This is a genomic window from Staphylococcus felis (genome assembly GCF_003012915.1).
Lineage (GTDB): Bacteria > Bacillota > Bacilli > Staphylococcales > Staphylococcaceae > Staphylococcus > Staphylococcus felis.
The window spans coordinates 2,249,185-2,306,855 of sequence record NZ_CP027770.1; the positions used below are offsets into that span (position 1 = coordinate 2,249,185).

Here is a 57,671-nt window from a genome sequence, read left to right on the forward strand (position 1 = left end):
CCTGTATTTCCTTCTGATTGCCAACCTACAACTACATTTTGTATCGGTGACTGCGCTTGAATGAGACTTGCTGTGTCTGCTAGCGCTTTGGGATATGGATCATTATTATCTTTAATCATTTTTTCAGGTAAACTATGCGCTGAAACAACAAGTACCGTATCACGATGTGCATCATTCGGAATTTGAACCAATGTTTCATTAATACGTTCTGTCCAGTAATCTATAAACTTTTGTTGTTGATAATATTGATTAACATGATATAAGTTAATTTGATATGTCTTAGCTTTTTCTGAAGCACGTCGATTATATGAACCGACTGAAAAACGAGAATAATGGGGTGCTAAAACAACTGTTACCGCTTCTTTTATACCATCTTGATACATTTGTGTAACTGCATCTTCAATAAATGGATGTATATGTTTTAATCCGATATATAACTTGAATTCGTAATCATCATAATTATCATTCAACATCTTTTGAATTGCTTCAGCTTGACGTTCTGTCGTCCCTGCTAAAGGAGAAAGCCCCCCGATAGCCTCATACCTAGATATTAAATCATTCAACTCTTCTTCAGTTGGTTTTTTTCCACGTCGAATATCCGTATAGTAAGGCTCTATATCACTTTTTTGATAAGGTGTACCATAAGCCATAACAAGTAACCCTATTTGTTTTTTCATCATTTATATCCACCTTTTTTTGAACTCATTCTTACCTTTTTGTATATGCATGGACAAATTGAGCAACACGTCGTAATGTTTCTGGTTGTACTTCAGGAAATACGCCATGTCCCAAATTAAAAATATGTTGTCCATGACGCTGCCCTTGATCAAGAATGCCTTTTATTCTTTTTTCAATGACGTCCCAAGGCGCTAGTAAAATACTTGGATCTAAATTACCTTGTATTGTTTTTGTAACCCCTTTTGAGTGAGCTTCATCAATTGACATTCTCCAATCTAAGCCAAGTACGTCAATCGGTAGTGCATTCCATGATTGAATTAAATGGCTTGCACCTACTCCAAATAAAATCACAGGTACATCTAATTGCTTTATACCTTTGACGAGCTTTTCCATGCATGGTTTTACATAGTAGTCATAATCGGATTGGTTTAGTGCTCCTCCCCATGAATCAAATATTTGAATGAGTTGCGCACCTGCTTCAACTTGTGCACCGACATATGTGATGGACATCTCTGCAAGGGTATCCATTAATTTAAACCATGTCGTTTCATCACTATACATCAATGCCTTGGTATAATTATAATTTTTCGATGGTCCCCCTTCTATCATATAACTTGCTAATGTAAATGGCGCGCCAGTAAAGCCAATTAGAGGAACATTGAGCTTTTCTTTTGTTAATAATTTAATCGTATCTAAGACAAAAGGAACGTCACGTTTAGGATCTATTTTCCCTAACTTTTCGACATCAGACAATTGTCGAATTGGATTAGCGATGACTGGACCGATACCCGACTTAATCTCTACATCTACCCCTATAGCTTTAAGTGGTGTCATAATATCTTTATATAATACTGCTGCATCGGTATCATATTGTTGAACTGGTAATTCTGTAACATAAGCACATAATTCTGGTTGATGTGTGATATCAAAAAGGGAATATTTTTCTTTGAGTTTTCGATATTCAGGTTGAGAACGGCCAGCTTGTCTCATAAACCAAACCGGTGTGTGAGAAGTAGACTCTCCTTTAATTGTTTTTAAAATCGTATCATTAAAATTCGTGTTCATTTGCTCCTCCTTAAAGAATCATTCTATCCAAATATAACATATGTCGATAGCGATACTCATTTAAATCAGTCGTTGTCATCAAAATTTAAAAACTTAATATGAAAACATGCTGTGTCGAGCACTTACAATTGACAAAACTGATTAAATTTATTACCTTTTTTAATTATATAGGGTTATATTAAAGTAGTACTTTAAAAAACAACATATTATAATATGCTAAAGGAGGCTAACATCATGAAACTATACACTACTTATGGTACTTATAACTATTTACATCAAATTCAACTCAATCATACTGATCGTAATTTATTAATTTTTTCTGGAGACGATCAATCTATATTAATGGAAGAAACAACGAAAGAAACTATTTTTCAACAGCCTAATCATTATCGTGTATTGTCTCGAAGTGGTGAATTGTCGTCTAATGATTTTTTAGCTACTATTTCAATTCCTACTACGGATGACCATAAATATCAACTTGAAAAAAAGCTAGAATCTTACTTACCGATTTTATCTGATTTTAAAGGGTATCATAGTTTCCGATTGTTAAAATCTATGAAATCAAATGTATATAAAATCGCATTTGGATTTGATTCACGTTTATCATATGAAGAATTCAAAAAATCATCTTCTTTCCGAAATCATTTTTCTAAAGAAGCCGTTCGATCTTTAGCAGGTGCTTCATCTGTACATGCTTCATATCTAGAAAAATATTTTTATTCCATTGTAGAAGAAGATTCTGTTAACCAGATTGAAAATTAAAAATATTGATGACCATCCCTTATGAAAACATCTCGAATTGAAAGACTTATAGATTGTTCGAGGATTAGTGACTCTTGTCTTTGAAAGGGAATCATCAAAAATGAAATAGAATCTAGGACATCAATCCCAATCGAGTAGGAGAGTAGCCATTAATTGACTACTCGTCCTCTCACACCACCGAGCGTACGGTTCCGTACTCGGCGGTTCAATATCTTGCGTAAGCCAACTCTGCAAGCTGGGTTAATGGTATCAGTCCCCACTTGTAGAGTTGTTTTGTTGTAAGTGCACGATGAACCTCGTGCGTGTTTGATAGTCGCCAGTACTTTTTTCGAGACTGTGCGATTTTCATCGCACTTCTATGGTCAAGACCATATTGGCGCAACATCTTATACTTAGTTCTTACTCTTTTCCACCGTTTAAGTATGAGTTGTCTAAGTCGGCGGTTTAACCAAGATTGCGTGTTTTCAATAAATTCTCTAATAAAACCTCTACCAAAGTAATTTATCCAGCCTCTCGTCACTTGGTTAATTTCAGTGATAATGTCTTTAAAGGTACCGGGTCTATTTCGTTTCGTTATTTTCCTTAAGACGCGTATTAAATTTCTTTTTGCTTCCGTAGTCGGTCTGAAACGACAAACCCCATTTACCTTGGTTATTAGACAACTCAAGAACTTTAAACGTGTGACTGCTCCTATTCTGCTTTTATCTTCATTGACAGCCAACTTCAGTTGCTTTTCAATGAATTTCGTTACACTCATCATTACGCGTTCACCTGCACGTTTTGTCCGTACAAAGATGACAAAGTCATCTGCATAGCGTACAAACCGGTGTCCACGCTTTTCGAGTTCTTTATCCAGTTCATGTAGATAGATATTACATAGTAAAGGAGAGATAACGCCCCCTTGTGGTGCACCTATCTTTCTTTCTGCGACTTCGCCAGATAGGTCAATGGCACCTACTTGTAAACTTCTACGGATAAATGTTGAAATTGACTTATCTTGAACATGGCGTTCGAACAAATACATCAGCTTATCATGATTTAACATGTCAAAGCACTGTTTCAAATCACAATCCACGGCTATTTTATAGCCCTCTTCGTAGTAAATAGCGCATTGCTTAAGTGCTGTTCCTGTGCTACGATTAGGTCTGAAACCATGGCTATGATTCGAAAATGTTCGGTCGATGCTGGGTTCAATCACTTGTTTAATCGCTTGTTGTATTACCCTGTCTCTAGCGACAGGGATACCAAGCACACGCATTTTCCCATTTGGTTTGGGAATTTGCACTTTTCGAACTGCTTGAGGTTGGTATGTGCCTTCAAGCAGTTTTTTCGTTATCTGTGAAAAGTACTGCGCAAAGTGAGCACGAAGTTCACTGACTTTCATGCCGTCAATTCCAGGAGCACCTTTGTTTTTCTTAACTTTCTTGATAGCTTTTTCTATGTTGTCTGGTCTTACAACAAGCTCCATCAATGATGGAGACTTACGATACATTTCTTTCATTTCACCTAAGATTTACTGTACACACTTATGTATTCTTTTTTTTCGTTCCACTACTTATCCTTCCATAAGCTGCCGATTAAACCGTATTCTGTACGTCGTAAATCTATAACCTCCAATCTTTACTTTGTATTGAATATTGTTCAGTCCTTCGGTACATTTTCCCTACTATGACTTCTGCTGACTTCTCATCATTCGTTGTTACTACGGTAGAGTACCGCTGATGAGACCTCCCCGGGTAAGATGTAACCTCTTTCCACTCATGCCACCGCATCATTTACTATATAGAACTCGGGTAGTATTGGACTTTATCTTGTTCTGCAGATTCATCCATTCTACATAGCCTTGTATGATGTTTCTGTTCGTCAGTGCGAGTGTTTGCGTCCGACTTCCTTCAGATTCCACTTCGCAATGGACACCCTTGTCTTTCGCTAACAGTTCCTACTACCAAGCCTGTAACGGACTTTCACCGTCAAGATGTTACCCATGCCGGGCGCACAAATATAGCGTAGAGATGATTCATGATTGAATCACCTCTACGCTTTTCCTTTATCAATCATTCGTATTGTTTGGCTCGCATTTCCTAGGGGATGGGTCGAGCCGCGGTCTCGACGCTCATCCTATTCCCTCAGGAGTCTCGCCAACAATACGACGTGATATACATGTAATTATACATTAAAATATTTTGAAAAAAGACACTTTGGAACTTGTTGTTAGTCTTTTAATAAAGTTTCTTGGTATTTTAATTTTTTTATTGTACTCTTAACTGTTAAAATCCCGACAATAAAAAAGATTATAATCATGTAGAAATGACTTATGTTCATTATTAAATAAATGATACTCAATACGATACTGATTATAACGACAACTTTATTTAAAAAGCTTTGATAGCCTTCTATGACTTTAACCTCTGAAACGGGCCATACTTGTGGCCACAAACTGTAAGCTTCTTGTGTATAAAATTGTGACATTTGTAAAATAATCATATACATTGCAAGGCCACCTATCACACTGCTCACAATAGGATGACTCAACCAAATCATTAATACAGCCGTAATCACAACCAATCTTAATGTAATATTAAATGCATCCTTACCTCGAAGGAAATTTCTAACAAATAAAAATGGATACATATGGTGACTGTCGAAATGTTTGGGCGCTTTTAAAAATACATCTAAATATTTACGCCTTACTGCTGGTGCCATCATCCCTTTCACATCTGTAAACATATTTACAAATTTATAGTAGTTCATACGATGCTGTTGTGCTTGAGCAATCATTAAAGCCCAAGGAAAATGTTTTTTGGCGTTTATATTTTTTAATAATAAAATTAAAAGTATTGTAAAAACGATACTCCCAAAGCCAAAATAGCTTGATCCATCAATAATGACGTAAAACCCAGATAAATTTAAAATAAATAAAACACCATTACACGACCAATTTTCAAGTCCATATAAGTACCATTCCCATCTTAAAAACAATCCGAGCAAAGGAAGTACTATTGCTAAAATACACACAATTACAAAGTTTGTGACTTGGTTCGGATGAATTGTATTTAATAACGGAAATATGATGATTAATAATATTATTTGTAGAGAAACACGAGCAAAATAGCTCATTACAATACTTTCTCGTATATATTGTTTCATTTCCTTTTCAAAAGGTAATAAGAAAAGTTGATCAGCATCTTCCAACAATGTTTTCAAAGGAAAAATGGAAGATACAGACAAAGCTATGGAAACAATTAATGAATAATTAACACCGGATGGGACGTCTTTAAGCCACTGCCCATAGCCTAATATAAATGCTCCTAACAAAATAGTTAAAAAGATAGCAAAATGACCATTAAAGATGAATTTATTGTAATAGTTTCTTTCTTTTCGTTGCGCTTTCAATCTCTTTTTAAATAATGCTTTTGATGTAATCATGTCAATGAACGCTCTGTCACTTTAATATAAATTTCATCTAATGAACACTCTTGCATATTTGTTTGTTTCCGAAGCTCATCTAAATTACCGAAAGCGACAATTTCACCATTATCTATTATCATAAAACGATCACAGTACTTTTCTGCAGTGGCCAAGATATGTGTACTCATTAATACTGTTTTGTTCTCATCTCTTTTAGACTTCATTAAATCTAACATCGATTGAATACCTAAAGGGTCAAGTCCTAGAAATGGTTCATCAATGATGTAAAGATCGGGTTCAACAATAAAGGCACAAATAATCATGACCTTTTGTTTCATTCCTTTTGAAAAATGACTTGGAAATACATTGAGCTGATCGGATAACCTAAATACCTTTAATAATGGCTCCGCTCGATTCATAGCTGTTTCATATTCTATACCATAAGCCATGGCCGTCATTTCAATATGTTCTTTTAAAGTTAATGTATCATAAATAATTGGAGATTCAGGAATATAAGATAAACGCTTACGATATTGATTAATGTCCTCATTAATATCTATATCTGAAATGGACATTTCACCTTGCATAGGCGTCAATAAACCTAGAATATGCTTAATTGTTGTACTTTTACCCGCACCATTAAGCCCAATTAATCCTACAATTTCACCTTTTTTAAGTTCAAAATTTAAATTTTTTATAACAGGTTTTTTTCCATAACCCCCTGTTAAATGTTTGACTTTCACAGTCATGATTGACACCTCCATATCATCAATTTATTTTTTTAAATGACATACCATTATATTAAAGAACTCCATGACGAACTTCAATCAATATATTTTACAACAGTGACTCGTGCTTACTGCCTTAAACTCATGATATAATATAAAAAAACAAACAGGAGGCTATTTTTTATGAGTGAAACAATTTTTTCTAAAATCATTAAAGGTGATATTCCTAGCTTCAAAATTTATGAAAATGAATATGTCTATGCCTTCTTAGATATTTCTCAAGTATCAAAGGGCCATACACTTTTAATCCCTAAAAAACCATCTCCTAATATTTATGAAACAGATGCTGAAACAATGAAACATATTGGAGAAGCTTTACCTATCGTAGCCAATGCCATTAAAAAAGCATTCAATCCAGATGGTTTAAATATTATTCAAAACAACGGTGAATATGCATCCCAATCCGTTTTTCATATTCACTTCCACCTTATTCCACGTTATGAAAATGATATTGATGGGTTTGGTTATCACTGGGAAACTCATGAGAATGACATAGATGATACTCAAAAAGAATCTATTGCCAAAACAATCACACAATATATAAAATAGCTATATCGCATAAATTTATTGCATGTGGGTATATAATATTAAAATAGATTGAGGAGGAAAATTATGAAAGCCTTACAAATTTCTTTAGGCGTTATTGCTGGCGTAGCAACAGGATTAGGCGTTGCACTAATGAAACGTGATCATCATGTACGCATTGATAACCCAAGACCTGAACGTCCTAAAACAAATCTAGAACAAGAGCTTGATACAATAAAACTTAATATTCAAGCTATTAAAGATTATACAACTCAAATCAAATCAGAAAGTCAATCATTTGGTAGTTCCATAGGTGATGAAGTTAAAACAATGATTGGTGAATTCAAAGCCGATATCGATCCTAACATTCAACGCTTACAAGGTCATATTGAGAATTTACAAAATCGCGGTGAAGAAATGACTCATTTCCCTTCTAATAAATAGGTTTTTACATGAATGCATAAGGTTTAATATAGTATCTTATGACTATCATATTAATTCAATTCCTTGAATGATTAATTTAAAATCTATTTCTTTAATTATTCCTCGCGATTAATCAACGATAGATTATATACGCTTTTAGGGTGGGACAATAAATCTACTAGGTCAAATAGATTTCTGTTCCACCCTTTTTTATCGCTAGCTTAAGGAGGTATTCATCCATGAATAATAAAGAACGCATTGAAACCATGCTGTACACACAAAAAATCGCATTATTGTCAAAAATCATTTGGAAAAATGCCGAAAATGATTGGCAATATTGGCTCAAAAAATCTGGCATTACGATTAACGAATACATGATATTAATAACTATCTATGCCAATGAGCGCATAACGATTACCGATATTTCCAAACAAGGTGTTATGCACGTATCAACAGCCTTTAACTTTGCCAAACGATTAGAACAACAAAATTTATTAGTTCTTGAGAAGGATGTTTATGACAAACGCAACACATTTTTAAAATTAACGCATGATGGAAAAGAATTTGTCGAACAAACCCTAAATCACTATGATGAGGAGTACAATTCAATTTATAAAGCGTCAAAAACGTTTGAAAAAGAAATGTTTCATCTTCCTCATTTTAGTGATATGCACTATTTAGTTTCTAAACTTCATGGACGTCATTTTATTGACGAACTTCATATCTGTCATGAACAGATTAAAAATAAATTACTTGACGACATTTAGGTTCGGGGGGATAATACGATATATTAATGTAGAGATAAAGGAGTATGACTTATGCTGAATTGCTTACGCTCAATTGATATACATTCTCGATTTGGATTACCGCGTATCGCTTTTATAAGTTTTGTGACAGTTGTTATTACTTTCTTTATAAGTTTTGAATTATTTCACTTTAGTTCACGTGTTCCATTTACAGATCAACATTTTATACTGTTTATTGTCTTAATGTTATTTTTATATCCTTTCCATAAATTAATTCACATCTTAATGGTATTACCTTACTTTAAATATTTGCGCATAACTAAATTGATTAAAACAAAATGGCTTCCACTGTACAATATATTTTTAGATAAACCCGTAAGTAAATTGTATTTTTGTATTTGTTTAATTATGCCACTCATTTTAATTACAGCGCTTTGTGTATACATTGCCCGCTTAATTCCTGAATATGGTCATTATTTTATGTTTTTATTATCTTTAAACGCAGGATACTCGGTAATGGATCTTCTATATCTCAAGGTCATTGTTTTTTCAAGACAAGGTAAATACGTTGAAGAACATATTAATGGATTTGTACTATTAGAAAAAAATTATAAATAAACTAAAATGAGTGAGCTGAGACATAGATATCAGTCATCGAAAAGCTTCGAGGTTTTCGTAAGCATTTACGAAAAATCTCGAAGTTTTTCCTTTAATTATACTTAATGCCATAATCACAAAACCGAGTTCTCATTTTACCTTGTTTAATCCTCACACCAACATTCGATTGAATTCCATAAATCCAAATACAGGTTCTACATCAAACATTTCTTTACTTGCAGATTCTTTGGGTTCATTTGCGCTTTAAAATATTCCCCATTATCATTTTCATGATTTTTTATTTGTTTTTGAATGATACGAAAGTGTCTTATTTTTTAACAATAATAGTAAATAATGACATGCATAAACAAGGAAGCGCTAAGACGTATTTTTATTAAACATCATCTTAGCGCCATTTATTTTGGGATTGATATCCCAACCTCGCCTTTATCAATTATCACAAATCTCTCATTATTTAGTCTGATATTTTACCTTCAGCTTTGGTGTTCATCCAACGATGTGTTATATTATGTGTGTTAATTTATAAAAAAGGAGTCGTCGCAATGAATAAAGGCATCAAAAAAATCATTCTTCCATTAACTGCAAGTGCTGTTTTACTTGGAGCTTGTGGTAACAATACGCCAACTTCTGAAGATGAAACACTCATTTCTTCAAAAGCTGGTAACGTCAAAGTTGAAGACGTCATGAAAGAAATTGGTAATGAACAAATTGCAAGTAATTCATTCAAAGTGTTACTAAATAAAATATTGCAAGACAAATATGGCGATAAAATTGACAGTAAAAGTATTGATAAGGAAGTAGACAGTGAAGTTAAAAAGTATGGCGGTAAAGATCAATTTAATACTTTATTGAAACAACAAGGTCTAACTATGGATGAATATAAAGAGCAACGTAAAACGATAGAGTATCAAAAAGAGTTATTAAATGAAAAAGTAGACATTTCTGACAAAGAAATTAAAGATAATACTAAAAAAGCTTCACATATTTTAATTAAAGTTAAAGAAGACAAAAATGATAAAGAGGGCTTGTCTGACAAAGAAGCGAAAAAGAAAATTGAAGATATCAAAAAACAACTGGATAAAGACCCAAGTCAATTCGATAAAATTGCTAAAAATGAATCAATGGACTCAAGTAAAGACAATAATGGTAGTTTAGGGTATGTGGTAAAAGGTCAAATGGTTGAACCTTTTGAAAAAGCATTATTTAAACTAAAAGATGGCCAACTATCAGATGTTGTTAAAACGGACTATGGATACCATATTATCAGAGCGGATAAGCCAACAGATTTTAATAAAAAGAAATCACAGTTAAAAGAAAAATTAATTCAAAATCAATTGCAAGAAAAACCAGAAATTTTGACAAATGCTTATAAAGATTTATTAGATGAATATAATGTTGACTATAAAAATAGCGACATTAAAAAAGCTATAGAAGATAATATCCTCAACCCAGAAGCGTTAAAAAAACAAGCTTCTCAAGGTCAAAGTAATTTAGGTATGTAATTTTTAACAGTATTCAAAAAAGAGACTCAAACACTCACAAGCCCTTTTCCATGGGCGGTGTTTGAGTCTCTTTTTAATTGAAAAAATACATACATTTGTTAAAAACTATATTTATTAATCTAGCTTTTCTGGTTTATAAAAACTTCTTCTATCTAACCCTAAAATACGCTCTGTAAACTGACCTTTTTGAGTCGTTTTGAATGCTTTTTCAAACATATTCATACGCGCATCAATGTTATCAATAAAGTGAAGGATTTCAGCTTCTTTAATAAGCGGTAACTTAGGTGACCCATACTCTAATTTACCGTGATGAGATAAAATCATATGTCTCAATAACATCACTTCTTCACCTTCAATACCAAGCTCTCTCGATACTTCCATGACTTCATCACTTGCTATCGAAATGTGACCAAGTAAATTCCCTTCAACAGTGTACGACGTAGCAACTGGTCCTGTTAGTTCTTTTACTTTCCCCATATCATGCAAAATAATACCACTATAAAGTAGGCTACGATTTAACTCTGGGTATATTTCACAGAGGGATCGTGCAATCCGTAACATTGTCAACACATGGTAACTTAATCCACCTAAAAAGTCATGATGATGTGAGCTCGCTGCAGGAAAAGTAAAAAACTCATTCTCATATTTGTTTAATAAATATCTAATAATGCGTTGCAAATTCGCATTTTCGATTTCAAATATATATTCTTGCATGGCATTTTTAATTTCTTCGGGTGATAAATGTGCAGAATCTATAAAGTCTTTTGCATATAAATGATCTTCTTCATTAGCAATACGATATTGATTCATTTTTAACTGTTTATTGCCACGAAAGTTAATAATATCCCCTTTTACATGAATAATCATCTCTGGTTTGATTGTCGTCAAATCTTCCTTTGACGGCGTCCAAAATTTAGTGTCTAAAATACCGCTTTTATCTTGTAATTTGATATTCATATAATCTTTGCCTTGTGCTGTTACACCTTGTGTTGCACTTTTAACTAAGAAAAAGTGGTTTACAGTATCGCCAGGATTTAACTTTTCAATATTTCTCATGATTAAAACGCCTTTCTTTTAGCTATTTCTCTAGTTTATTCAAAGTAACAAGTTGTTTTGCAGGAATATGGCTATCTCGATTACAAGTGAAATATAACACTTGGTAATTTTCTGGCATAGAACGCAAATATTTAATCATTTTACTTTTACGTTGAACATCAAAATGTACAAAGGCATCATCGATTATAATTGGTAGTGAGTAATACGGCTTGAGCGTTTTGATTAAGCTTATACGTAAAGCAATATACAGAAGTTCCTTTGTTGATTGACTAAGCTCAATTGGATGATAGATTTGTCCGTCTTTGTGTCGAACCATTAATTGATTATCATTATAAGTGACTTGCTCATATTGGCCTTCAGTCAACTCATGATATATATGAGTGGCTTCATTCACAACTTGAGGAAGTCGTTTATTTTTAATTTGCTTAATATGTTCATCCACTAACGCTTCTAAATAACTTAATGCAGCCCAGTCTTCTGCTTTTTCATTAAGCTGATTCCGTAATAATTGAAAACGATGTCGAAGTTGTCTTAACGTGTCATCTGTTTCCATATGATTGATTTGAGCCGTTAAATCACTTACCTCAGATTGCAATTCTAGGAAATTTTCATTATACGTATCAATTTGATCAGATAATTTTTCAAATTCCGTTTCTAGTTGCACTGTTGTTTTTTCGCTCAGCTTTGAACTTTTTTCATACCCATAATCTTGATTTTCTAAGTACAATGTTAAATCATTAAATCGACTTAAACGTGTTTGATATGTTTGATAACGATCAAAGTGTTTATAATAACTTTCTTCATCTAAAGCGCCAATCGAACTAAATAAGTTTTGAATAACTAAATGATTTTCCTTTAGTCGAGATTTTAAATGTTTAACTTCATTTTGAATTAAATCAATCTGCTCTTGATTTCGTTCAAAACGTGCGCTATCACTTTGAACTCGTTTAATCCATTCCCTTAAATCATGGAACATCGCCTCAGCATTAAAATGATCAAATATCATTTCTACTTTTTCTTTTGCCTGAGTGTAAAATTGTTCAAGTGACTGCACCAAATGACTTTCTGATTCTTTAAGTTCATTTAAATGCTCTTGATGCTCATTAATTTTTTGTATTGTATGAAAAGCATCCACTAATAAATCATTAGATAAGTTTTCAGATACATGTATGTTCGCTTTGATGTCATTAATTTTTCGACGTGATACATCTATATTCTCTTCTGTTTGTTTTAATTGTTGTAATATGTTTTGAAATTTCAGTGTTAGTATCTTTAAACTTTGCTTACGCTGTGCAACTTGATCACGTAATTGAAATTGATGATTTAAGTTAAAGTCTAAATTATACGCATTTTCGAGGTGAGTAACTTGATTTTCTAATTCAGTTATCTCGTCTGCAAAGCGTTGATTATAACTAACCTCTTTCGATTTAGTTAAAAAGAGACCTAACAAGCATAATACCGCTAACACTGCAAATGCTGCACTAAATAACAAATTGCTAGTAACAAATGCAAAAGTGGCTAAACCCAGTGAAACAACTGCTAAAAACACTAACATTATTCGCATAAAATGCTTTTTCTTTTGCTTTTCATTATATTCTTGTTCAAATGTTTCTTTCATTTTCGTGAATAAGTTTCGCTTTTCATTGAGTTCTAATAGCTGTTTTTCATGAATTTGCTTTTTCTCAAAATCTTCTTCGGATACGAGTTGATTTTCTAAATCATTGATTTCATTTTCATATGTTTTTGTTTCAATTTGGTATTCATCATGCGTATGCTTTAATCGTTGGATTGTTAAAAGTTGTTCATCGTACTCTTTTAATAAATGACTCGTATAACTCACTTGAACTTCAGATGTATCCAATCCTTCATACACCTTATCCCAACCTATATTGTGGCACAATCCTTCTAAATCCCGTTGATGATGATCGATATCACGACGCATTTGCTTTAAATCAAACTCATCTTGCTTAATCGATTCTTCCTTTTTGGACAACGCTTCTATTTGTTTAAAGTGATCTGCTTTTGGAATACTAAGAGCTTGATTATCGTGTTCTAATTGAATCCTTTTTTCCTCACGTAAACCAATATCACGTTCTAATTGTTGTGTTTGAAATTTAGCTGCTTCGTATCGATCAATGCCTTGTTCTGGAAATGCTAGCGGTTCGATATTTAAGTCACTTTCAAGTCCCTTCCACTCTTGAACTTGATCATGCAATGCGAGTTCTTTTTGTTTTTCTTCATAAAATTGATTCAGATGACTTAAATTTTGCTTTAAAGTATCTAATCGCTTTTGACTTTTATCTCTCGTTTCAGTCAATCTTTGATACGTTTCAAGCTCAGATGATTTATCACGAATCTGAAGTTCCAGGTTTTTTAATTCCTCGATTTGTCGGTTGATTTCGGGATTTTGACCGGCTTTTTTATATAGTTCTTGTTTTTTACTACTGATCAAGTCTCTCATACCGATAAATTCAGTAGAGCCTAAAGCACCTGCTTGCATTAGGAAGTTTTGTAACTGATTTTCAGTTAAATGTTTATGGATATCTTGAAGACCTAAAACACTAAATGAAAAAATCGATTGATACGTTCGTTTATCAATAAAATTCAAGTGCTCTTTTAACCATGATTCATCTTTAATCGAACCATTTGGAAGATATACTTTGACGTCGCCTTGTGCTGACCCTTTGACTCTTTCCACCACAATCTCACTTGAATCATCCATAATGAGTGTTACACGTCCGCCATAATGGTTTCCCATACGTGGCTCTAGTCTTGGTTCATGCTCGCGTTTTGTTGGGAAACCGAATAATATAGAATGAATAAATGCCTGTAGCGTTGATTTACCTGCTTCATTCTCACCATAAATTTCGGTAAAGTACTCGTTAAATTCTACACGTCGTTGGACAAATTGACCATAACCATAAATTTCAACTGACTTAATTTTCATAATTTATTCGTCCCCCTTTAGCTCAGTGTAAATGATATTTTCGGCACGATTGATTAATGCTTCTCGGTCATATTTTTGAAAATGATCAAGATACTTTGATGCTTTAGGATTCATATACAAATCTTGCAATGCATTTTCGTATATATCATCTTGTAACAACAATTCTTGAGGGAACTCTTTAGATATCGATGTTCTGACAAGTTCAGTATAATGAATGATTAATTCATCGATAAACACGAAATGATGCTCATTTTCCTCATAATCAGCAATCATTTCTTTAACTTGGTTAATCGTTTGTGAATCAAAGCGGTTGTCCCCACTTACATTGACTTGCAAACGATATATGGCACGTCCTAAATGACGCACACTATTTTTAAATGTTTGAATTTTTTCATACAGATACTGACGATTCGTATTTTCAACTTCAATCACTGCACTATCAAAACGCACAAAGTGAGTGGGTACAAATTGCGTCTTGAATTTAATATGATCTCCTTCGACAAGTAAGCAGCCTTTTTCACCTTGTTCTTTAAAGTGACGCCCTTGAATGTTCCCAGGATAATGAATTTCTGGCAAATCACTCAGCTGTTCACGTTTATGAATATGACCCAAAGCCCAGTAATGATATAGCTTTGAATTTAAGTCTTCTAATCGAAATTCTGTATAGCGATGGCTTTCTGAAGACTTACTATACGTACCGTGCAATAAACCAATATGAATCACATCACGGTCTTCATTCGTTGGAAATTCATCTACTTTATTTTCATAGCTTTCACTATTTTGATAGCTAAAACCATGAAAATGTATTGTTTCCCCATTTTTCGTAATCGCTTGATATGTTTCTACTTTATTTGAGAAAACCGTCACATTTTCTGGTAATTCTGTTGTAATACGCTCAGATAATGGATCATGATTCCCATGAATAATGTATGCAAAAATCTGCTCTTTTTGAAGCCTTTCCATTTGTTCTTTAAGGAATATTTCTGATTTCAATGTACGATTTCGATTATCAAATACATCCCCACAAATCAAAACGAAATCGACTTCTTCTCTTAATGCCAAATCAATAATTTTTTTAAAACTCTCGTATGCACTATTTTCCATATCTTTAACGATATTCGGACTTGAAAATTGTTTTGATGCAAATGGACTGTCTAGATGCAAATCTGCACAATGAATAAACTTAACCATTCATGCATTCTCCTTTAAATAAATATACTTTTATATTTTTTTAGTAAACTTTTATGTATTCTTATATTTTATCATAATTACGGGTCGATGAGGATATAAAAAAGACAAACCTGTCTTTCTACAAGATAGGTTTGTCTAAAAGATAAGACTAGGATAACATTGCCTCAGTCTTCATTATTTACCCTTAGTCAGCGTAAATCTCATCTAAAGGTTTTACGATGATTTGGTTGATTTCTTGGAATACTTGGCTCATTTTTTGTTCAGCAGCCATTAATTCAGAAATGTTTTCATCTTTTTCAATTTGTTGAGCTTGGTCTTGAGCTTGTTTAAGGTCATCTTCAGCGATTTCTTCACCTTGCATTTGTTTTTGTTGGAACTTCAGTTGTGTTTCACGGAATTCATCAAATAATTTTTTTGATTCATCATTTGATTTTACCTTATCATAAGCTTTTTTAATTGCTTGATATTCATCACTTTCACGTAATGCTTGTTCTAAATTGTTTGCATAATCATATAAATTTACAGCCATAGTCATACCGCTCCTTAATAATATCAAAGTGTGTGTCTGAGAATGTAATCTATATTCTCCATTCTCTTTCCTTGCTTACAATACCATATTTTTTAATGTTATACAAAGATTGCAATCAATCCTTGGAAAAGACCCACAATACCTCCTAAAACAAATCCCAGTAGCATTATGAGTTTTAACTCTTTATTTGCAATTTCAAATATCAACCTTTCAATATAATCGAGCTCGAATCGATTAATTTGTTCCTCAACAAGTCCACGAATATTGACCTGTTTCAAAATAGAGGTTAATCGATTGGCTAAAAGTGATATTACTAACTGGCTGATTTTACGAACACCTTTGTCATCTAATGCATTAAATAAATCTGGGAAAACTTGACTTACAGGTTGATGGACACGTTTAGATAGATTCACTTGGGAGATCGAATACGAAATCATTTGATGTTTTAAATCATTAAATTGGTTTCTATCTACTATATCGCAAAGAGGCATTCTTTTTAATCTATTATATTCTTTTTGGATTTGCTCTTTTAGAATATGTTGCGCTTTAGGTTGTTCTGTTAAACGCAACAACTCAATTTGAATACGTTCAGCGATAGCTTCTTGCGTCATGAACATCTGAAGCATCCCTATGATTTTTCCTTTTTCTACAAAAAATGACTCTAACATATCGAGAATGTCTGTATATCCTTTGTCAGAATTTAAATACGCTTTTGCTCTTGCTAATAAAATATCGCTGACTGTTTCTATTTTTTGATCTATTTTCTCTACAATTGATGCTGGAATCACATCGGTTAACTTTTGATGCTCATGCTCCAAATATTTCAACGTTAACTTTTGATCCATCAATTGCGTTATCCAAGCCGTTCCTTTTTCCGCAACGTCAATATTTAGATGTTCAGCTAATGTTTGTAAAGTCGTTTCATCTTTTCTTAAAAGTTCGACTTGACGATGTATCGTTTCATCCATTACGCTTATCATATTTTTAGAGTTTAGCTTTTCTCTGATTAATGACTCAGTTAATAAATGTTCTTCTACGACCTGACCTATTTTAGTTGCAATCTCTTCACGTCTTTTAGGGATCAATCCAGGTGTAAAAGGCATTCTTTTACCAAATATATAGTAAGCTTTGAAAGGATGAAACAACATTTTTACAGCAATCATATTCGTTACGCCACCAATAATTGCGCCTATAATGATCATGACAATAATTGTTAAAAACGGTGTCATTATAGTCTCTCCTTTTTCAAATTTAAATGATTTGTTTCAATACCCTGTTCTCTACTCATATCATCATTTCTATAAAAAATAGCGAGACTCATCTAAGTAGATATTAGATTGGTTGTCTCGCTCTGAGGAGTTATCTTATTATTTAACAAAAATCAGTGAGCGGTTCTCTTGATATTCTCCCCACATATGTACACTGAAATCGGTTAGCTTTTATATTAAACTATGCGCGAATAAGATCTTCTTTTACATGGCGCTGAAAGTAAGTCTCAGCTTCTCTAAGTTTTGGCGTACCAAAAACAGGCTGCTTATCAGTATCTAAAACACGGTATAACTCACTGACCTTATTAGCTTGTAATATAAAGCCGCCTTTACTATCTAATGTATCCCAATAAATATCACTCACTGTTGAATGTTTGGGATATGCAGCTTGATTACGTGAAATCGTCTGTATAATTTCAAGCGGATCGCAACCAAATGTACTATTAAGGACTTCTGAATCCCTAAATAACGCACAAATCGACACACACGTTGTCCAGTTAGGTAAAACACGCTCTTTCTCAATTTGTACTAATGTCTTTTTCGATAATCCTATCGTTAATGCCATTGTATCTTGGGTATACCCCGCTTCAATACGTACCATTTTAAACTTGGTTTGAATTAATTCAGTGAAACTTTGTCTATCCATTTATTCTAACTACCTTTCTTAATAAAATTTATCCGCACACAAGATATTGCAATTATACACAATTCTTGAAACACAAATTACATAATAATACAAAAAACAGAAAATGGGAAGAGCCATTTTACAGAAACAAATGACTCAATGAAAAGCCATAATAGTCTTAAAACTCTAACACAACTTTTCATTTATATTTAAAACCATTCATCTTATGAATTCCTTTTAACTGTCATGCTTAATATTATCTGATATACTGGTCATTAAAGTATATGGGAATTGAAGTTGATAAATATTGACTTGCTTTGATTAAGCCTATCATATTTGGTAACTTCTCCTTTAAATGAATATATCACACATATACAGACTTTGAATTATGAGAAAAGGAGCACAACAATGGTTTTAATATGGATTTTGGGCTTAATGATTGCTTGCTTCATCGTTGTAGGTGTTTTAAAGAAGTCACATTGGCTCTTTAATATTCTCGCAGCAGCGTTAACGTTCGTTTTATTTATTGTTGACTTTATCATTTTCGGATGGCATCCGGAGTCAATCAAAATCATTCTTTTATGTATCATTATTATTGTTTTTGAACTCGCACATATGCGAATCAAAATGGTTCAAAAATCAAAAATGTAGCTCACATTTTCACATAAATAGATTAACTCTTGTGAATGAGCTTACAATAATAAGCAGTTCAGAGCTATCTCATTTATGCTTGATGAACATAAGAACACACTATTAGAATTGAATACTTTTTTATTTTATTGATATTATTTCCATAAACGCATCACCTTTTACTGCGCCTCTCTTAATGTCATTATAATTCACTTATAAAGCAATGATTTTGTGATGCTTTAACTAGATTTCCAGAGCTTTTAGTAAGATAATATAATAGTCGATAAGAGATAGAAGAATTTGAGGTGTCATGGATTGCAACTTAACTATAAAATTTCACAAGCTAAAAAAGGTGCTACTATTAGCATCATAACATATACCTTTCTTACTTTACTAAAAGTTTTCTACGGATGGCTATCAGATAGCCGAGGATTGATGGCTGATGGTATTAATAATGCAACTGATGTTATCAGCTCTGTAGCTATTTTAATTGCGTTACAAATTTCAATGAAACCTGTTGATAAAAACCATCCTTATGGACATTATCGCTCTGAATTCATTGCATCACTCATTGCATCTTTTATTATGTTTGCCGTTAGTGTACAAGTTATCATTACGGGTATTCAACATTTTTATCAAGGAGAATTTAAAAGTCCTAGCATCTCTTCAATAGTCGTAGGTATCATCTCAAGTCTTATGATGTTTATAGTGTTTTTATATAATCGACGTCTTTCACAAAAGGTTAAAAGTAGTGCTTTAAAAGCAGCAAGTTATGATAATTTGTCAGATGCCTTAGTCTCGATTGGTACAGTAATAGGTGTCATTGGTGTCTATCTCGGCATTCCAATGTTAGACACCATTGCAGCAATTATTATAGGATTATTAATAATGAAAACGAGTATAGATATTTTTAAAGAAACAGCAATTACATTAACAGATGGATATGATGAAGAAGAGCTAGATTACATTAAACAAATCATTCAAAAAGTTGATCACATTAAAGAAATTCGTGACATCAAAGCAAGAAGTCACGGCGTTATTTCTTTTATTGATGTCACTATAGCAGTTGACCCGCAACTAAACGTGATTGAAAGTCATGAAATTTCAGATGAAATTGAAAACCATCTTCAAAATTATCTAGGTGAAGTTGAAACGATTGTCCATATTGAGCCTTTTTTATAAAATACATCTATATTAAGTCACATGTAAGGACGAGACACAGATTAAAACTTCTAACACTCTCTTTCGGTCTCGTTCTTTAATGACTATTAACCGCACTAAATCAGTTTATTCTCCATTGCATATATAGCTGCTTGAGTACGATCAGTTACATTTAATTTACTAAAAATATGACTCACATGCGTTTTGATTGTTTTTTCCGAAACAAATAATGTTTGTGCAATTTCTTTATTTGTTTTTCCTTTTGCCATTTCTTTTAACACTTCAGTCTCTCTTTTAGAAAGTTTATTCATCATATGTGGTTTTTTGATAACTGTGTCCATCACTTGTTGTGCATCTTTATGAATCATTTTTGTCCCACTTAGAACAGATTTGATGGATAACATTAATTGTTCTGGATCAACATCTTTCATCTCATAACCGTCAGCGCCTTCATTCATTGCTGACAAGACATGCTCTTCATCTACATAACTCGTAAGTACAAGTATTTTTATATTGGGGTAATTGCGTTTTAAATGATGTATCAATGTAATTCCATTCATTCCTGGCATTACTAAATCTACTAAAATAAGTTCTGGTTGAATCACTTGATTGTCGAGGTCATCTAATAGCATTTGCCCATTGTCATAACTGCCAACTACCTCTATTTCTTCTTGAGTTGACAATAAAAATTCTAAACCTTGTCGAACAATATAATGATCATCGACTAGTGCAATTTTCGACATAGTTGTCACGCCTTTCTTTCATTATAACGGTATTTGAATTTGAATTTTTGTACCTTGGTAACTATCGATAGCGATGTGTCCTTTTAGAATATTCACACGTTGTCTCATATTTGAAAGGCCGTGGTGCGATTTTTCATCAATATTCGCCATGTCAAAACCTATACCTTCATCAACAATCTTTATGAATAATCCCTCATCATTTTGATTTAAGTCAATCAAAACAGCATCTGTCTTTGCATGTTTTTTTGTATTATTAATGGTCTCTTGCAAAATACGATAAACATTTGTTTCGATATTATTTTCTAAGTCTATTAAACCATGTACTTCAATCGCTAAATTGATATTTATCAAATTCGCATATTCTTTCAGTGCATGAACAAGTCCTTTTTCCAGTCCCACCGGTTTAAGTTGCCATATAAGCGCTCTCATTTCATTGACAGCATTTTGACTCGTTTTTTCGATTTGATGAAATGCTTGTTTTGACGTCGGTTCTTTAGACATTTGTCCCGCTGCATGTGCTGTTAGTTTTAGTGAAAACAACATTTGGTTAACCGAATCATGCAAGTCTCTAGCTAAACGATTACGTTCATTCATTCTAGCTGCTTCTTTTTCTTGATCAGTTAAATAAATGCGTTTAATAGCCGAACCAATTTGAAAAGCTACAGACTCTAACAATTCTAAATCTTCATCGCTATACCGTATTGTATGAGGGGTTGCAACATTTAATAGACCAAATTGTTCATGACCTGATCGGAGTGGCACTGTTGCATGATGTGTAATGTCCTCTGTTTCATCTCTGTATTCATGGCTGGCTAAATTAATTCTTGAGCAATTAATAATATTAGACGCTTTCGTTAGTTTTTTATTATGATAAGCTTGGACACACCAACATGTTCCTTCTCTCATATATTTACAAGATTGATTTGTTAATGCTTTTGGTAATGCAAATTTTGATTCTAACGTATGTTTTCCATCGTCATCAATAAAGAAAATCCATCCTGTCGTAAAATCGCTACCTTGAATTAAATAATTAATCGCACCATCTAACATTGATTGAATTTCTGTCTCTTCATTTAAAAATTCGGCTAATTCTTTAAGTAATGCTAAATGTGTGGGTTTTTTCATTTTTTCACCCCAATAGTTTTGATTATAAATATATTATACACATTTGAAATATAGTAAAAAACTATAATGACATGTATCATTGAGAGAGTTTATGGTATGATAAGTGAGAATATAAGGAGGATTACATGAAATTTACTGTTGCTGAACCTTTTCATAATATGACCATTCGTGACATTTTAAAATCTTTAAAATTACCTAAAAAGGAATTACATTTTTTGAATATGTCAAAAGCTATCCAAGTGAATCAACAGCCTTCGCAATTAAATGCGATAGTTAAAGAAGGCGATATAGTCTCGTTACCAGAAAATGATATTGAAAGTCAATATTTACCAAGTTATCGCTATGCAACTATTGTGTATGAAGATGAATACTTAGCTGTCGTTTTAAAACCAAAGGGCGTTAAAACACATCCAAATGATTTAAAAGAGAGCAACACGCTTATGAACCATGTTCGCTATACACTCAATTGCCCATATGTTGAACCTATTCATCGATTAGATCAAGAGACAGTCGGATTACTAATTGTCGCCAAAGACCCAATCGTTAAGAAAATTTTGGATCGAATGCTTGAAGATAATGAAATCCATCGCATTTATCGTGCACAAGTTAGAAGTTTGTTGCCAATTAAGCCTCAAACAATTGATATGCCTATTGGAAAAGATAAATTCCATCCAAATAGACGCCGCGTATCACCAACCGGTCAACGTGCAATTACACACATTATTGATTCAAAAATGATTGAAGAAGGTATTTGTGAGTTAAAAATAAAGTTAGATACTGGACGTACACATCAAATTCGTGTCCATTTAGCCGAGATAGGTCATCCTGTTATAGGAGACCCACTATACAGTGATTCAAAACTACGTCAACTTCAACTTGAAAGTTATATGATTCAATTCAAGCATCCTTTTACACAACAAGACGTTACTGTGTCACTAGATGACATTAAATAACAAACCATAGAAAAACCGCGCTATAGTTCGTTTGATGAGAGACTATAGTGCGGTTTTAAATTTATGATTTATTAAACCTATTCCGGAAGCGCTTAATCCATCTCGATTTCGGCTTCACTGGCTGTCCAATTTCAACTATATTTTCTTTAGTCAAGTTTAAACCAAATTGTATCGCTTCATCCATAAGATGTTCTTGAGAATTTAAACTTGGCAAATCATTTTTAATATAATGATATACCCCGTTTTTATCCTGATATCGTCCTTTCTGATTATCAGAAAGTTGCAATTGCATGTAGTCTACAAGCCTTTTAGCAATTTTTTTGTTTAAAATTGGGAAAAGAATTTCTACACGTTTAATCATATTACGTGTCATCATATCTGCAGAAGATAAATATATCTTTTCATCCCCATTGTTATAAAAATAATAGATTCGAGAATGCTCTAACAACCGGCCTACTATACTAACCACTTCAATATTTTCACTTACACCTGTGATTCCAGGTTTTAGACAACAAATGCCTCTAATAATCAGCTGAACTTGAACCCCTGCTTGAGAGGCTTCGTATAATTTTTTGATTAAAGCTTTATCCGTTAGAGAGTTCATCTTCATCATCATTTTACCATTGCCATATTTTTGATGACTTTCGATTTCTTCATCTATTCGTTCAATAAATAAATCTCGAATTTCATATGGTGCAACAATGAGTTCTTGATATTCTGGTTTAATGGAGTATCCACTTAAATAGTTAAAGAAACTCATCGCGTCTTGACCGATTTTTTCATTCGTTGTAATAATTCCCATATCAGTGTATAACTTTGCTGTTTTATCATTATAGTTTCCAGTACCTAGATGAACGAAAGGAATAAGTTTACCATTAATCCGCTTGACAACTAAAGTGATTTTACTGTGTGTTTTAAGATGTGTCATCCCGTACATGACATGACAACCCGCATCTTCAAGCATTCTCGCCCACTGCACATTATTTTCTTCATCGAATCGTGCTTTTAACTCGACTAAAACCGTGACCTGTTTACCATTTTCAGCGGCATTTTTTAATGCTTCAATAATTGGTGAGTCACTACTCACACGATATAATGTCTGTTTAATTGCCATTGTATCTGGATCCTCTGAAGCATCACGAATAAAATCAACAATCGGATCAAATGATTCATATGGATGATGGAAAAAGATATCTCTTTTTAAAGCTAAATCATAAATGTTTCTATTCCCTAATGATTGCGGCGGTTGTGGTGTATACCTTGGATATTTAAGTTCTTTTAGCTTGTGAGATAAATGGCCTACAAGATTAAACAACATTGTTAAATCTAACGGACCATTTGTATGATAAACATCTTCAGGTCCTAGCTCTAACGTTTCAATCAACCATTCTACATTTTGCTTTTCATTCATGCGATTGTCAATTTCTAGTCGAACTGCCGCACCACTTTTACGTTCTTTTAAAAACCTTTCTATTTCGATTAATAAATCTTCCGCTTCATCTTCATGTATTGTCAAATCAGCATTTCGTGTAATTCTAAACGTATACGTATTAAGGATTTCATACCCATTAAACAAATAACCCATAAAATATGAAATGACATCTTCAATTAATATAATATATTGCTTATTTCCGTCATTAATAGTCGTAAATCGATCTAATAATGTCGGGATTTGAACAATTGCTGAGTTGATTTCATCTCCTGTATCAATATCAACAAATATATTCAAAGTTTTATTATTTAATTTCGGAAAAGGTCGATAGGCATCTATTCCTAAAGGTGTTAGGGTAGGTAATATGTCACTTAAAAATTCTTTTTCTAATTGTTCAATGATGTTATCATCTAGCTCTTCAGGGTGACATAAGTACACATCATACGTTTTAAGCGCATCAATTAACGCATTAAATCGATTATACTGAAATTCTACATTCTGTCGATTTTTCTTTTCAATTGCTTCAAGTTGTTGAATCGGAGTTAATTGAGCTTTATTTTCTGGTTTATCAAACCCCATTTTAACCTGATCTTTCAATCCAGCAACCCTCACCATAAAAAATTCATCTAAATTTGAACTTCCTATAGCTAAAAAATTTAATTGTTCTAATAGAGGATTGTTACTATCACAAGCTTCTTGTAGTACTCGATAGTTAAAGTCTAGCCAACTTACTTCTCTATTATTGTAGTAACTGGGATCATTTAAATCGTATTTGTCTATTTCATTTGTCACTTTATTTACTCACCTCATTATTAAACATCAATATTTTGACTGTGAATAGTAATAGCGTAACATATATATTTATAATAATTGAGTAGTTTTCTTGTTAAGATTTTGTAAAATGAATTGTCAGATTTTCTTTAATTACTTTTTCAATATGCTTTTTTTGGCGATTGGACTGATACTCTTCAGCAATCGGTTCACCATGATAAAACACCGATAATTGATAGCCATTTTTTTCTTTTCGTAGCTCAACATCATCCACTACGTTGGTGTTTGATATATTCATTGCATTCGCAAACTTAATGATGCCACCTAATGTTTGAATATCACTTAATTCATCTTCAGTAAACCATCCTGTTTCATCACTATATAGTTTTAATAATGTCTTATTTTTAAAACTCGCTAATAACGCTAATCTTACACGGTCTTTATGTGTGAGCCCGTTAATGCTTGAATTGGCAATGATGTAGTACGTATGTTGCGAACTAGAGTCAGAATCAATAAATTTACCTAAATAATACAAGTACGCCGCTTGGATAAATAATACCTTCAATTTTTCATCTATATCCACTTTTTGCTGATCCATTAATTGATCAAGCAATGACTTTGTTAACTTAACTCTTTGTTTCGCACCAGTTGGCTCAATTTTGTATTCATTTGCAAGGTGACGTAATGCATCTTCCAAAACATGATTTTTTCTAAATTCTTTTGGATAATTTTTGGCAATTTGGTTCATGATAAACCCTTCACGTATCCCTTTTCGAGAAAAAGTAAAGGCTTCTGCATCCATTATTTCAAATAACACATTAAATACAGTGACAGCAGGTAATATAATGTCAGCGCGATCACGACTTAATCCGTCTAAGTTATTTAAGTCATCCCGATCTGATTTCTTAAGAACATTTAAAACGCCTTTTAAATCTTTTTTTGTCATGGTATAACCATGTACGCCTGCAATCGGATAGTGATACAAAGATTGATGAATACGTGCACAATTTCGTGCTGAACCACCAATTCCAATAAGCTTTATTTGTTTATTTTCAAGCCAATTCACTTTTGTAAATGCCTCTTTCAAAAACTTTTCCATTTCTTTCATTGCATCTTTATCATTATGCTCTTTATTTTTAAAAAACTTTTCTTTTAATGTGACAACTCCAAATGGAAAACTAATCGCTTCTTTAATATTCTTTTCATTAAAATACGTTAGCTCTGTTGATCCTCCACCTATATCAACGGTTATACCGTCTTGAACACTCGTCGTATGTGTCACAGCATAAGAACCGTAAAATGCCTCATCTTTTTCTGGAATAATTTCAATATCCAAACCAACTTCTTTTTTTACACGCTTGATAATTTCTTGACTATTATTAGATTGACGAATTGCAGCAGTGGCAATAGGATACAACCGGCTAACGTTAAAGTTGTCGGCAACTTTTTTAAAGCTGTGTAATGCTTCAATGAGCGTTCCTATTCCTTCCTCAGTCATTTGCTGCTTTTCTGTTAAATATTGGCTCAGTCTCGCGGGTGTTTTAATATTTTGAATTTCATTTAATCCTGTATTCATCTCAAACTCAAATATGACGAGTCTAATTGTATTCGAACCAATATCTATTAACCCATTTCTTTCCATTTGCGTCGTGTACCTCCTCGACTATTTAGGATGTACCATATTTTCAGGTTTAATCCACTCATCAAATTGTGCTTCAGTTAAATGGCCAGACTGAATAGCTGCTTCTTTTAATGTCAATCCTTCTTTATGCGCTTTTTTGGCTATTGATGCCGCATTTTCATAGCCTATATGTGGATTAAGTGCAGTGACTAACATTAATGATTGATTTAAATAATTATCAATATGTGCTTCAATTGGCTCAATACCTACAGCACAATTATCATTAAATGTATTCATACCATCTGCTAATAAGTAAATTGATTGTAATGTATTATGCAAAATCACTGGCTTAAATACATTTAATTCAAAATTCCCTTGTGAACTTGAGAAACCAACAACTGAATCATTTCCCATAACTTGAACAGCTACCATTGTTAACATTTCGCATTGTGTAGGGTTCACTTTACCAGGCATTATAGATGAGCCAGGTTCATTTTCAGGAATTGAAATTTCTGCTAAGCCTGCACGAGGGCCTGAAGCGAGCCATCTAATATCATTAGCAATCTTCATCAAATCACCAGCTAAAGCTTTCAAACTACCATGTAATTGTACAACTTCATCGTGTGCTGTTAATGCGTGAAATTTGTTTTTAGACGATACAAAAGGATAACCTGTATTCTCTGCTATATACTTTGCTACTTTATCCCCAAATTCAGGATGAGCATTGATACCAGTGCCAACTGCTGTACCTCCAATTGCAAGGTTAAGAATATGTTTCTTAGAGTCGTTTAACAATGATTCACAAACGTCAAGCATATGGCGCCAACCACTTATTTCTTGACCTAAAGTTATAGGTGTTGCATCTTGCAAATGTGTTCTACCAATTTTAATAATATCTTGATATGCATTCTCTTTTTGATAGAAAGTATCACGCAAACGTTTTAATGCTGGCTCTAATTGAGTGACAACTTCTTGATAAAGTGCTACATGCATTGCAGTTGGAAACGTATCATTTGAACTTTGTGATTTGTTAACATCATCATTAGGATGAATATGTTCATCACTATGATGTTCTTTCAAGTAAGTATTCGCAACATAACTCACAACCTCATTGACATTCATATTACTTTGCGTTCCACTACCTGTTTGCCATACAACTAAAGGAAAGTGTGTATCAAGTTCCCCTTTTAAAATTTTGTCACATGCATATACGATTGCATCTTTTTTCATATCACTTAATTGACCTAATTCATGGTTAGCTAAAGCGGCACCACGCTTAAGTTGAGCAAATCCATAAATGACTTCAATTGGCATTTTCTCTTTACCAACAGGAAAATTTTGTTTACTTCTTTGCGTTTGAGCACCCCAATATTTATCAGCCGGTACCTCAATTTCACCAAATGTATCATGTTCAATTCTTACTGACATATTCATTCGCTCCCCTTTTTTATGGTTATGACTTTCTTCAATTAAATTATATCATTAAACGAAATATTCATTCAATTGCCTTAAGCACGATATGTCCATCTAAAATAAAAAAACCTATTTGTTTCAATTATCAAATTGATAAATCAAACAAAATAGGTTGCGCTACTGATATTTTAATTTTACTGCCTGAACGACACTTATTGCAGATAGTATGTACAATATCAGCCCAATGCCCAAAGTAACAGGACTCAATATAATTAAACTTCCTAAAAACCCTGTTAACTGGTTGTAGAAATCATCTAAATATATATACAATGCAACAGTTATCGCAATACAACAAATCACACTAATAACGATACCTTTTTGGTTACTTTGGATAAAGGTTTGTGCTGTAACATCTTCACTAACCAATCCATTTGAAAGATTGAGTTGAAGTTGTACAACTTTAAAAAGTACCGGTAAATAAAGTGTGCCTAAAGCTAGTGGAAATCCTTTGATAGATAAAATATTAATAATAAATGATATGATAATGAAGACAACCCAATAATGACTTAATTTCATAAGTAAGTCCTTTCTTTTATTATGAATTTCATTTAATTTTTCTTAATTTCACAATTGATGATAATAAAAAGCTGAGCTCCTAATCAGACATATAGCTCAGCCTTTAATATTATCATTTATCAGAACGCACTGCTTGATTATGGTCTTGATTGAGCTTTTCTTGGTCATTTTCTTCAGAAATTTGTTCCATCTCCTTACCAAGTTCTACCATATCGTCAAAACCATCGACCATTTCATTATCATAATCTTTTTTGTCTTGATACATTTGTATGACCTTCTTTCTTAAGCATATAATGAAGTGAAATACGAACGGACATCTTCAGGTAGCCCTTGTGCAGCAGCTTCATCTAAAACCACATTGACCATTCTATGCTGTTTAAGTGTCGATGGGATAAAACTTGTATTCCCATTTTCTTCATATAGTTTTTTTACTAAATCTGCTTTGTAGTCACCAGTGATAACTAAAATAATTTCACGAGCAGGGAGTATACCTTCTTTCATCCCTACACCAAGATAACCTTTTTGATCTATTGTCACAACTTGAAGCGTTAATTTACCTTTATTATTTTTTGTTTTAGCATGGTGCTCGATAAAACTCTCCACTTGCTCTTCTTCTGCAATTTCATGCACTTGTTTTTCTGGCACACCTAAAGCTTTATAGTAAGATGTTTTTTTATCGTAATCTAAAATATGAATTTGGCTAAAATCTACCGCATGATCATCAACGCTTTTTTTCAACGCTTCTAGTACTGGCGCATCTTCATTATTTAAGTGAATACCTGCGATTGTAGTCGGATTATTATTAAATTGTTTTCTAATAATATCAGCTGTATAAAGCGCTGCTGTATCTGCATCTTTAAAAATTTTAAAATTCATTGCCATATCCTTACACTCCTCTTATTATGCTTATTAATCTTTTATATTATTACATACATACCCTCATCAAATCGATTTTAAAACATTACACTTAGCAATATCAATCATTTTCCCTGAATATCACACTTATTATGACAACCCAGGATAATTTTGTTGACGTAACGCCTCATATATTAAAATCGCGGCCGTATTTGATAGGTTTAAAGCACGAACGTTATCATTCATTGGAATTCTTAAAGCTGTATTTTCGTACTTATCCTTAACCCAACCTGGCAAGCCAGTTGTTTCTTTACCGAAAATAAAATAATGATTTTCATTTGTATCTGTGAAGTCTTGTGATGTATGCGTTTTAGATCCAAATTTAGTTAATAGATAATATGTCCCATCCGTTTGTTCAAAAAACGCTTCGATACTATCATAATATGTAATATCGACATACTGCCAATAGTCCAAGCCCGCACGTCTTAACATTTTATCATCAGTACTAAAGCCTAATGGTCGAATAAGATGTAACTTCGTATCCGTTGCTGCACAAGTACGTGCAATATTTCCAGTATTTGCTGGAATCTCAGGTTGATATAACACTACATTGATTGTCATAATTAGATTCTCTCCATTTCTAATCCTTTAATAATTTCATGACGAACTTCTTCAATTTCATTTTCAAAATGCCTCAATAAATAGTCTTGTTGGTTTTCACCATCAATTTGTCCAATAGCCCAAAATGCAGTGCCTCTAATCATTGGGCGAGGATCATGTTCTGCAACTTCTTTTAAAGTTGGAATAGCTGTCATTTCTTTGAAGTGCGCCAGAGCAATAATAGCATTTCGTTGTATTGGCTTTTTACCTCGCCATGCCCCTGCCAAATGACCAAATGTGTTTTTAAATGTTTTGTTATTCATTTGCAATAACGGAATTAATCGCGGTTTTAAAATATCGGGCTCTAAAATGATATCGTCTTGTTCAGTATTAATTCCTTTATTTTTAGGGCAAACTTGTTGACACGTATCACAGCCATATAAACGGTTACCTATTTTGTAGCGATATTCATCTTGTAAATAACCTTTAGTCTGAGTAAGGAAACTAATACATTTTTGACTATTGAGCTGACCATTTCCAACTAGAGCACCCGTTGGACATCGATCAACACATATCGTACAATCACCACAACTATCCATTAATGGATCATCTGGAGGAAATGGAATGCTCACTAACATCTCACCTAGGTATGTCCACGTACCAAGCTCAGGACTTATAATAAACCCATTACGACCTGTAAAACCTAATCCTGCTCTTTCTGCAACTGCACGATCTGATAAAACTCCCGTATCAACCATAGACATTATCTCAACGTCAGGAACCTTAGATTGAATGAATTGTCCTAATAAATCTAATCTTTTTCGCATAATAGTATGATAATCTTGACCCCAAGAAGCGCGAGCAAACATACCACGCCGATCACCTTTCGTACTTTTAGGAGCATTTTTTAATTTATTAGGATATCCCACTGCAATAGCAATAATTGAGCGGGCTGTTGGCAATGATAATTTAGGTTCTGTTCTCAAATTAATATCCGATTCCTCAAAGCCTGAAGCATACCCTTTACTATGATACGCTTTAAGCTTTTGCTTTAATTCATCAAATGGATCTGCAGTTGTAAAGCCAATACTGTCAATCCCAATAGTATAAGCATATTCAATTACTTCTTTTTTTAAAACTTTCACATCCATTAAAGACACCTCTTTAAAGTCACCACATTATTTTATCATATTTTAGAATGACAGGGTGATGATGTATAAAGATTTGTGCATATTTGAAAACAGAAAACAGAAATATGAAGTTGGATCAAAAGCAATAGTAGGACTTTAAAGTCAAAGTTGCTTCACAATGACTTTCATAGTTTGAAACATCATGTATTTATATCCTAGTATTTTTTGAAATACTGTTTATTGTTTCACAAATAGAAATATCGTATGCCTCTACTCTCAACAATCAAACAGCGCCTTACCTTCATATTTCCGTATTCATCATTTATAGTACACGTTTAAGAAAATTTTTCGTTCTATCCTGTTGAGGGTTATTAAAGATATCTTTTGGATCACCTTCTTCTACAACTATACCATCTGCCATAAATACAACATGATCACTTACATTCTTTGCAAAGTCCATCTCATGGGTGACAACGATCATTGTCATTCCCTCAGATGCTAATTTTTTCATCACATTCAGTACCTCTCCAACAACTTCAGGATCTAATGCAGAAGTAGGCTCATCAAACAATAGGACATCGGGATTCATAGCCAAAGCTCTTGCAATTGCAACCCTTTGTTTTTGTCCTCCAGATAATTGATTGGGATATGTTTCTGCTTTATCCTTTAAACCTACTTTGTCTAATAATTCTATAGCCTGATGTTTAAGTAACTCTTTTTGACCTTTATTTAACAATTTCGGTGCTAGTATGATGTTGTCAATGACTCGCTTATGTGGAAATAAATTAAAATTTTGGAATACCATTCCCATATTTTGTCTTAACATATCAATTTTAATATGTTTCGAAGTGATATCTTGTCCTTCAAATATAATGCTACCACTTGTTGGTGTTTCAAGAAGATTAAGGCACCTGAGTAATGTACTCTTTCCACTCCCAGAAGGCCCTATTATAGCTACTACTTCCTCTTTTTGAACTTCCATTTCAATGCCCCTTAAGACATCGTTATCACCATAAGATTTATATAAATTATCAATTTTAATCACTGGCCTTCAATCTCCCTTCAAAGTAATTCATGATACGCGATAAAGTAAAGGTCAATATAAAATATAATATTGCAGCAATGATTAACGGTGTAAAAGGATCAAATGAGGCACCTTGTACCACTTGCGCATTAAACATTATTTCACTCACACCAATTACAGATATAATGGACGATTCTTTAATCACTGTCACAAATTCATTCCCCAACGCCGGCAATATATTTTTTATTGCTTGAGGCATAATGACGTGGCGCATAGTTTGTCTATAATTTAAGCCTAAGCTTCGTGCTGCTTCGGTTTGTCCCTTATCTACAGCATTAATGCCCGCACGTATAATTTCAGCAATATAAGCTGAACAGTTAATGACTAATGCAATCGCTCCACATATGAATGCTGATATATCCCAACCTAATACTGCTGTTGTACCAAAATAAACTAAAAAGACTTGTACAAGTAATGGCGTTCCTCTCAAAAATTCTATATAAATCGTTGAAAACCATTTTAAAATTCGAATCGAACCAATTTTCATTAACGCAAAAAATGAACCAAAAATCGCTCCAAAAGCGACACCTATGATTGAAATCAATATTGTATTTTTTAAGCCAGTCACAAAAAATGAACCATACTTCGAAATAAAGTTGCCATCATTTTGCATCGCATCAGCAGCGTTCTTTTCATATTGAGCTAATAAGTTTTGATTTTTAATTTCTTTGATAGATCCGTTAACTCTATCCATCAGTTCAGGTGACTCTTTAGGCAAGGCTATCGCTGTCTGTTTTTCAGAATCTGCAAATGAAGCATCTGAAAAAGTAAGGTCTTTATTTTGTTGTAAATATGCTTTTCCAACCGCGCTGTCCATCACCATCGCATCAATTTTATTACTTTTTAACGATAGAATGACTTCAGGCAAACGTGTTAGTGATTGTACATCAGCTCCCTCAATTTCCGTTTGGGCTAATTCTTCTTGGGTTGTTTGTTTTTGTGCGCCGATTCGTTTATTTGCTAAATCTTCAAGAGACTGATACTTCTGTTTATCCACTTTTCGAATGACTACTTTTTGTTCCACTGTCATATAGTTATCTGAAAAATCAACTTCCTTTTTTCTTTCTGCTGTTGGTGTCATGCCTGAGATAATCATATCAATCTTTCCAGTCTTCAAAGCACCTAATAAACTATCGAATTGCATGTTCACAATTTTTAATTGCACATTATGATCTTTAGCAATTTTTTTCGCAATTTCAATATCTATTCCTGCATATTCCCTTTTTCCTTTTACCGTTCTTTCAAACTCCATCGGTGCATAATCTGCTGATAGCCCGACTCTAAGTTCACCCCTTTCTTTAATTTTCTCCCACTGATCTGTAGACGCATGAACCTGGTTGTCATACGTGAAAATAGAGCTTAACAATACACATATTACTATAAAACTTTGTGCAATCACTTTGACCATGCAATATCCCCCTTTCGATTTTACATTATTATACATTTTATTGCAATATTATGCAATACTGAATAAAAAAAGATTGAGATATGACAGCATGTCTTGTAAGAAAAAGCCTAAAAATGCCTTTTCAACATATGCTCATCTCAATCTTAAATACCCTTAGCTTTGTTCAATTTCAAAACGGTATATTTGATCTGTATAATTTGGGATAATGCGTTTTGTAAATGTATGGACAAAAAAACCTACTGTAAATGGAATAATAAAATATGCAAGTAGGAGTAGAAGAATATTGATAAAAGGATCCCCATCCATTCTATTAAATGCATTAATAGGTCCAACAAAACCTGTATAACCAAAACCAGCCGACATCGGTGTACCTTGAATATTTACAAAATAAGCTACAAACCCTGCTACAATTCCATTTATCATAAGAGGAACTGCAATAATAGGGTGTTTTAAATATACAGGTATCATCATTTTAGCTGCCCCAATTAACAAAACAACATTGACACCTACTTGATTAACACGCATTGAACCAAATAAAAAGGTAACACACGCTGCAACAATTCCCATATTGGCCGCACCACTTCCTAAGCCAGTTAATGAAATCGCTGTAGCAATCGCAACTAAAGAAATAGGGGTAACCATTAACAACGCAAAAACGACTGCAATCAGTATACTCATTAATAATGGATTAAGTTCTGTAAACGTGTGTATAATATGCCCTAGTGTTTGCGTAATGCGACTGACATAGGGTAATGTCATTAGACCGATTCCTCCACCTATGATTGGTATGATAACAGGCAATACAATCATCTCTAAAGAACCAAATTTACCTTTAAGCAATAAATATAATCCACAAGAAAGGCTAACAGTCAACATCACATTGATAATGTCACCAATACCTTGCAATATAATGATATTATCTTGAAACTTAACAGCTCCTGAACCTAACATAGTTGCCGTTCCGACAAACATGATGCCAGGGCCAGATATTTTTAAATGATATGCTGCTAATGCGCCAATGATAAATGCCATAAACGATTGTATGGTGATGACAAGTTGAAAGATCAGTTCTAAAAATTCATTACCATTTTTAAAAAATTTAAGTAATTCTCCTAACAGCGCATTTGGTAATAATGCGATAACAACTCCGGCACCCACTGCATTTAAAATCACACTCAAAAAGGACGCTTTTTTTTGTTCGTTTTTCACCAAGTTCGTCTTCCTCCTCAATATATTATACTAATAATAATATAGATATAATCCAGAAACAATAACATATTAAACTATATTGTCTAAATAGGAAAAGACAATGAATAATCTTGTCAGATATTAAAATATTTATTTGTACGTATAATACGCTAATATGCATCATTTATAGATAAAAGTTGATTGATAAAATGATCAAACTTATCTTTTGTCACATTAAGTTTAATAGCGAGCCCCGACTCTGTAGCTACATTCGCATACCTTAGACCAGAATCAATGTTAACATATACCACCAAATCCTCATCACCAAAATGAAGAACAGTCAAATGAAAGTCAGGCTCAATAAAATAGTATTCTGATATTGGAGTGTCATATTTAACCCCCTTCAAATTGTCAAAATCACTATCAAATAAGGCTATTTTTAACTTATATTTTATATTTTCAACTGTAATGAAAACATCAAAATAATAGATTCGCTCACCCTCTTCAACTAATGAATTCCTGAGCACAACAGATAAAGACGACTGACTATACGCATACGCATTATCCTTTAATGTTATATATTTACACTTCATATTATCATTCCTTCGATTATATTTAATGACCTTTCCTAACAAAAGATACAGTTTTACTAAATGATTTGATTAAAGCTCTATATTATTTAGGATTAAAAAGTAAATCATTGATCCTAAATAGGATAAATCTATTACTTTATGCACGTAACTTTTTACAGCTAATTTCAAAAAAGAGGTTAAGCAACTTTACGCTGCTCAACCTCTGTATGTTTACTCACCAGTCCGATTTGCAAAGAGCCTGAATATATCACCGACCGTTAAAAATATAGAGCCAATAAAAGGTGCACTTAGAGTTACTAAGCACATCCTTTTAAAACTATTTACATCTTGCATAAGCAGTAGCAAACAGAATAGCAGCATTTCTCGCTTTGTTACGATATTTTTTGCTATATTTCTTATTTTGGGCAATTTTTACTGCTTTTGCAATGAACGGTGTATCACAATTACATTTTCCCCAACCATGTTTTGCATAACATTCATCATGAGCTTTACAAGCTGCATCTAACCTATCTATCGGTTTTCCACCATTATTACCTTTCCCACAGTAGTTACCATGATACATCGGTAACTTAGCTCTCAAAAGACTATGACTAGGTTTTTCTCCTAATTCATTTTTACCGTATACTCTCTTATAGCTTCTTTATCTTCTTCGCTTAAATTATCGTTTTGCATTTTTTCTTCATTTGCCTTAAACCCAAAACTGTCAGACATCATATATGATTCGTAAAACCTACCTGTTTCTGCATACTTTTCAATAATTTCGTCAGTTGAGCTATTTTCATTTACTTCAATGGTTTTGTCGGAGTTTGCAGTTACCTCTTCAGCTTGAGCAATAAAGGGAGACACTGACATGTTTAACAACATTAATAAAGCTATTAATTTAAAAAAAGATTTTTTCATAAAAAAACTCCTATCCTTTACTTTGGCGGTATTCCAAAAAACAAGAAGAAAAACAAAATTGGTAGAACTATTAATAAACTAACTAATGACAGGGACAAACTAATCAGCCAAGTCTTTAAATTTCTTTTATTAATCAAGCATAAAATGGCTGATGCAATTAATAGTATTGAAGAAGTTTTGATATATAAACCCATAACATCTCCGCCCTCATAATTAAAATTTGGAACTGGCACAAATAATAGTATTAACAACAGTACATTATTCAATACATGTAAGCCATACATTATTTTCCTCAAAAAATCACCACCTAATATCAATATAAATTTTGTTCTACATTATTTATGTCATATTAAGATTGTAAATTTTTTTAATGTTATTTTACAAATCTAAATAAATCATATCAAAGGTTAATACAGACTTCACTTTAATTCTTAAAAAGTTATAACTTTTCATTATGTGAGAAAAGTTTATAACTAATATCCTTGTGTAACAGACATTGAATTCACTTTATCATTTACTATAAGAGCCAAATAACATTGCATTAATCGAACTTAAGTTCTACGATATATAATGTATAACTAATTATTGTAAGATACCATGCCACTTGCTTAACCCAAGAATACCCAAAGGACGTGGCTTTGTGAAATGACAACCATTTAAAACAATCCAAGAACAAAACGAAATGATAAAACAATAGGGCTACATGTACATAAAAACGTAAAGGCATTACTATACAAGGTCAATTAACATATACTCCCAGTTTTTGTATGTGTTGTGGAATTCAAAATGATACCCATTTAATTATTAAACATGGCCTTCGTAAAACGAAAGTTTATATGGGATTAATTTTTGAAAGGCCTGCATATTTAAATTTGAAGAAACAGCGGTTTTACTGTAAAGCTTGTAATCAAACTTTTACAGCTGAAACATCCTAAACGATTTCTAAGGTGATTTGTAAGTGAATATAAAAAACGCATTAAACAACAAAATAGCGTTGCTTAATGCGTTATCGTCTCACCAACCACGTTGACAAAGAATCAGGATCACCCGTAAAACGGGTGGTTTGCTCTTGGGCTATAAGCCCGCTTTACCGGCTAGCGTCTAAAGGCGCTGGCTTTTTCATTTCATGCTCAAGCCAAAATGCCATTGTCTCTTTAGCTAGCCTCTAAAGAGGCTTTTGACTAACTTCAATAACCCTTAAAAGGGTCTTCATATTCTCTTACGCTCAACTTATCAATCGCTTTATCGTGTTTTTCTTGGTTCTGTATATATTTTTTTATTGTGGCTTCATTTAATCCAACTGTACTTACATAATATCCTTCTGCCCAAAAGTGACGATTTCCAAATTTATATTTCAAATTTGCATGTCTATCAAATATCATCAAAGCGCTTTTACCTTTTAAATACCTCATAAAGCTTGAAACGCTTATTTTGGGTGGGATGCTCACTAATAGATGTACATGATCTGGCATCATATGTCCTTCTATAATCTCCACACCTTTGTATTTGCACAATAACTTTATAATTTCAATAATTGATGGGCTGTGTTGATTGTATATGATTTTTCTTCTATACTTTGGAGTAAATACAATATGGTATTTACAAATCCATTTTGTATGTGCTAAACTCTTGGCTTTATTAGCCATAACAAATCCCTACTTTCGTTATTAATTTGGCTTGAACACCTTAATTATAACGCTAAGCAGGGATTTTTTTAGTATAACTTTTGTTGCCCACCCGCATAGCAGGTGGTTTATTGTTTCGCACGTTTTACGTGCTCAACTGACTGAAGTCATTAATTAAAATAAAAGCCCCTAAACACAACGTTTAGAGGCTTTATTTGATACCGGTGGTCGGGGTCGAACCGACACGTCTGTAAAGACACGGGATTTTGAGTCCCGCGCGTCTGCCAATTCCGCCACACCGGCTTAATGACGGTATTTATACCGATTTATTACGCCAAAGATTCGTATACACTTCACGGGATTACGAAAATGTACGACAAAAGCGCATGTATGTATTATATTACGGGTATTAAAATACGTCAATAGTTTTCATCTATAAAATGCGTATTGTTCGTATTTAGCTTGAATTTCTTTTGCTTGTGATTCGACAATTTCGCACGGGATTTTTAATCTGATGAACACGCAATAAGACACCGAGAAATACTTTTCCCCGATGCCTTATTTTAGCGATTGGTGTTCGCTATGATTTATTCGAATTGTACACGGATGTACACTGTTGAAAATCGCATAGTTTTACGACTTTCTACCATTATATATAGACGCTTTTAGGTTATTTAATTTTCCCCAAAGCGGACCCACTTCGTTCGTGTAAGGATTCCACGTTCTAATCGGAAGATATACTCTATCTCCTTCGTAGCTATCATACGCTACCCAAACGTATCCCGATTGTTTTATCACTTCGTCATACTCTATCGTAGCCCCCGCCGGAAGTTTACCGGCTTGATTTCCCGGAGTTAAAAACGGACCGACGTACCACGCTTGGATTGGTTCATTTCCGTTTATAAACGTTGCTTTTTCGTTCTTCCACCAAGATCCGTATTTATTACGTTTCCAGTTAGTTTGCGGTTTTTCCGCTTCACGCTTATGTTTTTCTACTTTTTTCTCAACATGTTCCGGCTTAACTGTTTTCACAATCTTATCGTCGATCTTTGGAATCTCGCCACCATCGTAGTAGTGTTTGATTCGTTTGATGAAATAATCGACTAATTTATTACGATTAGCAGCTGTGTTTGGAGCTCCTACTCCAACGTGAATGTCCCAAGAACGATGAGGACATGACGTAGCAAAGTATTGACGATGCAATCTTACCGTATTTCTATTTACTGGTAACTTATACGACTTCATAACTGCTGCAGCTGTCTTTAAAGTCGCCTCTTCATTTTCGATAAACTTCTCATCACTTATGTGCCCCGGATAGCTCTCACACACTTCAAATCCGATTAAGTTGCTATTCGCCCAAAAATTAGCACAGTGCCACTCAATATAATTTGTCGGATGATACCATAATACTTCATTTCGGTTTACATACACACTTGCAAAGCCGTTAACGTGAGTTCCGTTTTGTTCGCGCGAGTATAGCCAAGGCAAATACTGTGACGGCGTTTTACTTCCGTAGTCATTGTGTATAACAACCCCCGAAATAGATTGCTTTGGTAACGTTATCTTATTACCGTTAATGTGGTTAGAGTAAATATGCTTCAAATCGTCACTACCTCCGTTTTCAGATTTATCGACATCTTGGCCGAGCTTTGTGATGTCATATTTTTCGATTGGTATACCAGAACAAATCTCTTTTTTCTCATTTAATAAGTCCGTTCCCTTAGGACGCAGTTGTAAGTGAAGATGTACTGCCATTGGATTGTCGTAATAGTTTGACGACCCTTGTAGACCGACAACATCTCCTTGTTTTACCTTGTCCCCTTTAATAAAACGAAGAGAGTGTCGTTGTAAATGCCCATATATCCAATCATTTCCGTTTGCGTCTCTAATCTCGATAGTTCCTCCGAAATTACCGTGAGTTTCGGAGGTTATGACAGTGCCGCTAGTAACTGCCGGTACATCATTTGTATCGTTACTGTATAAATCGAAAGCCCGATGGTAACCTCCGCAGAATGCATCATAGTTAATGCCTTTTTCTGTGTAGTTCCGATAACCATAATTATTCGGATAATTATCGTAAGTTCTAGGATCGGAGGATATTTTCCAACCTTTAGACGTTAAATAATCTATCGCTGTTTTCATGCAGGCCTCCCCCTATCCACGTACTGCACGCTCTTTTTCAATTTCAACCGTATCTTCCCCGTTCTTAATCTGACGCTTCATTTCACGTCCTACTTTTGTTCCTATGCGTGCTTCTTCCGTGTGATTGTTATTTTTGTAGTACGCTAAAAAACCAACTACAATAGTTACTGCCGATGAAACTAAATTTTCAACTTGTCCTTCTTCAATAGGTAATGGGCTAAGTCCTTTCGCTGCTAAAACTTGGTTTACTAAAGCTAAAATTAACAACGATAATCTAATCCATGTTCCTGTGTCTTTCGGTAACATTAAATCTACCTCCGTTTAAATTTCGTTTTATTTGGCGTCGTATTTATTTAAAATCTTTTGCCGTTTACGTTCTTCGCTTTCATCTATCATTTGAAAAATATCGTGCAATATAAACGCTAGTACACCAACCATAAAAACTGTGAGCAAGTTCGGATAATTTACGATAGCGCTAGTTGTTAATATCGCTAAGTACGCAAAACTAAGGATTAAGATTACGATACTGACGTTTGTCAATCGAACATAGAACGAAGCAAACACCGCCGTGCCTAAGGCGAAAGATACCCACATTAAATTACGTTGGCTTTTAAATACGTTTATACTACCTTCCTGTATCGCTCCATTTGGTATCGAGAATAATTTGGGGTCTACTAGCAACGTTAGCCCAATTCCGAATAATATAAATAGCAATATTATTTCCGATTTCTTTGGTCGTCTCAAACTTTCGCACCTCCGTTCTATTAAATTTTTAATCCGAGTTTATAAAGTATAAATCCGATAATCCCTGTAACTATTGTAGAAACAGCTGTCTTTTTAATCGTCTTTCTTGTTTCTGTGTCCGAGTCTATTACCGTCTTTACTTTCGATAAATCTTGCGTAACTTGGCGATCAGTATCTTCGAGCTTTATTACTCTGTCTTTTAACTCGTCTATCTGCGTGTCGATGTAGTTGAATAACGCTTTATATATTTGATTCTCTACTTCGGTTATAAGCCGTTTAATCACGCTGCGACCGCCTTTCTTTTCGACTGACTAATCATCGGATGTTAAATTTTCTATTTCCTGTTCGAGTTCTTCGACCTTTAGTGCACACTTCTCAAACTGCAATTGTAATAACGCACTCCGATCCAGTTCTTCGAGCAGTCTTTGTCGGTATATTTCGTACAGTATTTGGTAATCCGTCGGGTTAACTACTAGATTATTGTCCATACAAAGCCTCCTTGTTTGTGTTTTACGAGCCTCTATTCTCTAATTCGTCTATTTTGGAAATAACTTCTTGCAACGCTTTAGCAATTACGTTTGTGTAACTGTAAATATCTATGCTGCTTCCGTTAGCTAAAACTTCACGTGGTGCTTCGTCTACAATTAAGCCGATTTGCCATTGATCATTTACCGTTTTCTCTCCACCAGACAAACGTTTGTACTCTCTTATCTTCAAGCTTCTTACAATGTCACTGCCGTTTCCTTTAAACGATACTATATCTCGTTTTAAACTTCTTTCGGATGATTGACTAAATGCAGATGCGCTAATGCCATAGTAATTATTGCGTGCATCTGCCACATGGACGTTTGCTCCTTTAGGATTGAGGTATATTCGACCTCCATTTGTTTCAAGAGCAACTCTAGTGTCGGAATATAACGTCAATCCCGAATAATTTCCGTCTGAATATCTTCGGCTATGGAACTCGATTGCTCCCGATGTTCCTTCTTTGATGTAATCGCCTGAACCGTCCCATTGAGTTGAAATTCCCATGTCTGAATAGTATACAGACCAATCTTTATCGTCGTTACGTACCCTGAACTGTCCGTCATAAATCATCGCTCTAATACGGTCATTAGACTTCTTGCCGAACCACTCGCGCCTTTGTATCCCCCGAGATATAAGTTCGCTCCCTTTTAGTGATATATAATGATCGTTATCGGCGTCAGTATATAACGTCCCTCCTGTAACAGTACTACCGTAGATGTCAGTTCCGTATATTTTTCCTCCACGGATTTCCGTCCCTCTGATTCTGATAGAATCGATAGTACCGCTTGTAATAGCATTAGCAGTAATTCCGTCAGATGTAGCAATAACTTCCGCTGTATTACCTCCATCTTTCGAGATAAACCATCCAGCGCTATTTAGACCGACAACATTATTAGGATTATTTTTATCGACTGCATAAATACCATTTTCTAACGTTAGTTCCGTATCAACCGACATTATTTTTCGTAACATTTCTTTTGACCGCTGATCTAAAACGTCGAACTGCAATTCGAGAGTGCCGTCGAGAAGTGCATTTAAGCTCGCAACTGCTGATGATAACCGACTAGCGTATCTTCTACCGAGTCTTTTATTGCCAAAAGTCAAGTTAATATTTCGGACATTGCCATTAGAATAACGTTCAATAACTATATTAACGATCCGTACTTCCTGATTTAGCCCGATGCGGCTATCATTGATAAAAACTCTGTCTCCTAACTCCGGTTGTGCGTAGGGATACCCCTGCTTACGTAAGTCTTTGACATCGGCACTTACCGAAATTGTAACGCTATTGTCGATAACTTCTTTCATAGCTTTTTGAACAGTAGACCGTTTCTTATACGATCCTTTCGCTACCATCGGTGCATGTCTACGTCCTAATATTTTAGCTAAAGGAGATTCATATTCCATCTTTATTTTCGCCTTTTTAATAACAGAGCGCTCATCATTGTCAGGGTAATCTCCGAAGCCTTTTACGTAAGTATATGTCGATGTACCGTCAGTTTCTTCCTGAACGTTAGAGGCGTTTAATTTATATCGGTACTCAAATGATGTGTCTCTTCCGATATATTTTTTGATGTAAAACGTTGTGCCTGAAATGTAAAACTCCGCTCCAAATCTGTCGAGAAGTCTTTTGAACGACTCAAGCCGAGTTTCCCCGTCCCCAAATCCTTCTATTTCTATTGCGTTAAATGTATCAAGCAATACAAAAGAGTATCTGGTATCGGAAAATACTTTTTCAAATCCTTTATCGGAAGTAAGAGACCCGTCAAAACGCTCATATGTTCTAGTTGTATCGAGCACGTCTAATGCTTTATGAACCGCTCTTACATCGATGTAAAACGAGTGTCCTTTCGATTGTTTTTTAGCGTAGACTATTTTGTAAGTGTCTCCGTAATAATCCACTTCCCACATCGTGTCAATTTCGTTTATAAATATATCGTTTACTTTATTTGGCGAAATTGTGAGCTGTACCGATTGATTACCGTTTAACTCTAATGTTTGCTGTGATGGAGCTGAAACGATAAACTCATCGCCTATTAAATTTCGTAAGACAATGTCGGACATCTACGCTCCTCCTTCGAATCCTCTAAAGTATAACTGTTTGTATTGCTGATAAACGTGTTCCTCTATCGCCCCTTTTTCGACAAAGTGCTTCGGATCCATTCCTGCTTCGAAAAATAAAATCATCATTTTTACGTTACTCTCGTAAAAAATATCTTTCATTTTATTCGACCCCTTTCACTGTATTTAATTCGGATTGCAGTGCTAGTATCTGCTCCGATTGTTGCATAATCATATTCTGCAATATAGTGAATCGAGGAGGCGTTTCTTTGTAGTCGTAATCTTCCTCTTTGTATGATTCGTTTTTTAATATCTCGCCATTATTATAAACATAGTATGACGGTTGGAAATTATCGACAAAATCATCAGGCATTTTTTCCATTTGAATCGGAATCGATCCGTCCAAATCTCCTATTATTGCATATGCTTCGATTTCATTAGAATCGTTCAACTTAATCTTCAATAGGTCTCTTTCTTCCATTATTTAACCCCCACTATTTTGAGTATTTTAGGCACATAATTTTGGCCGGTTGCTGTATCAGACTCTACTCTTATAGAATCTCTTAGAATTAGTTTTTTAGGGTTATTTCCGTCAATATCTACAGAAGTTTCTATTAAAGATGCTCCTCTTCCGTTATTTCCTAAGTTGAATGAGCGTATAACAAAGTAATCCTTAATAATTCCGACTAAAACAGTGTCGTCTCCCCCAAAATGATTGATATAGATGATAAGATAGGAATACTTTTGAGGATCGTCCGAGAGGTTAATAGTTGCGTTTTCAGTCGAAACACTTCCTTTAAATAATTCAACCTGTGTTCCATCTGCAGGAATCCACTCTTGCCAATCATTGTAGAAGTATCTGTAAAAAATCTGACCGGAATTGTAAGGGCGATATTCAAAACGTTTCACTACCTCCGATTCACGAATGAATACTGACAAAAAACCACTTCTGCTAGTTGCTCCAGCAGGGATATTTTGAGTGTTAGTTAAATAATAAAACCCTGTTTTTAGGCCGTCTAAATAAGTAGTATCGGCTAAATCAACTTGTGAGAATGTGGCTATCCCACCTTCTTCGTCAGTAAGTTTATGCTTCTGCCATTCTTCTGCATCTTTCGGAGTTATAGCAGCTTTCTGCCATTCTCCCCACGTTGAGTTTTCAGGTTTTAATTTAACGTATACGTCTGTGCTATTGTAAGGATGATAAGACAATCTCGCTGTGCTGTCTGATCGCTTAATCATAACCACAAAACCGTATCTATTTACTCCTACGGGAAGGTTCGTTCCAACAACGTAGTAAAACCCCGTTCCTGTCAATGTATCGTCAGGATTATTAAAATCAACGTTTGCCCTGTAAAGGGTTGTTCCGTTATCTAAAGTAAGCTTAGATTTTTGCCATTCATCTGTGTCCGAACCCTTAACAGCCTCAAACTCTTCGATAGCTGCTGCTTTAGCTTCGTCAATTTTTGCGACACCGCTATCCGCAAGATTTTCTAATTCTCTTGCCTTATTTTGGTATTGCTCGTTAAATTCTTCCGTAAGGCTTTGTAAACGACCTAAAGTACTGGAATTACTTTCTTCGGCATTCGAGAGTATAGATTCTGCTCGGGAATTATACTCACTAATTAAATCTTCAAGTTCTTTTTTGAATGGAGAAAAAGGATCTAAATCAATTTTGTTAAATGGTTGCCATCCTGATTCGGTAAATGTATATACAGTTTGTTCATCTAAAACAGCTACAAGCGACCTAATTTTCGCATTGTCCGGCAATTGATTAAATGTCTCCACGGGTTCTAGCATTTTAATCGTATTAGATTCTTTTGTACGCTCCCAAGTCTGCTCTAGCAATCTTCCTTCTATTTTCGGAAGTTCCCCGTACAACTCTTCGAAATTATGTTCTATATTAGCCCTATTATCCCTGTTCCAAATACTTCCGATAGTTTTCCTAGACATTCTCAACACTCCTATTTATAGTAAAAATTAAAGTTTATGTTAACGGAATTGAAATTTAAGTTTTTTATCGATATTACATTTTCTCCGGGAACTAACGATAGGAAGTTACGATTAGAGTTTCTTGTTCTGTTCGTCTTTTCTACTAAAACATGGACTCCATCGATAGTTAATTTCTTATTTGTTATGGCGTCTTTATATATGAACTTATCTCCAGTCGTTAAGTTTGTGACAGTTGCGTTACCACTTGAACTTGCCCCTAAAAACGTTATCTCTAACGGAAACTCTTCCGGTGTGACTTCTACATTACCCCCGTTCCAGATAGAGAAAGTATTAGTGGTGTGACTATAACGCCTCATTTCATCGTTTATACCATCGGTCAAACCAAACATTTCCGCACTATCTACAAAATCACGATTGCTTAGATCTAACGTCGTATAAATTGTTTTTGCAAATGGTAGTTCCGTCGTCTCAAACTCGATCTCAATTTCTCCACCGTCATACAATTGCTCCGGTTCTAATTCATTTTTCATTCTCACGAGATATTGTTTTCCGTCAACATAGTTATTGTCTGTCTGTGCTTTATACTTCGGTGCTTGCCCGAAATCCACAAACTCGTATTCAAGCCGTCTAGGACGCCTCATTTCACGAATATAGTATGATTCTGTATCTGTTAGTATCCCATACACCTCATCACGTAAGTGAGCGTAATCATGTAAATCGAAATTCTTGAACTTCATCGGAATTTTGATTCGACGTACTCCATAATCTGCTCCGTAATCAACTAGACCGCTTCGTCCCTCGATTCTTTCGGTGTAGTTTTCTATCGTAATTGAGCTGACAACGAAGTCATAAACGACTCCGTAGTCAGATAATCGATACTTACTTCCATCTTTTTTTACGATTTCAACATCCATCGTTTAATCCTCCGTTATCTCCCCATATAGTTCAATCGTTCATCAATGGCATTCCCCTCATTGACGTCTGCTCTAATCCATTCTTGATCCGCATGAACATTAACGTCTAGCTTCATACGTGTTCTCGGAACATCTATCGATAAGTTATTCGTAACTAATTTATTCATCTGCGGTCTAAGCGCGTGCATATTTTGTCGCATGTCTGCTACCGCACCTAAATCGAAAGGGTTTTTACCTAGCGCTTTTTCAAACGCTTCTAAAGAAGTAGAAGCAAGCGAAGCAGAGGCTTTCATAGCTTCTTTTTTCTTACGTTCAACCCCGAGCCAGTATCCGTCGCCAAAGTCTCCGCCGAGTTTTCTCGTTTCTTTTGAAGGAGAAGCCGACCTTTGCGCTCTTCTGATTGCTCCTAACGCTGCACTTGCTAAACTACTAGCAGCTCTTACAGCCGCTCCTACCATCGATGCAATACCGTTAACGAAGCCTTGCCCGAAGTTTTGTCCTAAACCGAATGTCCCACCTATACTGCCTAATCCGCCTTTACCAGAGCTAGCGACGTTGCTTCCAGCACTTCTCGCTGCACCTGAATTACTTCCAAGACCTGAAACGAATTGACTTCCGGCTCTATTACCACCGCCACCATCTGTAGCGCTACCGAGTATTGATTGCGTTCCAGATTTGATATTATTCGAGGTACTTTTTATCGGACCGACATTACCAGACAATCCACGATTAAATTGCGAGCCTGACTTATTTCCGCCTCCGCCATCGGTAGTTGATCCGAGTGTGTTTTGTGTTCCGCCTTTGATGATGTTTGCCGTTCCAGTAATACGACCTAAGAATCCGAGTAATCCACTATTCATCTCTGAACCAGCTTTAACGCCTCCGCCACCATCTGTCGCACTTCCTAGCGTTGTTGACGTCCCAGTAACGATAGAGTTTCCAGTTTGTAAGATGTAAGCTAAGAACGATCCTAATCCTTGATTGAATGTACTTCCGGCTTTATTTCCGCCTCCACCATCAGTCGTATTAGCGAGATTAGTTTCTGTTGCTGTACTAATTCCGTTAGCTGTTTCGGCAACAAACGGATTAAGCATTGCTAATCCATCGTTCATCATCATACCGGCCTTGTTACCGCCACCACCATCAGTTGTTGACGATAAGGCTGTTTCGACTCCTAGCTTCGTTTGATTAGCCGTTTCTTTTACCGGTCCAGCACCTGTTTGCAATCCGTTGCTAAACGTGTTCATCGTTTCAGTACCTTCTGGGGTCAAATCCGCTTTGGATTGCGTTTTAAGTATTTGTTTATATTCGGATAAAAATTCCGGAACTGACACACTTCCGTTTTTCAAACCATTTAAAAGCGTCTGTATAGATTTGCGCCCTTCTTCTGTTAGATCGACTTGCGAGTTCGTTTTAAGACTAGACTCAAGCATTGTTCCGACTTCATTTACCGACAGTAATCCAGCGTTTAATCCTGCTGATAAAGTAGACATATCCTCTTGACCGATTGCCGTTAAATCTTTTTTCGCCATTTCTTGTAGACGTTGTTCAAGCATCGCTGAAAATTCTGCTATTCCGTATGATCCATCTTGCAAACCTTTTACAAATGATTCTGTTGTTACCTTACCTTTTGGACCTAAATCTACTGTAGCTCCGTCTTTAAGGCTTAGCCCAAGTTGTTTAGCAACGGCTGACACACTTTCACTGCCGTTCTTAATTCCACTTACGAATGACTCTAGCGCTTTACGTCCTTCTGGTGTCAACGAATCTTTTCCGAGAGCTGCTCGCATTTTATTAATTTGTGCAACAGCAACATCGTTAACTTTTAACGAACCATCTTGAACACCTTTGACAAACTCGTCAAGTTTCATACGTCCAACTCCGGTAATATCCACTCCTTCGAATCCGTCTTTGAATTTCGTAACGAAGTCTTTTCCGACTGCTTCGGCTGTTTCTTTAGATCCTTCTGCGATCTGCTTATATTTCTCCGGAATTTTACCGAGTGTGTCTCCTAGCTTTAAATACTCGAGAGAAGAATTTCGAAGTTTTTCATTTTCTTCGTCTAATGCTTTTGTAGCATTTTTACTCCATTTTTCTAAATCACTTTTTCCGTCAGTTAACAATCCGAGCGACTCCAACGCTTGTTTAGCGATTGGACCTTCTTCTTGCAAGATTTCTAGCAGGCGCTCTTCTTCCGCCATCAATCCTTTTGTGGCATCGATACCACTATCTTTTTCACGTGCTAGCTTCTCATGACCTCGCAAGTTTTCGATAAGGGCTTTCGTTTCTTCGGCTCGTTTTTGATTAGCGAAGTCTATTAGTATGTTTTGTTCTTCTGTCGCTAACCCACTTGCTTTTATCTGATTGATATATTCGTCATAACCTTTATTGACCTCTTTAATCGAATCAATGGTTGCTCGAGCCATTTTTGATAGAGAGTCTTGTATCTGTTGCGGACTCCCTGACGCTATAATCTCATCAAATCCAGCTTGAAGTTTTGATAGCTCTTCAGTAGAGTTTGCAAGTGCTGTACCGAATGTCTCATCCATTCCTTTAGCAGCTTGTGAGAACATACGCATACCCTCTGTCGTAATACGGCCGGTTTTATCGATATGATTGTTCATGACATCTGCCATTGTTTTCGAGAAGTCCATAGCTTGTTTCTTTGCTTCTTGATAATGTTGTTGCACTTCCGTTTTAGCTTTCTTTAAAGCGTCTAACTGCGGACCGGTAGCTCCTTCCATAAATGATTCAATCATGCCTTCCATCTGCGCTTGCTCTTTATCAAGTGCTGCTACCGTTTCTTGTGCCATCTTTTCGAACTCGGAAACAATCTTTCCACGCGTCTGTTCTGCTTCTGCTCCAGTTTGCATCTTTAGTTGCGACATATATTTCGATACATTATCTTTCATTTCGAGATACTTAGATGCAGATTTATGCGTAGTGTCATCTGAAATATGTTCAATTTGACGCATACCTTTTTCCAAAGGTCCAGCGTTGAAATAATCGGCTACCTTCTTACCGGCAAGAACTATTGCACCGAGTCCTGCTACCACACCAACGGTAACTGCTCCGGCTGGACCGAAAGCCATAAATGCCGCACCTGCTAAACCGACAACAGCCGAGGCCGCCACAATGGCTTTAGCGGCTTCTGCGAATTTTTGACCGAACCTTGTTACATCCCCCTCTGAATCGATGAACTTATCAGTGACTTGCTCGATCTTTTGTAGAATACCGTCTAGTGCACCTGCTATTTCAGATTTAGAACCGGCAATAGCGGCGCCCATATTAGCAAATATATTCCTAACACGATTCCACATCATCTGTACTTTACTAGCGAATGTTTCGAACCTCTTGTTCGATTCTTCGATTAAAGCTGTATTTTCCTTCCACGCGCCATTAGCAATTTTTTGGGCGTTTGACACTTGGTCTGTTGCACCAACTAAACGCTTTAATGTATCGACTTGTCTAAGTTCGGTAATACCTAAATCTTTAAGGATGTCGTCTAAGTTCTTACCGCCTTCCTGCGCTTGCTCCATCCCTTCAAGCATTTTGAGCAATGCGCTATATGCGTCTTCTTTCATTAAACGTGACGCATCTTCGACAGACATACCCATAATGTCCGCCCATTTCTGTGCTTCTGCACCGCCTTGTTGTAACGCAGTATTCATCTTGACCATGGTACGACTCATTGCCGAGCCACCCATTTCGGCTTTAATACCGACAGATGACATCGCAGTCGCCAACGCCATAGCGTCAGCTTCCGACATACCCATCTGATTCGCCATACCTGACAATCGTTGAGTCATTTCGAGAATCTCATCTTCGTTAGTTGAGAAGTTGTTCCCTAACGCAACTAAGGTAGCGCCGAATCGATCAACATCTCCGCTGGCTGTACCCATAACGTTCATAACACGTTGAATACCCATCGCTGCGTCTTCGGCCGATAACACAGTCGATTCTCCTAAACGAATCATTGTATCTGTAAACTCAACGACACTGTCCTTTTCAACACCTAACTGCCCTGCAACTTCAGCTACTCTTGCGATTTCTTCGTAAGACGCTGGCATGCTTGTCGCCATTTTTCTGAATGCTAAGTCCATATCACGATACTCTTTAGCCGTAGCATTAACGGTTTTCTTAACCCCCGCAAGAGCCGATTCATAAGAAGAGAACGCACTAAGCGACCCAATCATGGCCGCACCAAACGCAGCAGCCCCCGCAATTCCTGTTAAAGCGAATCCTCTTGCAGTTCTATTAAATCGGTCGAGTTGTCGCACATTTTTCGCTACTGCTTCCTCCGACTTATTATTCGCTGTTTGAAACGCGCCTAAATTAGACGTTGCTGCTGTTACGTTAGTTCGTGATACGGCACGATTAAAACTTTCGACTGCCTGTTCCGCAGCTTTAAACGAGGCTATAAAACCCGTTGCATCTGCGTGTAGCCTAGCCGCTATATCATACTTTTGTGCCATGCGTTCGCTTCCTTTCGTTATAATTTAATTCGCTCTTACTCTCCGTTTAACAATTTCTCGGCTCTTATAATCGATTGATTCCATCGTTCAATAGCTTGTGGGTTACGTTGCTTGACGTCATCCTGTACTAGCCAGTCTTCACGTTTAAAAAATTTATCGAATCGAGGGAATAACGGAGATCCGTCTTTTTTGTACTGTCCGGCAAGATTCGTCTGCCAAGCTAACATGTGAAGTTGCTCCATCTCATCGACGAATTTTTGGTGGTGTCCATCCATTAATGCCCTATATTCACACAGTTTTAAGCGTTTGATTTTTTCTATATCGTTGATATTTAAATATCGAAAACAATCGGCTATTATATCGCCGAAAGTAATCGATTTGTTTCCTGTTAATTTACTTCCTGATTCGGCTCTGGAACTTCCGGATTTAGGATATGGTCGTACAAACCCACTTTTGACAACTCCTCTACACAAAGTTGCCCCAGTTTTTGAAAACCACCAACTTCCAGCGCTTTATCTGACACTGATCTTTGAATATCTTTACGATTGTAGGAAACTGTTTTGACATCTTTCAATCCTGCTTCAAAAAACTCAACTAAACCACGTAAATCTGCTCCGATTAATTTCGGATAAATTGAAGCTACACCTACACCAAATTCAATTTCTGTATAACCGCCAAGAGATTGCGTTAATGAATATTTTTCATCTAATGCGATTGCAAAGCCGATGTCTAAATCTAATTCGTATACCTTATTTTTTAATGTGATTTTCATAATATACATCCTCCGTATTTTCGTTTTACGGCACACCACATGCCGTTTAGTTTTATTCGAATAAATAATAAGAATTAAAGCGGAATGACGTTAATCACTCCGCTATTAAATTACGCCTCACTAAGACCTAACCCAGAACTCAAATCCTCGTCTTGGTCATCAGAATCGGCCACTGAACCACCAGCTAATTGACCGAAATCGTTAAACGCGTATTGAACTGCTGCAAATTGTTCTGGCGTCAACGTAACTTCGCCATCTTGTGGCGTTAAGTTTACGTTAAACGTAGATGATAATTCCGTGTAGTTATCGTTTGAAGAAGTTCGGTTAAAGTTGCTTAACGTACCTTGAACGTACGTTGCTGGGTACTTACCATTTTTGCTTTCTTCGGTAATGTCAACTTCCCACGCCTGAATTTCTTCTCCCTTACGGTAAGATTCTTTAAGCAATTGATACGTTTTATTATCTCGAACTACGTAGCAAGTGAATTCGATATTTGCGTTTTCTTCTCCTACACCTTTCAATACACCGTCTTTAGTTGATTCTTCGATAGTTTCTCGCTCACTGTTAAAGGTGTGTTCCGTTTGGAATGCTAAGCGCAATTTATTCCCATCAGTTGTAGCATCATCTTTCGCTTGGAAAAATAATACCGTTTTAGATCCTTTAGATACTGCCATTAAATAAAACCTCCGTTAACTTATAGTTTTAATTTCGTTTAAAATGTGCCAAAGGAATGGACACGTCTATATAAAGGCGATGTGTGTTGGATAAATCTTCGGATCTGGTCCCGGTCATTATATTCGACACACCGTTTATATGTTCAATTGAAAATGTTCCAACCTTCTCATATTCGCTACTATATAGCGGTATATTCGCATACATTAAAATATCCATTACAGATTTATGATTGTGTGATAGCTCGGTTAAATTGAGACCATGTATACCGATATTTAAAAATACATCTTCGTGAATTAATTCTTTTGACTTAGTTAACTCGTTGAAATTACTATTCACATACTCGATTTCAATGTAACCATAGTCAGACGGCCTCTTGTATCCGAAATATCTCCAAATTGTTTTGACTCCTGTTTTATCTTCGATGTATTTCTTTAAACTTCCGATAAACTCAAAGTATGTTATCTCCACGTGCTTGCTACCGCCTTTCGAATACGTCTTTCGAACTTACCTCTCAACGCGTTAACATTACGTGTGATATAGTACCGCTTTGTGGAATGCTCGAAGTTCTGACGCCATACATACGGAACACCATCGAGATCTAATGCCGTATCATGAACTAAGAACGAAGTATGTCGATAAGAGTTTGCTAATGACTGCCTCAACGCTCCTGTCAGAATGGGAGCATCATTCGCCATATTAATAGCTAACTCACGCGCCATCTCCCCTATTTCCTTGTCCACGTTTTGGGTTGCTTGCGTAGCTTTGAACGAATTTACGTTTGCTCGCAATCGTTTCATTCCGATTAGTTTAATTCCACCCTTGATACTAAATCACTCGCTTTCCAACGAACTCCCAACGGGTTGTCATTTCCCCAATACCTTTAGGATCGTGAGACACAACTTCGTATAAAATATCGTCATGTAATAACTTCGTAATTGTACGTGGATCTTCATCATGTTCGAACTCGTCAACATCAATCGAGAACCAAACGTCTCCTTCGATAATCTCCCCGCCATCATAGATACGACGTTCCGCAGCAACACGAGAAGTTCTATCAGTCACTACCGAAGACACTTCTTTCGTAACCTGCGTTAATGTCAACTCTCCTGTGAAAGGATTCTCTACACCATGAGAAGTCATCGTTATTTCAACATACTGCGTTCTGTTAGCGATAAGCTCTGCTCTATTCGATTTAATATATTGCAAATCTTCTTCTGTCAACATATCGCTACACCTCGCCCGTTAATTCGATTAGTTCTAGCCATGATGTGCATTGAGGATGAGGGAAATATATTTTAGCGTCATGCGTTTTAAAAACGCCTTGACCCTTTCCGTATTTATCTTCATGAGCGTATTTGTAGCATTCATGAAAACGTCGTCTAGGATGTCGTGGGAATGATTCGTGAATCTTAATCCACGTTAATTCGTTTTCTTCCGCTATCTTACCGACTTGCTTTCGATATGCGTTAAAAGTTTCTGTCGTAACTAGTCGCCTAAGCTCCCACTCTTTACCGTTGAATACATCATGTACTTCATTTATTGTTTCTGATACCGTATATCCTTTATTAATCGACTGCCTAATGCGTTTGTGTAAGTCATCTGTATAAGACATTGCTCTAAATTCGGTGCGGTCTTTCAGCGTCAGTCCATCAGCGCCTTGTTGGTCGATAAATGTTTTTGGCGTTATCCTAGCTTTCTTAACAACGCTATCATAGTTCTCTGATAGGTTATCAACCGTAAGGGCAATTGCGAGCTCTAATGGCAGTAAAACTCCGTCGTATATCATATTAGAGGCTTTACGCTCTAACTTTCTTAGCTCATTGAGGATCGTTCTTAGTTTTCTCCTATCAACGACGTCTTTACTGATTGTAGAGCCATCAGAGAGGGTTATCGTCTGCTTAACAGAATTGTCATTCAATATTGCTATAACACTACTTATAAGCGCAGAAATGTTCTCGACAATCTTTTCTTCATACTCTATAGATAACTGGTCTATTTGCTCCGCCAAATCTCTCATCGATCTAACCACCCAACCCGTGTACGAACGACGAATCTCGAACCGTACTCGTTTTTGTCGTCATTGTACTTCGCTAATTCAGTCTGCCAACGTCTGTATAAATCGTTTGCATACTGCCTGAAAGCGTCGAATTGTTTCGATTTATCAACCATTTCTTCCCCGTCTTGATATCGGAAGCCTTTTCTCGCTTCGCTTGCGTCTTTATCCGCTTCTCTATATTCATGATACAAACGAATTAAATACATCTGGTGTTTGTCGTACGATGTGCCGTTTACAATAGAAAAGTCGTTAGCGATGATATACTCGGTCGCTATGCTTTCATCAACTTGTAATTCGTTTGCTACCTCCGTTATATTCATACTAACGACTCCCTTTTAGATTTAATTATCGCTCTGCTCTTTCGTTTTGGTATTTCTTCGTTTAGCTTGTGTCTTTTTAGTCGAATCCTTTGCCGACTTTGCTCCTTCGACTTCCTTAACATAGCCAATCTTAGAAAATCTTTCGACGTCTTTTTCGTCTAATTCGATAACAGAACCGACAGGATTACTGTCGATTACTGCTAACGTCTTAACCTTTATTTTCGCCATCTATTACTCACCGATAACGTCGGCATGTAATAGTAACGATGGTTTTTCTAGCACAACGAATCCAGATTCTGCAACTTCGATAATAGAGCGCTTAGGAGTACGCTCATCGTATGCTTCTAACGTTGCTACCGGATTCATAGCATCATCATCTGGGTTCGGTCCAGTTACAAAGTTTCCTACACCGCTAGAAATGAAGACAACACGATTTTCCGGGAATACTTCGATAGTTTCGTTTTCTCCCGTGTAAATATCGTTTACAGTGATTGATGTTTCATCAACGATTTGAATTGACGGTAATCCAAATGAAGCCAGCACTTCATTTAACTGCGTTTCAGAAACACGCGATGACCCTACAGGACGGTCTGCTTCTGCGATGATATTCTTATTTTTAGTCAACTTGTTGTATACCGAACGAGTTAATAGGATAGCATCCGCTTGCTTACCACCGTTTGAATCACGGTATTTACGATCCCATTCTAATAAGTCTCCGATAACATCTCGATCTAATTCATCCCAGTCATTTCCAGTAGTTAACGCAATTTTATGATCATCAGGGATTCCGTAGTCTAACTCAATTTTTACTCCGTTTTTGTCGTAAGAGTTTTTACCGAAAGCAACAGCTTTTAGCTTTTCGACTTTCTTACGCAATTTTAAATACTGAACTAAATCGTCAGCACGATTTAAAAGTTTATTGATACGGTTTTGCTCGTCAGCGTTGTTACGTGCGTTTGCAATTTCGTATAGCTCTTCGATTGTAATTATGTCTTTCAAACCAAAGTGAGCCATTTCAACCATTTTTTGTGCCGATTGATGACGGTCCACGACTGGTTTTTCTGCGCCTAATCCAATCATCGCTGCGATATGTTGCTTACGTTGTATAATGTCGTACGCGAATCGAATATCGTATGTTACTTCGTTTCCTACATAGGTATGGATAAAGTCTTGTGTCTCGTCTTTTAACGACTCTTCCAGCAACCCTTTTAAGACAGGCTTTTGGAACTCTTTATAATTTAAGATACTTGCCATTATTTACTCCACCTTTTAATTCTTTTTTATTTCGTTTCCAAGGGTATTATTACTTGTTAGCAGTGTGATTAACATAATGAATGTTTTGATTCGCTAACTTAAATGCGTCTGGCACTTTTACAGGTAATTTAGCTTCGTATACAGAACCTTCGATAATGACTGCGCCGAACACTGCGTCTGTTTCGCCATCGTGGTCATAATCTTCGTTTAAGATGTAGAAGTTATCGTAATCCGTTGGTAATCCACCCTCTAATCCTTCATTAAAAGGTTCGTATTTACCAGTAGTCTTATTGCGCGCAATCAATGTCCCAACTTCAATAACACCTTTCGGAAATTTTGTGCCGTCAATGGTTGCGCCTCCGTGTACGTATTGAACGTGCTCTGACGCTAAAATGTTCTTACCGCCTCTAAATTGAGTTTGGCTTTGTTTTAAAGTGTATGCCATTTAGAAAACTCCTTTATTGTTTTTTGATAGACTTGAACAACTGTCGTCCATAGTCTTCGTCGCTTACTTCCGTCTCTGTTTTACTTTCGCCGAATCCAGCTGATGGGTCTTTCTGTTGGCTTGATTTTACTAAAGCGAAATCTTCGTAAACTGATTCGATGGAACTATCGATTTCTTCATCGGATTCTCCTACGACGTATTTTGAGTAGCGTTTAACCTCTTCTGTTGTCAATCCTTTTTCAGATAATTTAGACTCGATTATCTCTTTACGTTCACGCTCTTTTTCTTTCGACTCGTATTCGGCAATCTTGGCGTTAGCTTTATCAAGCAATTGGCGATAGTCCTCTTTTTCTTCGAGTTCCTTACGCTCTAACTCTTCACGTTCTTTTTCAGCTTTACGCTCCTGCTTCTCTCGCTCTTCCTTACGAATCTTAGCAGCCAAAGCATCCATATCTTCTTGCGTGAATGTTTTCTCGGTTACTGTTCTTACCTCTTCGGATTGAACGTCTTTTTCATTGTCGTCAGTCGATGTTTGTTCTGGATTACCATCTTCGCCTTTGCCTCCATCCGCAAAGAACTGTAAATTAAACCCGTTTATAAATAGTTTTTTATTCGTTTTTACCATCGTTAAATCTCCTTTACTGTGTTTTTACCTAGTCTCATCAGACTATAAAAGCCGTTTAGTTTAGCGACTTAACGTTCGGTCAGTAATAGTTATGCGTTATTTTCTATATCGTCACTCTCGATGTCTAGCTCTTTTTCGACTGCTCCTAACAATTCTTCTTCCTTGTTATTAGAGAGCATCTGTCTTTCATTATATGGATCGTTCATATTAATACGTTCCATATTTTCTTCGTATATCTCTTGCTCTTTATCTTCGGGATTCTTAACTCCTAAACGCTTCATACCATTTTTATGAGATTCCAATCCTGCGTCAATCTCTTTAGTTACTAAGTCAACTAAGTTTTCTCTGTCGTCTGGTAACGGAAGGATAAACTTCATTTGAGCGTTTAGATTATCCTTGTCGATCTTACTAACTATCGACTTATCGTATGCGAAATTATTGCTGATCGTTCTAGCTTGTAAGTAACCTATTGTTTTCGAAAACAATTCGATGAAATGAATATTCCACAACAGCCAATGTTCTTGCGTTTCTTGTATAATGTCTTGATATAATACTTGTAACGCTCTATCATTCATACCACCGAAATTTAGTTCTTGTGGCACAATCATCGGCAACCCACTCAATTCATGTAACGCCGACTTAACACGATTGTATTGATCCTTATACGCTTCTTTCCAACGAAATCCATTCTCTACTGTTTCGACGTCTGCCGCATGAGAAGAGTTGTGACTTGCGTTAATCTTTAATAACGCTCCCGGTGCGATTTTTAAA

General features: G+C 35.4%; 58 protein-coding genes, 1 tRNA gene and 1 pseudogene (2 of these 60 only partly in view). 10 read left to right on the top strand and 50 right to left on the bottom strand.

Translation table 11 applies throughout. The features are described 5' to 3' along the window. Positions 1 to 677 carry the 5' portion of a ferrochelatase gene (gene hemH, locus C7J90_RS12105; protein ID WP_103209484.1) on the bottom strand. It extends 256 nt beyond the left edge of the window, so 677 of the gene's 933 nt are visible here — the first part of the coding sequence; its start codon is at positions 675 to 677; its stop codon lies beyond the left edge, outside the window. 31 nt (positions 678 to 708) lie between these two features. Then, positions 709 to 1,743, bottom strand: coding sequence for a uroporphyrinogen decarboxylase (hemE, locus tag C7J90_RS10565; protein ID WP_103209479.1), 1,035 nt, complete (start codon positions 1,741 to 1,743; stop codon positions 709 to 711). Between the two features lie 234 nt (positions 1,744 to 1,977). Here hemE and C7J90_RS10570 point away from each other — a divergent pair, with 234 nt between their 5' ends. Next, positions 1,978 to 2,505 (top strand): signal transduction protein TRAP, encoded by a 528-nt coding sequence (locus tag C7J90_RS10570; protein WP_103209477.1) that lies wholly within the window; start codon positions 1,978 to 1,980, stop codon positions 2,503 to 2,505. Positions 2,506 to 2,710: 205 nt separating this feature from the next. Here the strand turns inward: C7J90_RS10570 and ltrA are convergent, their stop codons facing one another. The 3 genes from ltrA to ecsA all read right to left on the bottom strand — a co-directional run bounded on the left by ltrA (position 2,711) and on the right by ecsA (position 6,662). Then, positions 2,711 to 3,997: a group II intron reverse transcriptase/maturase gene (ltrA, locus tag C7J90_RS10575; RefSeq protein ID WP_106465067.1), complete on the bottom strand. Its 1,287-nt coding sequence runs from the start codon at positions 3,995 to 3,997 to the stop codon at positions 2,711 to 2,713. 719 nt (positions 3,998 to 4,716) lie between these two features. After that, positions 4,717 to 5,931, bottom strand: coding sequence for an ABC transporter permease EcsB (gene ecsB / locus C7J90_RS10580; protein WP_106465144.1), 1,215 nt, complete (start codon positions 5,929 to 5,931; stop codon positions 4,717 to 4,719). After that, positions 5,928 to 6,662 carry an ABC transporter ATP-binding protein EcsA gene (ecsA, locus tag C7J90_RS10585; protein WP_103209859.1) on the bottom strand — a complete coding sequence of 245 codons (735 nt, stop codon included), beginning with the start codon at positions 6,660 to 6,662 and terminating at the stop codon, positions 5,928 to 5,930. The genes ecsB and ecsA overlap by 4 nt, the downstream gene beginning before the upstream one ends. A 162-nt stretch (positions 6,663 to 6,824) precedes the next feature. Here ecsA and C7J90_RS10590 point away from each other — a divergent pair, with 162 nt between their 5' ends. From C7J90_RS10590 to C7J90_RS10610, 5 genes are all read left to right on the top strand, one after another. Beyond that, a complete protein-coding gene (locus C7J90_RS10590) occupies positions 6,825 to 7,250 on the top strand; it encodes an HIT family protein (protein ID WP_103209857.1) in 426 nt (141 codons plus the stop codon). A gap of 63 nt (positions 7,251 to 7,313) precedes the next feature. Continuing rightward, a complete protein-coding gene (locus tag C7J90_RS10595) occupies positions 7,314 to 7,670 on the top strand; it encodes a YtxH domain-containing protein (RefSeq protein WP_103209855.1) in 357 nt (118 codons plus the stop codon). Between the two features lie 218 nt (positions 7,671 to 7,888). Next, positions 7,889 to 8,416 carry an HTH-type transcriptional regulator Hpr gene (locus C7J90_RS10600; protein WP_103209854.1) on the top strand — a complete coding sequence of 176 codons (528 nt, stop codon included), beginning with the start codon at positions 7,889 to 7,891 and terminating at the stop codon, positions 8,414 to 8,416. Positions 8,417 to 8,467: 51 nt separating this feature from the next. Beyond that, positions 8,468 to 9,013 (top strand): DUF3267 domain-containing protein, encoded by a 546-nt coding sequence (locus tag C7J90_RS10605; protein ID WP_103209852.1) that lies wholly within the window; start codon positions 8,468 to 8,470, stop codon positions 9,011 to 9,013. Between the two features lie 542 nt (positions 9,014 to 9,555). Further along, entirely contained in the window at positions 9,556 to 10,515 is a 960-nt protein-coding gene (locus tag C7J90_RS10610) for a foldase protein PrsA (RefSeq protein WP_103209851.1), read from the top strand. 114 nt (positions 10,516 to 10,629) lie between these two features. Here C7J90_RS10610 and yhaM read toward each other — a convergent pair whose 3' ends face one another. The 6 genes from yhaM to xdrA all read right to left on the bottom strand — a co-directional run bounded on the left by yhaM (position 10,630) and on the right by xdrA (position 18,152). After that, positions 10,630 to 11,571, bottom strand: a complete 942-nt coding sequence (gene yhaM, locus C7J90_RS10615) for a 3'-5' exoribonuclease YhaM (RefSeq protein WP_103209849.1) — start codon at positions 11,569 to 11,571, stop codon at positions 10,630 to 10,632. Between the two features lie 22 nt (positions 11,572 to 11,593). Next, positions 11,594 to 14,518: an AAA family ATPase gene (locus C7J90_RS10620; RefSeq protein ID WP_103209848.1), complete on the bottom strand. Its 2,925-nt coding sequence runs from the start codon at positions 14,516 to 14,518 to the stop codon at positions 11,594 to 11,596. A gap of 3 nt (positions 14,519 to 14,521) precedes the next feature. Further along, positions 14,522 to 15,709, bottom strand: coding sequence for a metallophosphoesterase family protein (locus tag C7J90_RS10625; protein ID WP_103209846.1), 1,188 nt, complete (start codon positions 15,707 to 15,709; stop codon positions 14,522 to 14,524). A 184-nt stretch (positions 15,710 to 15,893) separates the two neighbouring features. Beyond that, on the bottom strand, positions 15,894 to 16,238 hold the full coding sequence (locus C7J90_RS10630) for a YlbF/YmcA family competence regulator (protein ID WP_103209845.1): 345 nt from the start codon (positions 16,236 to 16,238) through the stop codon (positions 15,894 to 15,896). A gap of 98 nt (positions 16,239 to 16,336) precedes the next feature. Beyond that, the gene (locus tag C7J90_RS10635; protein WP_103209843.1) at positions 16,337 to 17,467 is read right to left on the bottom strand and encodes a DUF445 domain-containing protein; all 1,131 of its coding nucleotides are present in this window, start codon (positions 17,465 to 17,467) and stop codon (positions 16,337 to 16,339) included. A 220-nt stretch (positions 17,468 to 17,687) separates the two neighbouring features. After that, the gene (gene xdrA, locus C7J90_RS10640) at positions 17,688 to 18,152 is read right to left on the bottom strand and encodes an XRE family transcriptional regulator XdrA (RefSeq protein WP_103209842.1); all 465 of its coding nucleotides are present in this window, start codon (positions 18,150 to 18,152) and stop codon (positions 17,688 to 17,690) included. Between the two features lie 387 nt (positions 18,153 to 18,539). On the opposite strand from xdrA, the gene C7J90_RS10645 reads away from it, so the two are divergent. Together C7J90_RS10645 and C7J90_RS10650 are read left to right on the top strand one after the other, a co-directional pair. Continuing rightward, the gene (locus C7J90_RS10645; protein ID WP_103209840.1) at positions 18,540 to 18,782 is read left to right on the top strand and encodes a hypothetical protein; all 243 of its coding nucleotides are present in this window, start codon (positions 18,540 to 18,542) and stop codon (positions 18,780 to 18,782) included. Between the two features lie 294 nt (positions 18,783 to 19,076). Beyond that, positions 19,077 to 19,943, top strand: coding sequence for a cation diffusion facilitator family transporter (locus tag C7J90_RS10650; protein WP_103209839.1), 867 nt, complete (start codon positions 19,077 to 19,079; stop codon positions 19,941 to 19,943). 95 nt (positions 19,944 to 20,038) lie between these two features. On the opposite strand, the gene C7J90_RS10655 is transcribed toward C7J90_RS10650, so the two are convergent. Together C7J90_RS10655 and C7J90_RS10660 are read right to left on the bottom strand one after the other, a co-directional pair. Further along, on the bottom strand, positions 20,039 to 20,665 hold the full coding sequence (locus tag C7J90_RS10655) for a response regulator transcription factor (protein ID WP_103209837.1): 627 nt from the start codon (positions 20,663 to 20,665) through the stop codon (positions 20,039 to 20,041). Positions 20,666 to 20,686: 21 nt separating this feature from the next. Next, positions 20,687 to 21,790: a GAF domain-containing sensor histidine kinase gene (locus tag C7J90_RS10660; RefSeq protein WP_103209835.1), complete on the bottom strand. Its 1,104-nt coding sequence runs from the start codon at positions 21,788 to 21,790 to the stop codon at positions 20,687 to 20,689. 125 nt (positions 21,791 to 21,915) lie between these two features. Here C7J90_RS10660 and C7J90_RS10665 point away from each other — a divergent pair, with 125 nt between their 5' ends. Then, positions 21,916 to 22,743: an RluA family pseudouridine synthase gene (locus C7J90_RS10665; RefSeq protein ID WP_103208502.1), complete on the top strand. Its 828-nt coding sequence runs from the start codon at positions 21,916 to 21,918 to the stop codon at positions 22,741 to 22,743. 61 nt (positions 22,744 to 22,804) lie between these two features. Here C7J90_RS10665 and C7J90_RS10670 read toward each other — a convergent pair whose 3' ends face one another. The 14 genes from C7J90_RS10670 to C7J90_RS10730 form a co-directional block, all read right to left on the bottom strand. Further along, positions 22,805 to 24,967, bottom strand: coding sequence for an RNA degradosome polyphosphate kinase (locus tag C7J90_RS10670; protein ID WP_103208500.1), 2,163 nt, complete (start codon positions 24,965 to 24,967; stop codon positions 22,805 to 22,807). A gap of 94 nt (positions 24,968 to 25,061) precedes the next feature. Beyond that, the gene (ppx, locus tag C7J90_RS10675) at positions 25,062 to 26,588 is read right to left on the bottom strand and encodes an exopolyphosphatase (RefSeq protein ID WP_103208497.1); all 1,527 of its coding nucleotides are present in this window, start codon (positions 26,586 to 26,588) and stop codon (positions 25,062 to 25,064) included. A 21-nt stretch (positions 26,589 to 26,609) separates the two neighbouring features. Then, on the bottom strand, positions 26,610 to 27,995 hold the full coding sequence (gene fumC, locus C7J90_RS10680) for a class II fumarate hydratase (RefSeq protein ID WP_103208495.1): 1,386 nt from the start codon (positions 27,993 to 27,995) through the stop codon (positions 26,610 to 26,612). A 162-nt stretch (positions 27,996 to 28,157) separates the two neighbouring features. After that, on the bottom strand, positions 28,158 to 28,556 hold the full coding sequence (locus C7J90_RS10685; RefSeq protein WP_103208493.1) for a hypothetical protein: 399 nt from the start codon (positions 28,554 to 28,556) through the stop codon (positions 28,158 to 28,160). Positions 28,557 to 28,668: 112 nt separating this feature from the next. After that, a complete protein-coding gene (locus tag C7J90_RS12015) occupies positions 28,669 to 28,821 on the bottom strand; it encodes an SAS053 family DNA gyrase inhibitor (RefSeq protein WP_167389000.1) in 153 nt (50 codons plus the stop codon). A gap of 17 nt (positions 28,822 to 28,838) precedes the next feature. Next, positions 28,839 to 29,438 carry a 6-phosphogluconolactonase gene (locus C7J90_RS10690; RefSeq protein ID WP_103208491.1) on the bottom strand — a complete coding sequence of 200 codons (600 nt, stop codon included), beginning with the start codon at positions 29,436 to 29,438 and terminating at the stop codon, positions 28,839 to 28,841. A 123-nt stretch (positions 29,439 to 29,561) separates the two neighbouring features. Then, a complete protein-coding gene (gene trmL, locus C7J90_RS10695) occupies positions 29,562 to 30,032 on the bottom strand; it encodes a tRNA (uridine(34)/cytosine(34)/5-carboxymethylaminomethyluridine(34)-2'-O)-methyltransferase TrmL (RefSeq protein ID WP_103208489.1) in 471 nt (156 codons plus the stop codon). Between the two features lie 2 nt (positions 30,033 to 30,034). Continuing rightward, positions 30,035 to 31,162, bottom strand: a complete 1,128-nt coding sequence (gene queG / locus C7J90_RS10700; protein ID WP_103208487.1) for a tRNA epoxyqueuosine(34) reductase QueG — start codon at positions 31,160 to 31,162, stop codon at positions 30,035 to 30,037. Between the two features lie 301 nt (positions 31,163 to 31,463). Further along, positions 31,464 to 32,186 (bottom strand): amino acid ABC transporter ATP-binding protein, encoded by a 723-nt coding sequence (locus tag C7J90_RS10705; protein WP_103208485.1) that lies wholly within the window; start codon positions 32,184 to 32,186, stop codon positions 31,464 to 31,466. Then, on the bottom strand, positions 32,179 to 33,633 hold the full coding sequence (locus tag C7J90_RS10710) for an ABC transporter substrate-binding protein/permease (protein WP_103208483.1): 1,455 nt from the start codon (positions 33,631 to 33,633) through the stop codon (positions 32,179 to 32,181). The genes C7J90_RS10705 and C7J90_RS10710 overlap by 8 nt, the downstream gene beginning before the upstream one ends. A gap of 153 nt (positions 33,634 to 33,786) precedes the next feature. Next, a complete protein-coding gene (locus C7J90_RS10715) occupies positions 33,787 to 34,845 on the bottom strand; it encodes a PTS sugar transporter subunit IIC (RefSeq protein WP_106465145.1) in 1,059 nt (352 codons plus the stop codon). A 146-nt stretch (positions 34,846 to 34,991) separates the two neighbouring features. Continuing rightward, the gene (locus C7J90_RS10720) at positions 34,992 to 35,414 is read right to left on the bottom strand and encodes a hypothetical protein (protein ID WP_103207888.1); all 423 of its coding nucleotides are present in this window, start codon (positions 35,412 to 35,414) and stop codon (positions 34,992 to 34,994) included. Between the two features lie 316 nt (positions 35,415 to 35,730). Next, positions 35,731 to 35,976 carry a phospholipase A2 family protein gene (locus C7J90_RS11905; protein ID WP_142380697.1) on the bottom strand — a complete coding sequence of 82 codons (246 nt, stop codon included), beginning with the start codon at positions 35,974 to 35,976 and terminating at the stop codon, positions 35,731 to 35,733. A gap of 41 nt (positions 35,977 to 36,017) precedes the next feature. Next, the gene (locus C7J90_RS10730) at positions 36,018 to 36,314 is read right to left on the bottom strand and encodes a hypothetical protein (protein ID WP_103207890.1); all 297 of its coding nucleotides are present in this window, start codon (positions 36,312 to 36,314) and stop codon (positions 36,018 to 36,020) included. A gap of 687 nt (positions 36,315 to 37,001) precedes the next feature. Here C7J90_RS10730 and C7J90_RS10735 point away from each other — a divergent pair. After that, positions 37,002 to 37,243: pseudogene (locus C7J90_RS10735) on the top strand (transposase family protein); the annotation flags it as partial. Positions 37,244 to 37,501: 258 nt separating this feature from the next. Here C7J90_RS10735 and tnpA read toward each other — a convergent pair. The 23 genes from tnpA to C7J90_RS10855 all read right to left on the bottom strand — a co-directional run. Beyond that, positions 37,502 to 37,960 (bottom strand): IS200/IS605 family transposase, encoded by a 459-nt coding sequence (tnpA, locus tag C7J90_RS10740; protein WP_103207891.1) that lies wholly within the window; start codon positions 37,958 to 37,960, stop codon positions 37,502 to 37,504. 198 nt (positions 37,961 to 38,158) lie between these two features. Beyond that, a tRNA-Leu gene (locus C7J90_RS10745) sits at positions 38,159 to 38,242 on the bottom strand. A gap of 330 nt (positions 38,243 to 38,572) precedes the next feature. Next, complete coding sequence (locus tag C7J90_RS10750) at positions 38,573 to 40,081, bottom strand: peptidoglycan DD-metalloendopeptidase family protein (RefSeq protein WP_103207893.1); 1,509 nt, start codon at positions 40,079 to 40,081, stop codon at positions 38,573 to 38,575. A 12-nt stretch (positions 40,082 to 40,093) separates the two neighbouring features. Beyond that, complete coding sequence (locus C7J90_RS10755) at positions 40,094 to 40,387, bottom strand: phage holin (RefSeq protein WP_103207894.1); 294 nt, start codon at positions 40,385 to 40,387, stop codon at positions 40,094 to 40,096. A 27-nt stretch (positions 40,388 to 40,414) separates the two neighbouring features. Then, positions 40,415 to 40,621, bottom strand: a complete 207-nt coding sequence (locus tag C7J90_RS11910; RefSeq protein WP_158701924.1) for a hypothetical protein — start codon at positions 40,619 to 40,621, stop codon at positions 40,415 to 40,417. Positions 40,622 to 40,845: 224 nt separating this feature from the next. Continuing rightward, entirely contained in the window at positions 40,846 to 41,109 is a 264-nt protein-coding gene (locus C7J90_RS10765) for a hypothetical protein (protein WP_103207897.1), read from the bottom strand. A 226-nt stretch (positions 41,110 to 41,335) separates the two neighbouring features. Next, positions 41,336 to 43,417, bottom strand: a complete 2,082-nt coding sequence (locus C7J90_RS10770; RefSeq protein ID WP_103207899.1) for a phage tail spike protein — start codon at positions 43,415 to 43,417, stop codon at positions 41,336 to 41,338. Next, positions 43,418 to 43,576, bottom strand: a complete 159-nt coding sequence (locus C7J90_RS11915; RefSeq protein WP_158701925.1) for a hypothetical protein — start codon at positions 43,574 to 43,576, stop codon at positions 43,418 to 43,420. Between the two features lies 1 nt (position 43,577). After that, on the bottom strand, positions 43,578 to 43,895 hold the full coding sequence (locus C7J90_RS10775) for a DUF2977 domain-containing protein (protein WP_103207900.1): 318 nt from the start codon (positions 43,893 to 43,895) through the stop codon (positions 43,578 to 43,580). After that, positions 43,895 to 45,364, bottom strand: coding sequence for a pyocin knob domain-containing protein (locus tag C7J90_RS10780; protein WP_103207902.1), 1,470 nt, complete (start codon positions 45,362 to 45,364; stop codon positions 43,895 to 43,897). Before C7J90_RS10780 ends, C7J90_RS10775 begins: the two co-directional genes overlap by 1 nt. An 11-nt stretch (positions 45,365 to 45,375) precedes the next feature. Beyond that, positions 45,376 to 46,278, bottom strand: coding sequence for a phage tail domain-containing protein (locus C7J90_RS10785; protein ID WP_103207903.1), 903 nt, complete (start codon positions 46,276 to 46,278; stop codon positions 45,376 to 45,378). A 14-nt stretch (positions 46,279 to 46,292) separates the two neighbouring features. Next, entirely contained in the window at positions 46,293 to 50,753 is a 4,461-nt protein-coding gene (locus tag C7J90_RS10790) for a phage tail tape measure protein (protein ID WP_103207905.1), read from the bottom strand. Between the two features lie 388 nt (positions 50,754 to 51,141). Further along, positions 51,142 to 51,525: a tail assembly chaperone gene (locus C7J90_RS10800; protein ID WP_158701926.1), complete on the bottom strand. Its 384-nt coding sequence runs from the start codon at positions 51,523 to 51,525 to the stop codon at positions 51,142 to 51,144. A gap of 110 nt (positions 51,526 to 51,635) precedes the next feature. Beyond that, on the bottom strand, positions 51,636 to 52,199 hold the full coding sequence (locus C7J90_RS10805; RefSeq protein ID WP_103207909.1) for a phage major tail protein, TP901-1 family: 564 nt from the start codon (positions 52,197 to 52,199) through the stop codon (positions 51,636 to 51,638). 28 nt (positions 52,200 to 52,227) lie between these two features. Continuing rightward, complete coding sequence (locus C7J90_RS10810; RefSeq protein WP_103207911.1) at positions 52,228 to 52,668, bottom strand: hypothetical protein; 441 nt, start codon at positions 52,666 to 52,668, stop codon at positions 52,228 to 52,230. Positions 52,669 to 53,025: 357 nt separating this feature from the next. Further along, complete coding sequence (locus C7J90_RS10820; RefSeq protein ID WP_103207914.1) at positions 53,026 to 53,424, bottom strand: hypothetical protein; 399 nt, start codon at positions 53,422 to 53,424, stop codon at positions 53,026 to 53,028. Positions 53,425 to 53,428: 4 nt separating this feature from the next. Beyond that, complete coding sequence (locus tag C7J90_RS10825) at positions 53,429 to 53,986, bottom strand: hypothetical protein (RefSeq protein ID WP_142380699.1); 558 nt, start codon at positions 53,984 to 53,986, stop codon at positions 53,429 to 53,431. A gap of 227 nt (positions 53,987 to 54,213) precedes the next feature. Further along, the gene (locus C7J90_RS10830) at positions 54,214 to 54,576 is read right to left on the bottom strand and encodes a hypothetical protein (protein ID WP_103207917.1); all 363 of its coding nucleotides are present in this window, start codon (positions 54,574 to 54,576) and stop codon (positions 54,214 to 54,216) included. A gap of 21 nt (positions 54,577 to 54,597) precedes the next feature. Continuing rightward, positions 54,598 to 54,804, bottom strand: coding sequence for a hypothetical protein (locus C7J90_RS10835; protein ID WP_103207919.1), 207 nt, complete (start codon positions 54,802 to 54,804; stop codon positions 54,598 to 54,600). Between the two features lie 3 nt (positions 54,805 to 54,807). After that, positions 54,808 to 55,830, bottom strand: coding sequence for a major capsid protein (locus tag C7J90_RS10840; protein ID WP_103207920.1), 1,023 nt, complete (start codon positions 55,828 to 55,830; stop codon positions 54,808 to 54,810). Positions 55,831 to 55,879: 49 nt separating this feature from the next. Then, positions 55,880 to 56,275, bottom strand: a complete 396-nt coding sequence (locus C7J90_RS10845) for a hypothetical protein (protein WP_103207922.1) — start codon at positions 56,273 to 56,275, stop codon at positions 55,880 to 55,882. Positions 56,276 to 56,288: 13 nt separating this feature from the next. Continuing rightward, positions 56,289 to 56,900: a hypothetical protein gene (locus C7J90_RS10850; RefSeq protein WP_103207923.1), complete on the bottom strand. Its 612-nt coding sequence runs from the start codon at positions 56,898 to 56,900 to the stop codon at positions 56,289 to 56,291. 89 nt (positions 56,901 to 56,989) lie between these two features. Next, positions 56,990 to 57,671 carry the 3' end of a phage portal protein gene (locus tag C7J90_RS10855; protein WP_103207924.1) on the bottom strand. It continues 911 nt past the right edge of the window, so only the last 682 of its 1,593 coding nucleotides appear in the window; its start codon lies off the right edge, out of view; it ends in the stop codon at positions 56,990 to 56,992.

Excerpts from the sequence above, each read along its gene's own strand:
- C7J90_RS11915 (WP_158701925.1), bottom strand. The coding sequence starts at position 43,576 with ATGAAAGATATTTTTTACGAGAGTAACGTAAAAATGATGATTTTATTT.
- C7J90_RS10605 (WP_103209852.1), top strand. The coding sequence starts at position 8,468 with ATGCTGAATTGCTTACGCTCAATTGATATACATTCTCGATTTGGATTA.
- C7J90_RS10620 (WP_103209848.1), bottom strand. The coding sequence starts at position 14,518 with ATGAAAATTAAGTCAGTTGAAATTTATGGTTATGGTCAATTTGTCCAA.
- queG (WP_103208487.1), bottom strand. The coding sequence starts at position 31,162 with ATGGATGTGAAAGTTTTAAAAAAAGAAGTAATTGAATATGCTTATACT.
- hemE (WP_103209479.1), bottom strand. The coding sequence starts at position 1,743 with ATGAACACGAATTTTAATGATACGATTTTAAAAACAATTAAAGGAGAG.
- C7J90_RS10645 (WP_103209840.1), top strand. The coding sequence starts at position 18,540 with ATGGTTTTAATATGGATTTTGGGCTTAATGATTGCTTGCTTCATCGTT.
- C7J90_RS10720 (WP_103207888.1), bottom strand. The coding sequence starts at position 35,414 with ATGAAGTGTAAATATATAACATTAAAGGATAATGCGTATGCGTATAGT.
- trmL (WP_103208489.1), bottom strand. The coding sequence starts at position 30,032 with ATGACAATCAATGTAGTGTTATATCAACCTGAGATTCCAGCAAATACT.
- C7J90_RS10625 (WP_103209846.1), bottom strand. The coding sequence starts at position 15,709 with ATGGTTAAGTTTATTCATTGTGCAGATTTGCATCTAGACAGTCCATTT.
- C7J90_RS10830 (WP_103207917.1), bottom strand. The coding sequence starts at position 54,576 with ATGAATATAACGGAGGTAGCAAACGAATTACAAGTTGATGAAAGCATA.
- C7J90_RS10775 (WP_103207900.1), bottom strand. The coding sequence starts at position 43,895 with ATGGAAGAAAGAGACCTATTGAAGATTAAGTTGAACGATTCTAATGAA.
- C7J90_RS10595 (WP_103209855.1), top strand. The coding sequence starts at position 7,314 with ATGAAAGCCTTACAAATTTCTTTAGGCGTTATTGCTGGCGTAGCAACA.
- ltrA (WP_106465067.1), bottom strand. The coding sequence starts at position 3,997 with ATGTATCGTAAGTCTCCATCATTGATGGAGCTTGTTGTAAGACCAGAC.
- C7J90_RS10660 (WP_103209835.1), bottom strand. The coding sequence starts at position 21,790 with ATGAAAAAACCCACACATTTAGCATTACTTAAAGAATTAGCCGAATTT.
- C7J90_RS10570 (WP_103209477.1), top strand. The coding sequence starts at position 1,978 with ATGAAACTATACACTACTTATGGTACTTATAACTATTTACATCAAATT.
- C7J90_RS10690 (WP_103208491.1), bottom strand. The coding sequence starts at position 29,438 with ATGGCAATGAATTTTAAAATTTTTAAAGATGCAGATACAGCAGCGCTT.
- C7J90_RS12015 (WP_167389000.1), bottom strand. The coding sequence starts at position 28,821 with ATGTATCAAGACAAAAAAGATTATGATAATGAAATGGTCGATGGTTTT.
- C7J90_RS10665 (WP_103208502.1), top strand. The coding sequence starts at position 21,916 with ATGAAATTTACTGTTGCTGAACCTTTTCATAATATGACCATTCGTGAC.
- fumC (WP_103208495.1), bottom strand. The coding sequence starts at position 27,995 with ATGTCAGTAAGAATTGAACATGATACATTTGGTGAAATTGAGGTACCG.
- C7J90_RS10845 (WP_103207922.1), bottom strand. The coding sequence starts at position 56,275 with ATGGCATACACTTTAAAACAAAGCCAAACTCAATTTAGAGGCGGTAAG.
- C7J90_RS10800 (WP_158701926.1), bottom strand. The coding sequence starts at position 51,525 with ATGAAAATCACATTAAAAAATAAGGTATACGAATTAGATTTAGACATC.
- C7J90_RS10730 (WP_103207890.1), bottom strand. The coding sequence starts at position 36,314 with ATGAAAAAATCTTTTTTTAAATTAATAGCTTTATTAATGTTGTTAAAC.
- ppx (WP_103208497.1), bottom strand. The coding sequence starts at position 26,588 with ATGGAAAGAAATGGGTTAATAGATATTGGTTCGAATACAATTAGACTC.
- C7J90_RS10610 (WP_103209851.1), top strand. The coding sequence starts at position 9,556 with ATGAATAAAGGCATCAAAAAAATCATTCTTCCATTAACTGCAAGTGCT.
- C7J90_RS10755 (WP_103207894.1), bottom strand. The coding sequence starts at position 40,387 with ATGTTACCGAAAGACACAGGAACATGGATTAGATTATCGTTGTTAATT.
- xdrA (WP_103209842.1), bottom strand. The coding sequence starts at position 18,152 with ATGGATAGACAAAGTTTCACTGAATTAATTCAAACCAAGTTTAAAATG.
- C7J90_RS10630 (WP_103209845.1), bottom strand. The coding sequence starts at position 16,238 with ATGGCTGTAAATTTATATGATTATGCAAACAATTTAGAACAAGCATTA.
- C7J90_RS10785 (WP_103207903.1), bottom strand. The coding sequence starts at position 46,278 with ATGGATGTTGAAATCGTAAAAAAAGATGGAAGTAAGTATCGATTATCT.
- C7J90_RS10590 (WP_103209857.1), top strand. The coding sequence starts at position 6,825 with ATGAGTGAAACAATTTTTTCTAAAATCATTAAAGGTGATATTCCTAGC.
- C7J90_RS10600 (WP_103209854.1), top strand. The coding sequence starts at position 7,889 with ATGAATAATAAAGAACGCATTGAAACCATGCTGTACACACAAAAAATC.
- C7J90_RS10850 (WP_103207923.1), bottom strand. The coding sequence starts at position 56,900 with ATGGTAAAAACGAATAAAAAACTATTTATAAACGGGTTTAATTTACAG.
- C7J90_RS11905 (WP_142380697.1), bottom strand. The coding sequence starts at position 35,976 with ATGTATCATGGTAACTACTGTGGGAAAGGTAATAATGGTGGAAAACCG.
- C7J90_RS10840 (WP_103207920.1), bottom strand. The coding sequence starts at position 55,830 with ATGGCAAGTATCTTAAATTATAAAGAGTTCCAAAAGCCTGTCTTAAAA.
- C7J90_RS10685 (WP_103208493.1), bottom strand. The coding sequence starts at position 28,556 with ATGAAATTAAGTCATTATTGGGTTGTCTTCATTATCATATCATTTATT.
- C7J90_RS10805 (WP_103207909.1), bottom strand. The coding sequence starts at position 52,199 with ATGGCAGTATCTAAAGGATCTAAAACGGTATTATTTTTCCAAGCGAAA.
- C7J90_RS10825 (WP_142380699.1), bottom strand. The coding sequence starts at position 53,986 with ATGATATACGACGGAGTTTTACTGCCATTAGAGCTCGCAATTGCCCTT.
- C7J90_RS10770 (WP_103207899.1), bottom strand. The coding sequence starts at position 43,417 with ATGTCCGACATTGTCTTACGAAATTTAATAGGCGATGAGTTTATCGTT.
- yhaM (WP_103209849.1), bottom strand. The coding sequence starts at position 11,571 with ATGAGAAATATTGAAAAGTTAAATCCTGGCGATACTGTAAACCACTTT.
- C7J90_RS10780 (WP_103207902.1), bottom strand. The coding sequence starts at position 45,364 with ATGTCTAGGAAAACTATCGGAAGTATTTGGAACAGGGATAATAGGGCT.
- tnpA (WP_103207891.1), bottom strand. The coding sequence starts at position 37,960 with ATGGCTAATAAAGCCAAGAGTTTAGCACATACAAAATGGATTTGTAAA.
- C7J90_RS10790 (WP_103207905.1), bottom strand. The coding sequence starts at position 50,753 with ATGGCACAAAAGTATGATATAGCGGCTAGGCTACACGCAGATGCAACG.
- C7J90_RS10635 (WP_103209843.1), bottom strand. The coding sequence starts at position 17,467 with ATGACACCGTTTTTAACAATTATTGTCATGATCATTATAGGCGCAATT.
- C7J90_RS10820 (WP_103207914.1), bottom strand. The coding sequence starts at position 53,424 with ATGTTGACAGAAGAAGATTTGCAATATATTAAATCGAATAGAGCAGAG.
- ecsB (WP_106465144.1), bottom strand. The coding sequence starts at position 5,931 with ATGATTACATCAAAAGCATTATTTAAAAAGAGATTGAAAGCGCAACGA.
- C7J90_RS10710 (WP_103208483.1), bottom strand. The coding sequence starts at position 33,633 with ATGGTCAAAGTGATTGCACAAAGTTTTATAGTAATATGTGTATTGTTA.
- ecsA (WP_103209859.1), bottom strand. The coding sequence starts at position 6,662 with ATGACTGTGAAAGTCAAACATTTAACAGGGGGTTATGGAAAAAAACCT.
- C7J90_RS10835 (WP_103207919.1), bottom strand. The coding sequence starts at position 54,804 with ATGGCGAAAATAAAGGTTAAGACGTTAGCAGTAATCGACAGTAATCCT.
- C7J90_RS10750 (WP_103207893.1), bottom strand. The coding sequence starts at position 40,081 with ATGAAAACAGCGATAGATTATTTAACGTCTAAAGGTTGGAAAATATCC.
- C7J90_RS10655 (WP_103209837.1), bottom strand. The coding sequence starts at position 20,665 with ATGTCGAAAATTGCACTAGTCGATGATCATTATATTGTTCGACAAGGT.